Below are 56,741 nucleotides of genomic sequence, written 5' to 3' on the forward strand. Positions count from 1 at the left end.
ACGAACTGGCCACCGAAGAACCGCCCGAACTGCGCCACGACCCCGAGGCCCGGGAGGCCCACACCCGCCGGGTCCGGCAACTGCGGGCCTGGGTGCGCCAGCTCCCGCCCGAAGCCCTCGGGCCCCTGCTCTACACCCTGACCAGCGAGCCGAGTGCGTTTTCGGCGGGGGACGAAGGCTACTCGCCGGGGCAGAACAAAAAGGCCCCGGCGCGAACGCCGGGGCCCGATGACGGCCGGAAAGCCCGCGGGGCTTACAGGCTGTAGTACATGTCGAACTCGATCGGATGGGTGGTCATGCGCATGCGCGTGACGTCTTCCATCTTCAGGTCGATGTAGGCGTCGATCATGTCGTCGGTGAACACGCCGCCCTGGGTCAGGAATGCGCGGTCGCCGTCCAGCGCCTCCAGGGCCTGTTCCAGCGAATGGGCGACCTGCGGGATGCCCTTCTCTTCTTCCGGCGGCAGGTCGTAGAGGTTCTTGTCCATCGCGTCGCCGGGGTGGATCTTGTTCTGGATGCCGTCCAGGCCGGCCATCAGCATCGCGGCGAAGGCCAGGTAGGGGTTGGCGGTGGAGTCCGGGAAGCGCAGCTCGATCCGGCGCGCCTTCGGGTTCATCACGAACGGGATGCGCAGCGAGGCCGAGCGGTTACGGGCGGAGTAGGCCAGCATGACCGGCGCCTCGAAGCCCGGCACCAGACGCTTGTAGCTGTTGGTGGACGGGTTGGTGAAGGCATTCAGCGCGCGGGCGTGCTTGATGATGCCGCCGATGTAGTACAGCGCGGTCTCGGACAGGCCGCCGTAGAGGTCACCGGAGAACAGGTTCTTGCCGTCCTTGGACAGCGACTGGTGCACGTGCATGCCGGAGCCGTTGTCGCCGACGATCGGCTTGGGCATGAAGGTCGCGGTCTTGCCGTGGATGTGGGCCACGTTCTGCACCACGTACTTCAGGATCTGCACCTCGTCGGCCTTCTGCGTCAGGGTCGCCGGGCCCACGCCGATCTCGCACTGGCCGGCGGTGGCCACCTCGTGGTGGTGCACCTCGGTCTCCAGACCCATCTCGGTCATCACTTCACACATGGTGGAGCGGATGTCGTGCAGGCTGTCGACCGGCGGGACCGGGAAGTAGCCGCCCTTCACGCCCGGGCGGTGCCCGATGTTGCCGTCCTCGTAGACGCGCTCGGAGTTCCAGGACGCCTCCTGGGAGTCCACGCGGCAGTAGGAACCGGACAGGCTGGTACCCCACTTCACGTCGTCAAAGATGAAGAACTCGTTCTCCGGACCGAACAGCGCGGTGTCGGCGATGCCGGTGCTCTGCAGGTAGGCCTCGGCGCGGCGCGCCAGGGAGCGCGGGCAGCGGTCGTAGCCCTGCATGGTGGCCGGCTCGACCACGTCGCAGCGGATGTTCATGGTCATGTCTTCGAAGAACGGGTCGATCACGGCCGACTCGGCGTCCGGCATCAGGATCATGTCGGACTCGTTGATCCCCTTCCAACCGGAGATCGAGGAGCCGTCGAACATCTTGCCTTCCTCGAAGGTCTCTTCGTCGATGTCGTGGGCCGGCATGGTCACATGCTGTTCCTTGCCCTTGGAGTCGGTAAAGCGGAAGTCGACAAAGCGCACTTCCTTTTCCTTGATCTGGTTCAGCACGTCGGCTGCGGACATGGGGGTCTCCTTGGTCTTCACTTGAGTCTTCGATTTTGGCCGGCCGGCCTTTTGGCCCCTGCACGGCTTCGTGGGTCATTATGCAGGCATCATGCCATCCGGCCCGATTCGGCCCGGGCGCGCGAAAAACGGGCACCCCGGGTGCCGCGCCGCCTCCGTTTTGCACCATCATGGTGCCGTATATGCACCACGATGGTGCTTGCTGGGGTGTGCCGCACCTAATGAGTGCACGGACGATAGAGTAGCGTGACCTCGCCCAGCATGTCGCCCACCTGCGGGTGGCCGTGCAGCCGGTCGGCCAGGGCCCGGGCCCGCGCCTCCAGGTCCGGGGCCGCGGTTGCCCCGTCAAGGCGCAGGGTCAGCGTCATGTGCACCCGGCCGCCCAGGTAGTGCAGGGACAGGTGCTCCACCGCGTCCAGCTCCGGGGTGTCGGCCCAGGCCTCGCGCAGGGCCTCTACCAGTACCGGCCGTAACGGCAGCGTCGAGCTGCGCGCCTGCTCCGCGTCATTCTCCGGGTCCACGTGCACCGTGATGTCGTTGACCCGCTCATGCTCGTCGGTCACCGAATGGAACACCGCATCGGCGATCCGATGCCCCTCGGAGACCGAGATCATCGGCGCGACCTGGATGTGCACATCGGCCACCACGTCGCTGCCGTGGCGGCGGGTGCGCAGCATGTGCGCATCCTTCACCCCGGGCACGTCCAGGATGGTGCGGTGAATGCGATCCACCTTCTCCGGCTCCAGCGCGGTGTCGATCAGCTCCGCCGCGGCGCGCACGATCAGGCGCCCGGCGATATGCAGGATGAACAGGGCGACGATCAGCGCCGCCAGGGCGTCCGCCCACGGGAAGCCCGCCACCGCCGCACCCACGCCGACCAGTACGAACAGCGACGAGATTGCATCCGTACGGTGGTGCCAGGCATTGGCATCGAGCATCCGCGAGCGCAGGCGCTTCGCCACTCGGTGGGTGTACTGGTACAGGCCCTCCTTCGCGACCAGGGTCAGCGCGGCAAAGAAGATGGCCATATTGGCGGGACCGGTCATGGCCTCGGGGTCGACCAGCCGGCTGCCGGCTGCCCAGGCGATCCCCAGCCCCGCGGCTGCCAGAAAGACCCCGACGATCACCGTTGCGAGGGTCTCGATGCGGGCATGGCCGTACGGGTGGTCCTGGTCGGGGGACGCCGCAGCCTTGCGCGCGGCGAACAGCACGACACCGTCGGTGATCAGGTCCGACAGCGTATGCACGCCGTCCGCGACCAGCGCCTGCGAGTTCAGAAGCCAGCCGCTGAGCAGCTGCGCGACGGCGAGAAAGCTGTTCACGGTCGCGCCCACCAGTGTCACTCGGCGGGTGTCGCGGTAGCGCTGACCGTTCTCCGCGGTCACCGTCGGCTCCGAATTGGCGTGGGGCTCGCTCAGGGCGGTTCTCCCGAACCGGATCAAGCCTCCAGTATGGGCGCCTTCCCGGCTGGCGCAAAACCGTCTGCCGCCACAGGGAAGTGCCGACTCGCGCGGGCGTCTCCGCGTTTCGCGCTGACGCTGACGGTGGCCGAGGCTGGAGCCCGGCCGATATACTGTCCGCTTTGCCCTGACCCGGGATCCCGCATGGCGCACGAACGCACCCCGTCCAGCAGCAGCCCCACCTTCCAGGACCTGATCCGTCGCTTGCAGGACTACTGGAACGACCACGGCTGCGTGGTCCTGCAGCCCTACGACATGGAGATGGGGGCCGGCACCTTCCATCCGGCGACCTTCCTGCGCTCCATCGGGCCGGAGCCGTGGCGCGCGGCCTACGTGCAGCCCAGCCGCCGTCCTACCGACGGTCGCTATGGCGACAACCCCAACCGCCTGCAGCACTACTACCAGTTCCAAGTGCTGCTGAAGCCGTCGCCGCCGGACATCCAGGACCTCTACCTCGGCTCCCTGGAGGCGCTGGGCTTCGACACCCTCACCCACGACGTGCGCTTCGTCGAGGACAACTGGGAGTCGCCGACCCTTGGCGCCTGGGGCCTGGGCTGGGAGGTCTGGCTGAACGGCATGGAGGTCACCCAGTTCACCTACTTCCAGCAGGTCGGCGGGCTGGACTGCCATCCGGTCTCCGGCGAGATCACCTACGGCCTGGAGCGCCTGGCGATGTACCTGCAGGGGGTGGAGAGCGTATTCGACCTGGTCTGGACCGTCGGCCCGGACGGCCGCCCGGTGACCTACGGTGACGTCTACCACCAGAACGAGGTGGAGCAGTCCACCTACAACTTCGAGCATGCCGACCGCGACGCCCTGTTCGCCGCCTTCGATCAGCATGCGAACGAGAGCGACCGCATGATCGAGCTGGGCCTGCCGCTGCCGGCCTACGAGCAGATGCTGCGCGCCTCGCACAGCTTCAACCTGCTGGATGCGCGTGGCGCGATCTCGGTCACCGAGCGCCAGCGCTACATCCTGCGGGTGCGCGAGCTCTCCAGGAACGTGGCGCAGAAATACTATGAATCGCGCGAGGCCCTGGGCTTTCCGCTGTGCGCCCCGGGCGACACCGGCAAGTCCGACGCCGCCTGACGCCACCCGATACCGGGGCATACCCCGAACCCGTGCCCGCCGCCGCCCCGAACGGGCGCGCGGGCCCACCGGAACCCGACTGGACCGAACATGGACGAAGCCCGCGAACTTCTGATCGAACTCGGCACCGAGGAACTGCCCCCCACCGCGCTGGCACGCCTGCGCGACGCCCTGGCCGAAGGTCTGACCACCCGCCTGCGCGACGCCGGGCTGGAACCCGGCGAGCCCGAGGCCTTCGCCACGCCCCGACGCCTGGCCGTGCGTTTCCCCGCGGTGGCCGGCCGCCAGCCCGACCAGCTGCAGGAACGCCGCGGCCCGGCCGTGGCCGCCGCCTTCGACGACCAGGGCCAGCCGACCCGCGCGGCGCAGGGCTTCGCCTCCTCCTGCGGGGTGGAGGTCGAGCAACTGGAACGCGAGGACACCGGCAAGGGCGAATACCTGATCTTCCGCCGCATGCAGCCGGGCCAGGCCCTCGGCGAGCTGCTGCCGGAGATGCTGGCGGGGGCCCTGGAGCATCTGCCCACGCCCAAACGCATGCGCTGGGGCGAGAGCACCACGGAATTCGTGCGCCCGGTGCACTGGCTGGTGGTGCTGCACGGACCCGACGTCCTGCCGATGACGGTGCTGGAACAGGATGCCGGCCGCCACACGCGCGGCCACCGTTTCCACCACCCGGCCCCGCTGGAGCTCGCCAGCCCCGCGGACTACGCCGACAGGCTGCGCGCCGAGGGCCGCGTCGAGCCCTCGTTCGAGTCCCGTCGCGAACGCATCCTGGAGCAGGTCCACGCCACCGCCCGCGAGCTGGGCGGGCGCGCGCTGGTCGACCCGGACATGCTGGACGAGGTCACCGCGCTGGTGGAATGGCCGGTGGCGCTGGGCGGCAGCTTCGACCGGCGTTTCCTCGAGGTCCCGCAGGAGGCGCTGATCTCCACCATGCAGGACAACCAGAAATACTTCCCGGTGGTGGACGAGGCCGGCCGCCTGCAGCCGCATTTCATCGTCGTCAGCAACATCGAGTCGCGCGATCCCGAAGCAGTACGCGATGGCAACGAGCGCGTGCTGCGCCCGCGCTTCGCGGATGCCGAATTCTTCTGGGAGCAGGACCGCAAGCACCGCCTGGAAGAACGCCTCGACGAGCTCGGCTCGGTAGTCTTCGAGAAGCGCCTGGGCACCCTGCGCGACAAGTCGCAGCGCCTGGAGGCGCTGATGCAGCGCCTCGCCGGCCTGATGGACCTGGATGCGCAGCAGGCGGCGCGCGCCGCGCGGCTGTGCAAATGCGATCTGCTGACCCGGATGGTGTTCGAGTTCACCGAACTGCAGGGCACCATGGGGCGCTATTACGCGCTGCACGACCGCGAGGACGAGGCCGTCGCCGACGCGATCGAGCAGCACTACTGGCCGCGCCAGTCCGGCTCGGAGCTGCCGGACGGCCCGCTGGCCCAGGCCCTGGCGCTGGCCGACCGCCTCGACACCCTGGTCGGGATCTTCGCCATCGGCAAGCAGCCCAGCGGCACCAAGGACCCGTTCGCGCTGCGCCGGGCCGCGCTGGGGCTGGTGCGCATCCTGGTCGAACGCGAACTCCCGCTCGCCCTGACCCCGCTGCTCGCAGCCGCCGCCGAACCGATCCGCGAGCGCGTAACGGAGGCCGACGAGGCGGTGGAGCCGGTGCGCGAATACATCGTGGAGCGCCTGCGCGGCTACCTGCTGGAACAGGGCCATGCCCACGAGACCATCGAGGCCGTAGCCGCCATCGCCCCCGACGAACCGCTCGACTTCGCGAACCGCGTGCGGGCGGTCTCGCAGTTCCGCGATCGCCCCGAGGCCGGGGCCCTGGCCGCCGCCAACAAACGGATCCACAACCTGCTGCGCAAGGCCGGGGACGAGGCCGCCGGAACGCTGGAGCCCGAGGCCCTGGTGGCCGACGAGGAGCACCAGCTGCATCAGGGCCTGCTGGCGGTGCGCCCGGCGGTGGACGCGGCAGTGGCCGACGGCGACTACGTGCGCGCCCTGGGCGAGCTCGCCGGCCTGCGCGAGCGCGTGGACCGCTTCTTCGACGGGGTGATGGTGATGGCCGAGGACCCCGCCGAACGCCGCAACCGCCTGGCGCTGCTGCGGGAACTGCGTCAGGCCTTCGAGACCGTGGCGGATATCGGGCGGCTGGCCACCGGCTGAAGGAGACGGGCGATGCGCTATCTGCGGGCACTCCTGTTTCAGGCGGGGCTGATCACCTCCTCGCTGGTCTACGGCCTGGTGATGCCGCTGCTGATCTGGCCGCTGCCGCACGAGCGGCGCTACCGTATCCTGATCCAGTGGGGCCGCTTCAACATCTGGTGGCTGCGGGTGACCTGCGGGGTGCGCTACCGGGTTCGCGGCCTGGAACACGTCGACACCTCGCGCCCCCACGTGGTGATGTCCAAGCATCAGTCGGCGTGGGAGACGCTCGCGTTCGTGTCGATCTTCCCGCGCCAGACCTGGGTGCTCAAGCGCGAGCTGATGCGCATCCCGCTGTTTGGCTGGGCCCTGGCCATGCTCCAGCCGGTACCGATCGACCGCAGTGCCGGTCGCCAGGCCCTGGAGGGCCTCCTCAAGGAGGGCAAGAAACGCCTGGACCAGGGCCTGTGGGTGATCGTGTTCCCCGAGGGCACGCGCGTAAATCCCGGGGAAAAGGGACGCTACCGTCAGGGCGGCGCGCAGCTCGCCGCGCGCGGCGGTTACCCGGTGCTGCCGGTGGCCCTGAACTCCGGTACGTACTGGCCGCGGCGCGGGATCCTGCGCCATCCGGGGACCATCGAGGTCTCGGTGGGGCCACCGATCGAGACGCAGGGCCGTTCGGCTGCCGAGGTGCTGGCGCTGACCGAGGACTGGATCGAAAGCGAGATGGCCACGCTCGAACCCCGCGAGGGGGCTTCCCCGCGGGAACAGTGACCCGGTGGCCCGGCGGCCCTGCGGCCCTGCGATCCCCCGCCGGATTCCCGCCCAAATTGCGCACGGGGCAGGAAGCCCGCAATCTTCCCGGCTACACCCCAGAGGAACCCGGAGACGCCTGCATGTCCGCTTCCCCCGGAACGATCGGTCCGGCACTGGTCGAACTGCGCGAACGCAATATCCACCGCGTCGGCCACGACGAGCCAGCGGTCTGGCTGATCGACGACCGCGAGATGGGCGGGATCCTGGTGAACGCCCCGCCGTTTTCGGACGCCCTGCTGCAGGAGCTGCGCGCGCTCACCGAGCCGCGGTGGCTGTTCCTGCCCAGCCACCGCGGCGCGCGCGACCTCGACGCCTGGCGCGAGGCCGGACTGGAGGTGCTGGCCTACGAGGCCGAGGCACCCGCGATCCGCGCCGCCGGCGGCACCGTGGATACCCCGTTCAACCGCAAGCAGCGCCTGTCGCGCACCATCGACTTCCTGCCGATGGGCGGCGTCACCGAGGGGACCTGTGCCCTGCGGATCAAGAACCTGCCGGGCGCGATCTTCTTCGGGCCCGCGCTCACCCCGGGGGAGGATGGCTGGCCGACCGTGATCCCGGAAGCCACCGACCATTCGGCCGAGGCCCGGCTGTTCGGCTCGCTGGGGATCAAGGACCTGAAATTCGCCTGGGCGTTCTGCGACCGCCACGACCCGGAGACCACGCAAATCGGACCGGACGCCGACCAGCACATCCACGCGCGGGTGGAGGCCCTGTTCGAGGACTGACGCCGCGCCGAGCCGCGTGCCCCTCTCAGTCGGCGCGCCGGCCCGCCGGGCAGTCCGGGGCGGGGTCGCATGCCCCGTCGGGGGACGGGGCCGCCCGCTCCAGCGTCCGCAGGGTCGGGGCATACGGGGATGCGTCCTCGCCCCCGCTCAGCGCCACCGCGCAGGCGGCCGCCGCCCGGGCGGGTTCCGTGCAGTCCCGCGCCAGCAGGACATGGGCGAGGTTGTTCCAGGCCACATCCACCTCGGGGGCGCGCTCGATCAGCTCGCGCAGCGGAGACTCGGCCGCCTCGGGATCATCCTGCGCCATCGCCACGTTGGCCAGACCGACATAGGCCACCGGGTGATCGGGCCATTCGTCGATCGCCGTGCGGTAACCCGTGGCCGCGGCCGCCAGTGCGCCGGTGACCTCGAGTTCGTTGACCGCGCGCAGCCAGTTCAGGGGCTCTGCGGTAGCCGACAGCTCGTCCGGCGCCACGGGGATAAAGGCCCAGCGCTCGCCGCGCGACCAGGTCCGCTCGAAACGGGCGAACTCGTTCACGTGGCGTTCGTGGGTCCCGCTGCGCAGGATGATCTCGCCCGCCTCCAGGTCGTAGCCGATGACCACGGCGAAATGCCATTCCGGGAACATGCCGAGCCCGAGGTTCTGGAACACCACCACCGGATGGCCGGCGGCGACCTCGCGCAGGATCGCTTCCAGATCCGGCTCCAGGCGGTATGCCAGCAGGTCGTGTGCCCGCACCGCCGCACGCATCTCGGCCTGCAGGGTGCCCTCGCGGGCGGGGAGGTAGACCTCGTCGATCAGCCCTTGCAGCGACACGTCCAGACCGCGCCCCTCGAGCACCGTGGCCAGCGCGGCCGGGCCGCACTGGTAATCCTCCTGCGGGTGGAACGGGGTGTCGCGCAGTTCGACGCGTGGCGGCAGATCCGGGAGGGCCTCAGGTCCGCCGGCCAGGTCACGGCTCTGCGGCGCGGTGGCACAGCCCGTCAGCAGCAACGCCAGCAGCGCGGCGGCCAGCACTCCCCCGACCCCGCCGCGCCAGTGCGCCGCGGGGTGTGCACCTCCCGAACTCTGCATCGAAGGGTCAGCGATCGCGTGACTGCACGAACGGGAACACGTCGGTCACGCCCAGGGCATCGGTGATCACGAACACCACGAAGACGATGGCCAGCACGCCCAGAACTCCGGTAGCCCCCACCGGCTCGGAATCCATGCGTGCCTCCAGCTCCGCCAGCTCGTCATCGGTAAGCCGGGCCACCCGCTCGCGGGCCTGCTCCGGATCCACGCCCATGGCGATCAGCTGCTCCTGCACCGCCGCCTCGTCCAGGCGCTCCAGCAGTTCGGCCCGGGTGTCCTCGGACTGCGTCTGATCGATCAGTGAACGGGTATCCACCATGTGGCCGGTGCCGGCCTCGGCCCGCTCGCCGGTTTCAGCCAGCGCGGGGGTCACCGGCAACAGGGCAAGCCCCAGCGCGAGAAGACCGGCCAGCAAACCGGAGCCGGACGGGACGAAGCGAGTACTTGTAACGATCGAGTTTGTCATGGACAGCCTCCTCGAAGGCACGGGTTGGCCCCCCCACAACTTTCATCCTACGCCCATCAGGCGCCACGCCAAGCCCTCGAGCCTCCGGAAGTGCTCAGTCGTGATCCACTTCGAATGATGGGCACCGTTTCGGCAGCAATTCGCCGCGGATGCGGGGGTAGGCCGGCAACCCGCGTTCGAACGGCGGCTGGTCCTCTCCCTGGATCAGTGGACGCAGATAGTCGCGCGCGGCCTGGGTGATGCCGTAGCCGTCCGGGGTGATGTATTCGCGCGGCATGCCCTGCTCGATGTCGGCCACGCTCTCCAGCGAGGTCCGCCCCATGCGCCAGCGGTAGGGCTGGGTGGAATCCCGCTGGATGATCGGCATGAAGCTGTGGTGGCCGGCCACCACGCCTTCCACGGCTGCACGCCCGCACGCGTAGGCCTGGTCCACGTCCACCTTCGACGCGATGTGGCGGGCGGCCCGCTGGATGTAGTCCACCACCGCCCAGTGGAGCTTGTGCCCCGTCTTCTCGCGGATCAGCTCGGACAGGCGCGGCGCGGCGCCGCCCAGCTGGGTATAGGCATAGACATCGTGGCTCTGCGCTACCGAGAACAGGCTGCCGTCGGGGTTCTTCAGGCCCTCGGAAACCACCACCACGCAGTAGCCGTGGCGCTCGATGGTGCGGTTGAGGTGTTCCATGAAGTCCGCCTCCTCGAACGGGATCTCGGCGAACAGGATCAGCATCGGCGGCTGGCCGTCGAACTCCTGGGCCAGTGCCGCGGCGGCCGCCAGCCAGCCGGCATGCCGGCCCATCACCTCGAGGATGAAGACCTTGGTCGAGCTGGTATGCATGGACTCCACGTCCAGGCTGGCCTCGCGCACGGTGGTGGCGATGAACTTGGCGGCGGAGCCGAAACCCGGACTGGTATCGGTGATCGCGAGGTCGTTGTCGATGGTCTTGGGCACACCCACCGCGGTGATCGGGTAGCCCATGCGGTCCCCCATCTTCGCGACCTTGAGGGCAGTATCCATGGAGCCGCCGCCCCCGTTGTAAAAGAAATAGCCGATATCGTGGGCGCGGAAGACCTCCACCAGTCGTTCGTACTGCTCGGGATGGGTTTCCGGATCGCCCAGGTCGAAGCGGCAGGACCCGAACGCCCCGCCGGGCGTGTGCCTCAGTGCCTGCAGGGTCAGCGGATCCTCGTGGTCGAGGTCGATCAGCTCCTCGCGCAGCACGCCGAGGATCCCGTCGCGCGCGGCGTAGATCCGTCCGAAATGGGCCGGGTGCCCCCGAACGGCCTCGATCACCCCCCAGGCACTGGCGTTGATGACAGCGGTAACCCCGCCAGACTGGGCGTACAAAGCGTTCTGCGGCATGCCTTTCTCCCTGGATTTCGCTGCATTCGGACCCGCATCGGCCCCCGCGCCGGCATTTGCTACACTATCCCGGTTAAGACCCGGGCCGGGGTGGCGGGTTCGGCCGCCCTCGCGGCAGCCTCTGCCCCAAGAGTGCCCCGAGGTCGCACGGACTCACAACCATCAGGATCGGCAAAATGCATATCGGCACGACACTGACCAACTACATCATCGAAACCCAGCGCGGCATCCAGGGCGCCACCGGCGAGTTCACCGGACTGCTCAACGACATCGCCACCGCCTGCAAGAAGATCTCGGCCCTGGTCGACAAGGGCGACCTGGTCGGCGTCCTCGGCTCGGCCGGTTCCGAGAACGTGCAGGGCGAGACCCAGAAGAAGCTGGACGTGATCACCAACGAGGTGTTCATCGAGGCGCTGTCGCACAACGGTCATGTCGCCGGCCTGGCGTCCGAGGAGATGGACGAGATCCTCGAGCTGCCCAAGGACGCCCCGCGTGGCCACTACCTGGTGCTGTTCGACCCGCTGGACGGCTCCTCCAACATCGACGTGAACGTCTCCGTCGGCACCATCTTCTCCATCCTGAAGGCCCCGGAAGGCGTGCAGGATCCGAAGACCGAGGACTTCCTGCAGCCCGGTACCACCCAGGTGGCCGCCGGCTACTGCCTGTACGGTCCGTCCACCATGATGGTGCTGACCACCGGCCAGGGCGTGAACATGTTCACCCTGGACAAGGACTTCGGCGAGTTCCTGCTGACCAAGGAAAAGGTCCACATCCCCGAGGACACCCAGGAGTTCGCCATCAACATGTCGAACATGCGGTTCTGGGAAGCCCCGATCAAGCGCTACGTCGACGAGTGCCTGGCCGGCAAGGAAGGCGCGCTGGGCAAGGACTACAACATGCGCTGGGTCGCCTCCATGGTCGCCGAGGTGCACCGCATTCTGTCGCGCGGCGGCATCTTCATGTACCCGCTGGACTCCAAGACCACCGCCAAGGGTCAGGAAGGCAAGCTGCGCCTGATGTACGAGGCCAACCCGATGAGCTACATCGTCGAGCAGGCCGGCGGTGCCTCCACCACCGGGCGCCAGCGCATCATGGATCTCCCGCCGAAGGACATCCACCAGCGCGTGCCGGTGGTGCTGGGCGCGAAGAACGACGTGGAGCGCGTGACCCGCTACCACAACGAGGGCTGACCGGCCCGGCGGCCGCGAGGACTTCGCGGCCCGCCGACCCGGCATTGCAGGGCCCGGCCCCTTCGGGGGACCGGGCCTTTTTTGCTGGCCCGTACGGAGGTTCGGGCCGCGCGAGAGCCACCGCCGGCTGGCAGCCCGTGACGCCGATCGGCCGGAGGGCCGGCCTCCTACGGGTCAGGCATCAACCGCGGCAGGAGGCGAGCCCCCTCGCCGATCAGGCCCGGGGAGGCATCAACCGGTGGGAGGCGAGCCCTCTCGCCGATCCGGCCCGAGGAGGCATCAACCGGTGGGAGGCGAGCCCTCTCGCCGATCCGGCACGAGGGTCAGGTGATGACCGCCTCGGTGTCCTTCTCGATATCGAACTGCAGAACCGACAGGGCCTCGTCGTACTTGTCCAGCAGATCCGCGCGGTCGCGGCCGCCGATGAACACGTTGGCGATCTCGAAGCTGTACATGTCCTGGCCCTGAAGGTCCTTGAGGTGCTGGCCGGGCCGCACCGGGATCTTCACCTCGGTGCCGGGCTGGCGGGACTTGAGCCGGGTAACGGCCTCGGCACTGGGGATCCGCCGCACGCGGCCGCTCTCGTGCGTGCGGAACATGAAATGCGCGGCCACGTTGAACTCGCCGTTGCGCTCCATCGGCCGCGGCTTGCGTCCCAGCGCCAGGTCCACCATAACGGAGTGGTGCGAGATGCCGTGCACCTTTTCGAAGATGTCGGAATGAGCCTGGGAGATGCGCGGGTTGATCTCCAGCAGCCACACCTGATCGCCGGTCTGGTCGTAGTAGAACTCGGCGTTGAACGGCGAATTGTCCAGGCCGGTTTGCTGCACCGCCAGGCGCGCGAGATCCATCATGCGGTGCTGGATCTCCAGCGGCAGCGAGGACGGGTATTCGTAGCGCGAGAACGAGGAGCCGTCCTGCTCGGTCACCGAATCGACCACACCGTAGACATTCACCTGCCCGTTGTAGCTGTATCCCTCGAGGGTGCACTGCCAGCCGCCGATGGGTGATTCAGCCACGAAGCTCTCGGGCATCTCGGCGATTTCCGGCGGCGCGCCGGAGCGCTGCATCAGCCAGGCGAAGGGCGCGCCGATGAAGCCACCCTTCTCGCGGCAGATCGGCATGACGGAGCGGAACTGGCGCTCGTCGTTGATCTGGAAGGCGAGGAACGAACGGAACGACTTGATCGGCTTGATCCAGAACGGCGGCAGCATGCCGAGCTTCGACCACGCTTCCTCGTCGTGCGGATCGAAGGCCTGAAAGCGCGGGATATGCTCGGGGATGACCTTGCGCTGTTCCAGCCGGCTCCAGTACTTGTGCTCGCACTTGAGCACGGCTTCCAGCGAGGGCCCGGGCACGCCGAAGCGCTCGGCCAGCAACGGGACCATCACGGTGCCGGGGAAGTCGTAGAAGCTCACGATGGCGTCCACCGGGACCCCGGCCCGCTGGATACGCGCGGCCGCACGTTCCAGCAGGTCGCCCATATCGAAGGCATCGACGTTACGGATGTCGGCGAAATCCAGCGCCGCGTGGAATTCGCACTCGGCGGCCTGGGGCAGGCGTTCCAGCTTGGCCCGGTTGAAGTCGTCCATACCGACCACAAAGACGTGTTTCTTCTCGCTCATGTCGCTCCTCCCGGTTTCCCGGTGTTCGCCGGACCGCTTCAGATCAGGTCGCGCGGGATGCTCTCGTCCCAGCTCTGCGCGTAGACGCGCACGTCACCCTCGTAGGCATCCAGGGTGGCGCGGATCCGGAAGGTGTCGGGGGTAGAGGTGAGCACCGTGCGGGTCACGGTGCGCACCGACCAGTCATCCCGCCGGAAATGCCGGGTCTGCACCACCTCGCCCCGCACGGTGTCGTAGGACTCGCTGCGGTAGCTGTAGCGTTCGTGCACCTCGCGGCCGTAGACCAGTCCGTTGTCGTGGAGCTGCAACACGGGGTCGTTGTTGATCACGTTCAGGGCGACCTCATTGGTCGCCAGGTTGTGCTCGGTCTTCCATTCGCGATGGGCCGGGGCCAGCAGGGTATGCCCCGGGGTGGGGGCATGCCGCGGCTCGCCGAGATCCCGCGGGACAGGGGTATCGGCGCCGGCCCGGCGTTCCGGCAGATGCAGGCAGCAACCTTCCAGATGCAGGGTCAGACGTGCGGGTTCCGGTGCCGGCCACGCCAGCGGCCAGTAGGAACTGGAGATCGACAGGCGAATACGATGGCCGCGACGGAACCGCTGGGCCACCTCGTTCAGCCGGAAGCGGACACGGTAGCGCTGCCCGGGCTCCAGCGGCTGCGGTTCCTCGTGCCCGTCGCGATGCGTCAGATTGCGGATACCGAAAGTCACCCGCGTGGCCCGGTCCTCCGGGTCCACGTCGGACAGGCGCGCGGCGACCTGGGCCACCGGACGATCGGCCTCGATCTCCAGCTCCAGCTCGGTGTCCCCCAGCAGGTCGAAATCCTGTTCCAGCGGATCGGTCTCGAACACCAGGGCGCCGCCGTCCTCCAGGCGCTGATCCGAAGGCAGGTCGGTGGTCTCGGCGTAGGAACACCACTTGCCGGCGAACAGCCCCACGCTCAGCGGACTGCGGATGGTCAGGGTTTCCGCTTCGTCGGTGCGTTCGCCGCCGGCGACCAGGCGCCCCCGGGCCAGACCGAATTCGTGGTAGTGGATGCCGGGGCTGGGCCAGCACTGCTCGGCGACCCACTCACCGGTGATCTCCGGCACCAGCGGGCTGCGCGCGTCGTGCAGCCACAAGCGCGCCATCGGATCGGAATCGACGCCACGGTCGATGCCCTTGAGCCAGTGGTCCCACCAGCGCACGCATTCGCCGAGGAAGTCGATGGTCGGTCCGGGGCCGCCCATGTGCGGATACTTGTGGCCCCAGGGCCCCACCAGCCCGGCGCGCGGTACCTGCAGGTGCTCGAGCAGGCGGAACACCGTATTGGAGTAGCCGTCGGCCCAGCCGCTGACCGCCATCACCGGGACCTGGATGGCGCTGTAGTCCTCGCACACGGATGCGTGCTTCCAGTAATCATCGCGGCGCTGATGCTCCAGCCATTTGCGGATCCACAGGCCGGAACCCTCCAGGCGCTCGCGCCACATGTCGCGCCAGCGATCCTCGCCGACCACCCGCGGGTCCGGCGGGCAGGAGTTGAAGCCGAACATGGTCGACGCCCAGGACAGGTTGTCCGTCAGCAGGCAGCCTCCCATGTAGTGCACATCGTCGGCGTAGCGGTCGTCCGAGGAACACACCGAGATCACCGCCCCCAGCTCCGGGGGCTGGAGGGCCGCCAGCTGCAGCCCGTTGAAGCCGCCCCAGGACAGACCGAACAGGCCGACCTTGCCCGAACACCACGGCTGCTGCGCGATCCAGCGGATCACCTCCAGGCCGTCTTCCAGTTCCTGCTGCAGGTATTCGTCGGGCAGCACCCCGTCAGAATCACCGCTGCCGCGCAGGTCGACACGCACCCCCGCGTAGCCGTTGCGCGCGAAGAAGCCATGGACTTCTGCATCCCGCAGGGCCTTGTGGTCGTTCTTGCGATACGGGATGTACTCGAGGATCGCGGGGACCGGGTTGTCCCCGGCATCCTCCGGCAGCCAGATGCGTGCAGCCAGGTGGCAGCCGTCGCTCAGCGTGATCCAGGTGTTTTCGATGAGCTTTACGCCGTCGACCTCGTGCATGCTGTTGACCTCCATGCCGTGGCGGCATCCTTACCGGAGATATATTAGCCGGGCCGGCGAAAATCAAGCGCTGCGTCCGCAATGCGGCGCGGCTTCACACCAGGCGGCCGGGCAACTCCTCGTGACCCTCCGGATCGCGCGAGAGCACCTGCAGATTCCGGACCGTGGTTTCGGCAATCCCGGTCAGGCCCTCGTGGGTCAGGAACGCCTGATGCCCGGTGACCAGCACGTTGTCGCGCTGCGTCAGGCGCACCAGCCGTTCGTCGGGTACGCCACCCTCGGTCCCGGACCAGTCACGGAAGAACACCGGACCCTCGTCCTCGTAGACGTCCAGGGCTGCCGCGTCCAGCTGCCCGGAATCCAGCGCCGCCTCCAACGCGTCGGTATCCACCAGGGGGCCACGGGCCGTGTTGATCAGGATCGCGCCGCGGGGCATGCGGGCCAGCGTGTCGGCGTTGATCAGGTGCCGGTTGTCGCGCGTCAGCGGGCACATCAGGCAGACCACGTCGGATTCGCTCAGCAGACCGTCGAGATCGGTGTAGGTCACGCCGGCGGCCTGCAGCTCCGGATCGGGGTACGGGTCCATCGCCCGGACCCGGGCCCCGAAACCCTGCATGATTCGGCAGAAGATCGCCCCGATCTTGCCGGTACCAATCACGCCCACGTTGCGCTGCGCGACGTCGAAGCCGGCCAGGTGATTCAGGCGGAAATCGCCGCGCCGGGTGCGCTGCCAGGCGAAATGGGTATGCCGGTTCAGCGTCATCAGCAGAGCCACCGCATGCTCGGCGATCGCACTGGGCGAATACGCCGGCACCCGGCCTGCTCGCATGCCCAGGGAGGCGGCATGCTCGTGATCCAGGTTGTCGTGTCCCGAACAGCGCAGGGCGATCACGCGGATGCCCAGCGCATGCAGGCCGTCCAGAGTGGCCGCACCCAGATCGTCGTTGGTGAACGCACACACCGCATCCGCGCCGGCCGCATCGTTGACCGACTCCGGGGTCAAGCGACGTTCGTCCATCACGGGCTCCATCCCCGCCTCGCGCATTAACGGCACGAGGTGTTCATGGTCATGCTGCTGGGCGCTGAATACGGCCACCTTCATCCGGAATCCTCCTGCGACTGGTTGCTTTGACGTGTGCAGGATCGCACACCCGGACCCCGGCCGTGTCAGCGGCCAGGGCGCCAGACCACGGTCGCGCGATGGCCAGACTTGCCCGGGCGGACGGGTAGAACCTGCGTCGCATTTGGCGCACCATGGACACTGACCGACCGGACCGCAGCGACGGGCCGGACGGGACGGGATTCACCGGAGGGATTCCATGGAAGTGATCGCACCACAAGCCGTGGATACGCTGATCCGCCTGCTGGCCGGTGATGGCTACGAGGTGGTGGGGCCGACACGGCGCGACGGCGCGATCGTCTACGACCGGGTGGGCGGCCTCGAGGACCTGCCGGTGGGCTGGACCGACGAGCAGGCCCCCGGGCACTACCGCCTGCGCGAACGCGACGACGACGCGCTGTTCGGCTACGTGGTCGGGCCGCATTCCTGGAAGAAATACCTGTTCCCGCCCGAGACCCTGTTCCGGCTGACCCGCCAGCCGGACGGGAGCTTCGTGACCGAGCCCGGCACCTCCGACGCGCCGCGCCGTGCCTTCATCGGCATGCGCGCCTGCGAGTTGGCGGCGATCGACGTGCAGGACCGGGTGTTCCTCGGCCAGGCGGTGCAGGACCGCGGCTATGCCGCCCGTCGGCGGGACTTGTTCATGGTCGCGGTCAGTTGTGCCGAGCCGGGCGGAACCTGCTTCTGCGCCTCCATGGACACCGGCCCGCGCGCCCGCGAGGGATTCGACCTGGCGCTGACCGAGGTGATCGACGCCACGCAGCATTTCCTGGTCGCCGAGGCCGGGTCCGACGCCGGGCGCGCGATGCTCGACCGGCTGGAGCCGCGCCCGGCCTCGGACGCCGAGCAGGCCGCGGCCGAACAGGTGTGGGCCGAGGCCCCGAAAAAGATGGGCCGGAGCATGCCCGGCGACGCCCGCGAGGTACTGAACCGGGCCTTCGAACACCCGCGCTGGGAGGAAACCGCCGAGCGCTGCCTGTCCTGCTCCAACTGCACCCTGGTCTGCCCTACCTGCTTCTGCTCGCAGGTCGAGGAGGTGCCGGACCTGGAAGGCCAGCGCACCGAACGCGTGCGGCGCTGGGATTCCTGCTTCAACCAGGAACACTCGCACCTGGTCGGCGGGCCACACCGCGAGTCCGTGGCCGCGCGCTATCGCCAGTGGATCACCCACAAGCTGGCCACCTGGCATGACCAGTTCGGCACCTCCGGCTGTGTAGGCTGCGGGCGCTGCATCACCTGGTGCCCGGTGGGGATCGACATCACCGAGGAAGTCACCGCGGTGCGCCGCGATCCGGAGGGCCGGGGATGAACGAGCTGCTGGCCATCATCGAGAAAGAGCCCTTCTTCGAGGATATGGCGCCGGAGCACCGGCGCCTGCTGGCGGCCTGCGCGGCGAAGTGCAGCTATACGGCCGGCACCCGGCTGATGCGCGACCACGAGCCGACCGAGACCTTCTGGCTGATCCGCGAAGGCCAGGTCGCGCTGGAGAGCCCGCTGCGGGAAGGCAACGTGGCGTTCCAGACCGTCGGGCCCGGGGACATCCTCGGCTGGTCCTGGCTGCTGCCGCCCTATCGCGCCAGCTACGACGCGCGGGCGGTGACCGACATCCATACCCTGCGCTTCGATGCCGGCGTGCTGCGCGAACGTATGGAGGCCGACCCGGCGTTCGGCTACGTGCTGATGAAGCACTTCGCCGCGCTGATCGTGCAACGCCTGCAGGCGGCGCGGTTGCAGGCGCTGGACATCTACAGCCACGGAGGGCCCGGGCATGGCAACTGACGCGGCTGCAACCCTGCCGGACCAGGCGATGGCACCAGAGCCATGGCGCATCCACTCGGTGCGCCGCGACGTGGCCAGCAACGAGGTGTTCAGCTGGACGCTGTACCCCGAGCCGGGGGTGGAGCCCGACGCCGCGCCGGCACCCGGGCAGTTCAACATGCTCTACCTGTTCGGCGTGGGCGAGGTGCCGATCTCGGTCTCCGCGATCACCGACGACGGCGGCATCGTGCACACCATCCGCGCGGTGGGCAGCGTGACCCGCGCGATGCAGGATCTGGAGGCCAGCGCGGTGGTTGGTCTGCGCGGGCCGTTCGGCACGGCCTGGCCGCTGGAGCAGGCGCGCGGGCGCGACCTGGTGCTGGTCGCCGGCGGCATCGGCCTGGCGCCGCTGCGGCCGGTGATCCACGCGGCGCTGGAACGCCGTTCGGAGTTCGGGCGCGTGGTGGTCTGTTACGGCGCGCGCTCGCCCGGCGACATGATCTTCCGCGACGAGCTGGACGCCTGGACGGCGCGCGATGATGTGGATCTGCGCATCACCGTGGATCGCGGCACCGCCGCCTGGCGCGGCGATGTCGGCGTGGTCACCCAGCTGGTCGATCGCGGCGGCTTCGACCGGCGCAACACCCTGGCGATGGTCTGCGGCCCGGAGGTGATGATGCGCTTCACCGCGTCCTCGCTGGAGCGCCGCGGGCTGAAGCCGGAAGACATCTACGTGTCCATGGAGCGCAACATGCGCTGCGCGGTGGGCTTTTGCGGCCACTGCCAGATCGGGTCGCACTTCGTCTGCCGTGACGGCCCCGTGTTCCCCTACCCGGTGATGGAACCGGCCTTCCGGGTACGCGAGCTATGAGTCGGGAAAAGCCCACCCTCGCGGTGTTCAAGTTCGCCTCCTGCGACGGCTGCCAGCTCAGCCTGCTGGACTGCGAGGACGAGCTGCTGGCGGTCACCGACCGCATCCGGATCGCGCACTTCCCCGAGGCCACGCGCACCCGCATCGACGGGCCGTGGGACCTGACACTGGTGGAGGGCTCGATCACCACGCCGCAGGCGGCGGAGGAGATCCGCGAGATCCGCCGCGCATCGAAGTTCCTCGTGACCATCGGCGCCTGCGCCACCACCGGCGGCATCCAGGCCCTGCGCAACTTCGCGGATGTCGAAGAATTCACCCGCCAGGTCTACGCCCACCCGGAATACATCGAGACCCTGGCCACCTCGGATGCCATCAGCCAGCACGTACCGGTGGACTTCGAGCTGCGCGGCTGCCCGATCGACAAGTACCAGTTGCTGGAGGTCGTCAGCGCCTTCCTCTACGGCCGGCGCCCGCAGGTCTCCAGCGCCAGCGTCTGCGAGGAGTGCAAGCGGGCCGGACAGGTCTGCGTGATGGTCGCCCACGGCACGCCCTGTCTCGGCCCGGTCACCCACGCCGGCTGCGGCGCGTTGTGCCCCGGGTGCAACCGCGGCTGCTATGGCTGCTTCGGGCCCAAGGAGACGCCCAACGCGCCGGGCCTGTCCGGCCAGCTGGAGACACTGGGGATGGACCGCGCTACACGCGTACGCTTCTACCGCACCTTCAACGCCGGCGCCGACGCCTTCCGTGAAGAGAGCGAACGTCAGGAACAGGAAACAGGATCGCAGTCATGAGCGAGACCCGCACCATCGAAGTCGACTACCTTGCCCGCGTGGAGGGCGAGGGCGCGATGTACGTGCGCACTGAGGGCGACCGCGTGGAGGAGGTGAAGCTGTCGATCTTCGAGGCGCCGCGCTTCTTCGAGGGCTTCCTGCGCGGGCGCGACTTCCGCGAGGCCCCGGACATCACCGCGCGCATCTGCGGCATCTGCCCGATCGCCTACCAGATGGGGGCCTCGCTGGCGATGGAGGACATCTGTGGCATCACCGTGGACGGCGTGCTGCAGGACCTGCGGCGGCTGGCCTACTGCGGCGAGTGGATCGAGAGCCACGCCCTGCATGTATTCATGCTCCACCTGCCGGACTTCCTCGGCTATCCGGATGCGGTCACCGCCGCGAAGGACCACCCGGATATGGTGCGAAACGGCCTGCGCATCAAGAAGATCGGCAACTCCATCCTGCGCCTGCTGGGCGGGCGCGAGATCCACCCGGTGAACCTGCGCGTCGGCGGCTTCTACCGCGCGCCGTCGCCGGCCGAGGTCGCCGGGCTGGGCGAGGACCTGTCCTGGGGCCTGGAGGCCTCCTGCGAGGTCGCCGAATTCCTCGCCACCCTCGACTACCCGAACCTCGAACGCGACTACGAGTTCGTGTCGCTCGTCCACCCGGACGAATACCCGATCACCCACGGGCGCCTCGGCTCCAGCAGCGGCCTGGACGCGGCCATCCGCGACTACGACGACATCTTCACCGAGGAACACGTCGCCCACTCCAACGCCCTGCACAGCCACCGCTCGGACTCCGGCGAACCGGTGTTCATGGGCCCGCTGGCGCGCTTCGCCCTGAACCGCGAACGCCTCACCCCGCGCGCCGCCGAGCTGGCCGAGCGCGCCGGGCTGGGCGCGGCCTGTCGCAACCCCTTCCGCAGTATCCAGGTGCGCATGATCGAGATCGTGCTCGCCTTCGAGGAGGCCCTGCGCCTGGTCGACGGCTACCGCGCCGCACCGGCCGCGCCTGCCCTGCCGGTCACCCCGCGCGCCGGCACCGGCTTCGGCGCCACCGAGGCCCCGCGCGGCATCTGCTACCACCGCTACAGCATCGACGACGCGGACCTGATCACCGACGCCAGGATCGTCCCGCCCACCTCGGTCAACCAGCCCACCATCGAGGCCGACCTGCGCGAACTGGTCCAGACCCACCTCGACCTGCCGGACGACGAACTACGCCACCAATGCGAAGTCGCCATCCGCAACTACGACCCCTGCATCTCCTGCGCCACCCACTTCCTCGACCTCACCTTCGACCGCCAGTAAGGCCCTGCGCGAAGGAACGCTTGGCTCTACGAGAGCAAAAAACGCCAATCTGATAGAATAACGGTATAATTTCTACACCATGAAGTCATTCGAGTTCGACGAACGGAAGAGTCGATCGAATCTGGAGAAACACGGCATCGACTTCGTGACTGCCCAGGCCCTCTGGCGTGACCCCGATCTGCTGGAGATCCCCGGCCGCACGGAGGACGAACCCCGCTTTCTGGTGATCGGTCGCATTGAAAGAAGGCACTGGACCGCCGTTGTCACTCACCGAGAGGCCTGCGTCCGTATCATTTCGGTACGCAGGTCGCGCAAAGAAGAGGTTGCGCTGTATGAAAGCGAAGACATTTGACGAGCGCTTTGACAGCGGAGAAGAGATGACCGATGCCCTCGATCTATCCGGGGCCCAGCGGCCGCTCCGCAAACAGCGGCGGGTAAACGTGGACTTCCCGGACTGGATGATCGACTCCCTGGACCGAGAAGCCCGCCGGCTGGGCGTCACCCGCCAGTCGATCATCAAGATCTGGCTTGCGGAGCGGCTGGAAACGACCACTGCCGCCCGGAAAAGCGAGGGCACGCCCCGTTAGCCACCGCCAGGTATCGACCGGGAGCGCCCCGTGGCACGACCATCCGGACAGAACCCTCAGGAAAAACCGCTGTTTTCGGCCTCCGAGACCGAAGAGCGGCACTCGGATCTGAGCGACGGGCGCCGCGAAGAAATTGTCCGGGCGGCACGAAACACCCCCATAGCCCGGGAACGCCCGCAAAAGGGATTGGCTACGGCTCCCGCCGTGCCAATCACCGGCAAAGGGCCGTTGGTCATCGGCATCGGCAACCCCTGGCGCGGCGACGACGGTATCGGCCATGCCGTGGTGGACGCGCTGGCCGACACCCCGGGCCTCGCCACCGCCAAGAGCCACGGCGAGCCTGCCGAACTCATGGAGCTGTGGCAGGGACATGATCCGGTGATCCTCGTCGACGCGATCGTCACCGGCTCCGCCCCCGGCACCCTCCACCGCTTGGACGCCCGCAAGCCACTGCCGCGTGGCGCCCGCTACTCCTCCCACGGCATCGGCCTCGCCGAGGCCGTCGAACTCGCCCGTTCCCTGGGCGACCTCCCGGAGACGCTCATCGTCCACGGCATCGAACCCGCCCGGCTCGAAGACGGCGCCGGCCTCTCGCCAGAGGTCCGCGACACCCTGGCCCGGGTCATCACACGAATCACGGACAACCTCGCCGAGGCTGTGCCCCGATCCCGCCCGGCTCGCTGAATCGGTTCAGCCCAACGCCAGAAATGCGCCACCCCCTTCCGCAGCCCGCAGGCGTTACGGGAAAGGCCGCACAGACCGGCGCGCAAAGCCGGACCGCAAGTGAAACGGGCCCCGGAATCGCTTCCGGGGCCCGTTGGGGCTGGATCCTCAGGCACTTATGCCATCAATCCCGGGGCCGGCTTCTTGCGCCGGCGCAGGGACCAGCCAAGCATCACGAGACCGAGACCCACGAGAAGCAGCGAGCCGGGCGCCGGGATTTCGCCATGTCCGTTGTCCCGGTAGTAAATCGAGACGTGCGAGATGTCGCGGTCGTTGCCCGCGCCCGGCAACGGAAACGGCGGGCTGGTGAACGGGGTGGCATAGTCTCCGTTCAGGGCTCCGGTTGTGATGTCATAGGCGACCAGGTTGGTATTGCCGCCATCCTTGAAGACCATCATCAGGTTATCGAAACTGGCCCAGAAATCGAGGTCCACCAGACCCCAGGTCCCGCTCTCGGCGTCACCGTCGAAACTCACAATGGTGGCCGGGTCACCCGGGTCCGGTGTAAGGGCGTCGCCGTCATCGTCGTACTTGCCGTCGAACGACCAGTCCGAGTAGCCGAAGAACGCGGTATTGTTGATGAGCGTGGGGCTGTCATTCTGGTTGCCATCGAGGGGCTCCAGAATCTGGCAACCCTGGTTGGGATTGACCTTGTTTTCCAGGCCCCCGTCGACGTCCGAACAGTTGATCAAACTGGCGGAAGCCGGTCCAGCCACGAGCATGCTGCCGACGAGGAGAAAAGCGAGGGTTCCGCTGCGCGAAACTGTCTTGTCCATGATAGCTACCTCCATGGTATGCGGGGGCAGATTGTGGTTTGGGTGCTGCACTCATACATGGATATGCAACATTCGCGCCCGACGGAATGGGCGGCCTCTCCCCCTTTGAGAACAAAGGCTTGCGTTTCGGGGCCCAACCAGGGGCACAGGGGCGACCACGAACCGTAAAGTATGTGGACAGCCCCCGGGACGACGAAGAGCACGGCCGGAGGGCTCGCGCGGTGCGGGCGGATGTGCCGCAATGACTGGTGTGGTGCGACATACGGCCGGATTCCTCCCCGGGTTCGATGGGCGTGGCCAACGGCGCTGCCCGGGCCCGGGCGTGCGGGTGCGGCCCGATGCTGTAAAGCGATCGGACAGCCTGTCGGTGCGAGCATGGCCGCTGCGGGGTGAAAAACATCCGGGCCCGCTTCCCGGGGTGCCACCCCCACAAGTCATTAAATGCAGGGGCTCGAGCGCGAACGTGTACATTGATCAGTGTTTCCCTAGTATGTGGGTATCAGCAAACCCGTTCCGCCGTCCGAGAGCAGTCCATGCCGCCACCGAGCGATGATCCCACAGTCCAGGCCCTGCCAATCGTCGGTGTCGGGGGCTCCGCGGGTTCACTCCAGCCCCTTCAGTCCCTTCTGGCCCACCTGCCTGCCGACACCGGGGCGGCCTACGTCATCGTCACCCACCACCCCAGGGGCGAACGCAGTCTGCTGCCGGAGATCCTGGGGCCGCACACGGCCCTGCCGGTACAGATGGTCGAGGAAGGCGAGGCGCTGGCGCCGGACCGCGTGTATGTAGCGCTTCCGGACGACGGCTGGGTCCTGGTCCGGGGACAGCTGATGCGTTCGCGCGAGCCCCTGGAACGCCCCGGCAACGGCCCTCCCCACCCCATTGATACCCTCTTCCGTTCACTGGCGGAGGGGGCAGCACACCGGGCCATCGCGATTGTTCTCTCCGGAACGGGCAGCGACGGCACCCTCGGGGTCCAGGCCATCAAGTCGCGCGAGGGCATGGTCATGGCCCAGGCCACGGATACCGCCGAGTTCGGCGACATGCCGGGCAATGCCATCGCCACCGGGCAGGTGGACTACGTGCTGCCCGCGGCCGACATGCCAGCCACCCTGACCGGCTATCTCCGTTCCCGGGGTGACCGCCAGAAGGCCCTGGCGGATCATGCCCCTCTGATCCCGCAAAACCTGCTGGCCCGGATCCTGAACCAGGTCCGGCAGCGCACCGGCCACGATTTTTCCGGGTACAAGACCAGCACCCTGCATCGCCGCCTGGAACGGCGCATGGACCTGCGGCAGATCGTGGATGCCGAGGAATACCTGACCTATCTGCAGACGCATCCCGAGGAAATCGACCTGCTCTTTCAGGAGTTCCTGATCAGTGTTACCAACTTCTTCCGGGATCCCCCCGTCTGGACCACGCTGGCAGAGAAGCTGCTGCCGGCCATGCTGCAACGGGCAGCCCGGACGGGGCAGGAGTTCCGCGCCTGGGTGGTGGGCTGTGCGACCGGGGAAGAGGCCTACACGCTGGCCATCCTCGTCCGGGAATGTATCGAGCACTGGGAGCAGGCCCCGGAGGTCCGGATCTTCGCCACCGATGTGGATCAGGCGGCCATCAACATCGCACGGGCGGGACGCTATCCGGCGGGCATTGCCCAGGATCTGACCGAGGCACGGGTGCGCCGGCATTTCTCGGCCGAAAACGACGCCTACCGGATCGGCCGGGAGGTGCGGGACATGGTGGTGTTCGCCGAGCACAACGCGCTGCAGGACCCGCCGTTCACCGGGCTGGATCTCATTACCTGCCGCAACCTGTTGATCTATCTGGAGCGTGACCGTCAGGAGCGTCTCCTGGCGCTGTTCCGTTACTCCCTGCGCAGCCAGGGTCTGCTGCTGCTGGGCGCATCGGAAAGCCCGGATTACCACAGCGAGGCCTTCTCGGTCGCGGACAAGGAAAGCCGGATCTTCCGCGTCGCCGAGGGGGGCCTGCCGTCGCTCCTGCCGGAGATGCCGGGGCCCAGCCGTCACCATCGGGCACTGCCCTCCCAGGAAAGCAGCGACAGCCCGGCCACCGGAACCGGGAACAGCCTCGCCCGCAATGTGGAACGCCTGCTGGCCCTGCAGTTCGCTCCGCCGACAGTGGTGGTCAATGACCGCGGGGAGGTGGTGTACATTCACGGACGCACCGGGCGCTTCCTGGAACCCGCCAGCGGCCCCGCGCGGAATCAGATCCTGGAGATGGCTCGGCCGGGGCTGCGGGCGCCGCTGTCCCAGGCGTTGAAGGACGTGACCGGCAGCGATACCGATCACGTGACCCGCGAGGTGCAGGTCCAGACCAACGGCGATACCGAGCCGGTCCGGCTGGAAGTCCGGCGGATCCGGACACCCGCCGCCCTTTCGGGATTCCGCCTGGTGGCCCTGCATTCGGTCCCTGCCGTGGACCCGGCGGAAGCATCCATTGAATCGTGTGCGACGGCAGCCGCCCCGGAAGGCGGCAATACCGCGGACGCGACCCGGCTGAAGCGGGAGCTGGAGGCCCTGCGTCAGGACAAGCAGTTCGCGGTCAAGGAACTGCAGTCCTCCAACGAGGAGCTGCAGTCCCTTAACGAAGAACTGCAGTCCATGAACGAGGAGCACCAGAGCAGCAACGAGGAGCTGGAAGCTGCCAAGGAGGAAGTCGAGTCCCTCAACCAGGAGCTGCGCAGCGTCAATACCGAGCTGCAGACCCGGGTGGATGACCTGACCGAGGCCAACGATGACCTCAAGAACCTCCTGGAGAGCACCCACCTCGCCATCCTGTTCCTGGATGAATCCCTGAACATCAAGCGCTTTACCATGCCCGCGCAGACCCTGATCGCGGTACGCCCCTCCGACATCGGCCGCCCTTTGAGGGAGCTGACCACCAGGCTTTGCTACGACTCCCTCGAGGCGGACGCCGAGGCGGTTCTGGACAGCCTTATCCCCCGCGAGGTGAAGGTGCAGACGCAGACCGGCCACTGGTATCTGCTGCGCATCCAGCCCTACCGCAGCACCCGGAACGTGATCCGCGGGGTGGTGTGTACCTTCCAGGACATTCAGGCCGCTCAGGGGGTAGCCCGTCCCGAGGCATTCTTCCGGGCGGTCGTCGACACCGTTCGCGAGCCCCTGCTGGTCCTGAATTCGGAGTTGCGGGTGGTGTCCGCCAACGACGGCTTTTATCGCAGCTTTCCCCTGACCCCGGAGTCGGTGGAAGGCCGAAGCCTGTTCAAGCTGGCAGACGGGCAGTGGAACCACCCGGAATTGCGGGCCCTGCTGACCGAGGTCCTGCCGCAGAACAAGGCCTTCCACGACTTCGAGCTGACAGCGGATTTCGGCGACCCGGAGTCGACCGGCCTGCTCCTGAACGGCCGTCGCCTGGAACTGGAGGACGACGCGAGCATGATCCTGCTCACCATGGAGTTCCGGAGACCGGTGTCCCGGGCCCCGGAACCCGCCGCAAGGAGCCCCGACCATGGACCATGACGACCCGAAACCCCTTCCGCCCGAGGCCCTGCGCGAAGCGGCCCGTCAGCGCCTGGGGCGCGGCCTGACGGACATCTCCGAACGGACCGATGCGGATACCCGGGCCCTGGTGGCGGAGCTGGAGCTGCATCAGGAGGAGCTGAGGATCCAGAACGAGGTGCTGCAACAGGCACGGGACCACCTGGAAACCGCCCGGGATCGCTACCGGGACCTGTTCCAGCAGGCCCCGATGGGTTACCTGATCCTGGACGACGAGGGTCGGATACGGGAGGCCAACCGGGCCGCCACCGAACTCCTCGCCCCGGGAACCGATGTCACCGACCAGCCCCTGTCCGCTTTCGTGGCCACCGAATCCCAGGATGCACTGCACCTGCACCGCCGTGCACTGACCGGCGCGGGGAAGGCCCATGTTGTGGACGAACTGAACCTGGTGGGTGACGGATCAAGCCCGCGGACCGTGCGCATGGACACGGTGGCGGAACGCAACAAGGACGCCGCCGAGGCCCGGTTCCGTTGTGCCCTCATGGATATCACGGAACGCCGCCGCGCGGAGGATCAGCTCCGGATCGCGGCCCATGTGTTCGAGGACGCCGGCGAGGCCATCGTGGTGACGGATGCGGCCGGCCGCATCCAGACCGTCAACCAGGCCTTCACCCGCATTACCGGCTACACCAGCAGCGACGCCATGGGCGTCAAAATCGGCCGCCTGCTCAAATCCGGACGCCACAGCCAGGCCTTCTACGAAGAAATGTGGGAAGGCCTCAACCAGCGCGGCTTCTGGGAGGGGGAGATCTGGAACCGGCGCAAGAATGGAGATGTTTACCCGGAATGGCTGACCATCAACCGCGTGGATGACAATGTCGGCCAGCCCCGTTACTTCGTGACGGTCTTTTCGGACATCAGCCAGCTCAAGGATTCCCACCGGGAGGTCGAATACCTGGCCAACCACGATGCGCTGACCGGCCTGTCGAACCGCAACCTGTTCCAGGACCGACTTCTCCAGGCCATTGCCCAGGCCCGGCGCGACGGGAAACAGGCGGCCCTGTTGTTCCTCGATCTGGACGATTTCAAGACCATCAATGACACCCTGGGCCACGAGGTGGGCGACGAGCTGCTGGTCGAAGTGGCCTCCCGGCTGCAGGAGGTGGTGCGTGACGTGGATACGATCGCGCGCCTGGGCGGCGATGAGTTTACGGTCATCCTCGCCGACACTCACACCGACGAAGCCGCCTCGATTGCCCGGCGCCTGGTGGCGACCCTTGCTCGCCCGTTTGAAGTCCGGGGCCGAAGCCTGCGTGTCACCTGCAGCATCGGCCTGGCGCTGTACCCCGACGACGGCGAGGATGCGGACACGCTGTCCCGCGCAGCCGACATGGCCATGTACCGGGCCAAGGCCGACGGCCGCAACCGGCTGCGTCTGTACGAACCGGCACTGCACCGGCGCCTGATGGAAGACTGCAGCCTGGAGGACGCGCTGCGCCGGGCTCTGGTCAACGACGAACTGCGCCTCGTCTATCAGCCCCAGTTCGACGCAGGCGATCCGGAACGGCTCGTGGGCGCGGAGGCCCTGCTGCGCTGGGAGCACCCGGAGAGGGGAGCGGTCAGCCCGGGACACTTCATACCCGTTGCGGAGAAATCCGACCTGATCACCGAGCTGGGCCGGCGGGTGGAGAAGATCCTGTGCGAACAGGTGGGCGCCTGGCGGGCGGCCGGGCTCGACCCGCCCCCGATCTCCTTCAATGTCTCGCCCCGGGACTTTCGGGAAGGGGAGTTCGCCACGGCGCTGTTCCAGTGCATGACGCACCACGGCATCGGCGCAGATCAGCTCCAGCTGGAGTTCACCGAGGGCACGCTTACCGAGCGCTCCGATATCGTCCACGAGGAGATCCGCAGACTTCACCGACAGGGGATCCACCTGGCCATCGACGATTTCGGGACCGGTTACTCCTCCCTGGTCAACCTCAAGCGGCTCCCCCTCGCCGAGCTCAAGATCGACAAATCCTTCGTGGACGGGCTGGGCACGGACGAGAACGACGAAGCCATTGCCCGCGCCAGCCTCGCCATGGCACGCGCCCTGGCCCTGCGGACGGTAGCCGAGGGCGTGGAGACCCCGCAGCAGCTGGCCTGGCTGCGGGCGCACGGCTGTGACCGTGTCCAGGGCTTCCTGCTTGCGCATCCTCTCGAGGCGGAGGATTTCCGGGCCATGCTGCAGGGCACCCGAAGAGCCCGATAATCCGGATCCGGGATCGTGCCTGCGCGAAGCAGGGGCCGTCGTCGGCAACCCCGCGGGCAAGGGTCTAGACTTCAGGGAAGCACTGATCCGGTGCACGTTCGTGCTGGCACCCCGCTAACCATGACACCGGAGCGCAAGGAGAAAGTCCATGAGTCCGGTTCGCATTCTCGGTATCGTCCTGCTGGTCGCAGGGATCGTGATTCTTTATTTTGGCTGGCAGACTTCGCAGGGCTTGGTCGAACAGGCCCACGAGACCCTGACCGGCCGGTTCACGGATGAAACCACGTGGTATTTCATCGGGGGCGGTGTGGCCGTAGTCCTGGGGCTGCTGCTGACGATCTTTGGCGTCAAACGTTAAACCCCGGGCATTTTCCGGGGGCAGGGCTGTCCTACTCGTACAGGCAGGAGCGCCCTGCTCCCCCGTCTCGCAAGCAGGTTTTCCATGTCCGCACACACCCCTCCCGTCGCCTGGACCTCGGCCATCTTTTTCGCCCTGTCGAATCTGGCCGCACTCACGCTGGTGCCCTGGTGGGGTCTCACACAGGGTTTCAGTGGCGCAGCCTGGCTGTTCTTCGGACTGTTCCTGGTATTGAGCGGGCTGGGGATCACGGTCGGCTATCACCGCCTGTGGGCGCATCGCAGCTTCAAGGCGCGTGGCCCGCTGCGCGTGATTCTGGCGCTTTGCGGGGCGCTGGCGCTGCAGAACAGTATCTACAACTGGAGTGCCCGGCACCGCGTGCATCATGGCTACGTGGATGACGTGGAACGCGACCCGCATTCCATCAAGCGCGGCTTCTGGCACGCCCACATGGGATGGATGCTGCGCAACTGGCCCGCCAGCCGGGCCGATTATTCGCGCGCGAAGGACCTGACGAAGGATCCGGTGGTGATGTGGCAGCACCGCCACTACTGGACCCTGGTGTGGGGGCTGAACCTGGGGTTGCCCTTGCTGCTGGGGCTGGTGTTCGGGGACGTGATCGGCATGCTGCTGCTGGCGGGCGTGCTGCGGCTGGTGCTCAGTCACCATTTCACGTTCTTTATCAACTCCCTGGCGCACTGGTGGGGATGGCGCCCCTACAGTGACGAGAATACCGCCGTGGACAACGGCCTGGTCGCGTTGCTCACCTGGGGCGAGGGGTACCACAACTTCCACCATGCCTTTCAGGGCGACTATCGCAACGGGGTGCGCTGGTGGCAGTACGACCCCTCGAAGTGGCTGATCAACCTGCTGGCCTGGACGGGCCTGGTGCATGACCGGCGCTGGACGCCGCGCTTCAAGATCCTGCGCGCGCGGCTGCACACCGAGTTCCGCCGCCTGCTGAACTCCGATGCGGCCGGGCCGATGCACGACACCTGGCGCGCGACCGTGGAACGCGAGTACCAGCACTTCCGCGATACGGTGAACCAGTGGCAGCAGGTGCAGGCGGACAACATGCGGGCCGGTCGCGAGGCCCTGAACGACCGCTGGCTGCGCACGGAACTGCGTACCCGATTCAAGGAGCTGGAGTATCGCCTCAAGATGCAGCGCCGCCGCCTGCGCGCGCTGTCGGCCTGCCACCGGACGGGATCGGCTTCCGCCTGACGCCGTGCCCTCCCGGGAGTTCAGGGACCCGGGGAGCCCATTGAAGCGGACACCCCGGTCGAGCTCGGGCATGCGCCCGCCGCCCCGTCACGCTATGCCGTGTCGTCGGCGATCTTTTTCGCCACGCGATCGGCGACCTTGCCACGCACCACCACCTCGTCGGCTCCGGCCTCACGCGCGGCCTTGAGCATGCTCCCTTCCACATGCGGGCCAAAGGCGAGGATGGCGGCACCCGGACAGCGTTCACGCCAGGTCGACACACTCGCGACGTCCCGTGCACCCAGGTCGATCACGATCAGGTCGGGGGCGGCGGGCTCGCCGCTGCCGGTCACTTCGGCACCGGCCGCGCGCCAGCGCGATTCGAGCCGCACGCGGGTCATCAGGTCGGGGGTGTCGATGTGGATCTGCATGGATGTCGGGCTCCGTTCAGTGGGTGTCCGCCGCCCGTACCCGTCGAACATGCCGGATGACATCCGCGGCGAACGGGATGGAGAGGACAACGCCGGCCGCGATCAGTGCCGGGCCGTAGTACGGAAAGCGCAGTGCCTCCGGCACAAGAAGGAGTCCGGCAAAAAGTTCGACCAGCCCCAGCGTAATCAGAACGGTCCCGAAGAGGTCGAGAGAAACATCGACGGTTTCCAGGTTTCGTTCTTTTCCATGCCGCCTCCCTGCAGCCATTATAGGAAGGAATCAGTCTACCTTAAGGAAACCGGGACGGGGAGACACTGAACCATGCACGAACATTCGCTGATGGCCGACTTGCTGCGCAAGATCGAGCAGGTGGCGGCCGACAACAATGCCGAGCGCGTGACCCGGGTCCGGGTGTGGCTGGGGGCGCTGTCGCATATCACGCCGGAGCATTTCCGCGAGCACTTCGAGGACGGCACCCGCGGCACGCTGGCCGAGGGCGCCGAACTGGAGGTGGAGACCTCGGACGACGATACCCACCCCGAAGCCCAGCAGATCCTGCTGCGGAACCTGGACGTGGTGTGAACGACCGCGCCCCTGCGCGCTGGCGCCTGATCGTCGCAGGCCGGGTTCAGGGCGTCGGGTTCCGGCCGTTCGTCGCCCGCCAGGCGCGTCGGCTGGGGCTGACGGGGGCGGTCGCGAACACCCCGGAAGGGGTCGTCATCGAGGTCGAAGGGCCGCAGACGGCACTGAAGTCCTTCCGCCGTTCCCTGGACGAGGTCGCCCCGCCGGCCGCACGCGTGGACCTGATCACCGCCACCACGATTCCGCCGCTCGGGGATGCGGATTTTTACGTCCGCACCAATCATGCCGCCGGCGGGGGCGCTCCCGCACTGGCCCCCGACCGCGCGCCCTGCCCGGCGTGTCGGGTCGAAATCCGCGACCCGGCTGCGCGGCGGTTCCGCTATCCGTTCACCGCCTGTGCCGACTGCGGACCGCGCTGGAGCATCACGACCGGCCTGCCCTGGGACCGGGCCCACACCACGCTGGCGGCGTTCCCGCTGTGCCCGGCCTGCCGGACGGAGTTCGAAGATCCGGAGGATCGGCGCTTCCACGCCGAGGCCATGGCCTGCCCCGCCTGCGGCCCGCAACTGACGCTGCGCACGCCGGACGGGGGCGCGCGGACCACCGGCGACGCCGCCCTGCGCGCGGCGGTGGACACCCTGCGCGAAGGGGGCATTCTGGCCCTGAAGGGGACGGGCGGCTTCCAGCTGCTGGTGGATGCCACCCGACCGGATACGGTCGCGCGGCTGCGCCGGCGCAAGCAGCGGCCGGAGAAACCACTGGCGATCATGCTGCCGGGTCGGGCCGAAACGGATACGCTCGCCCGCATCGACGATGTCGAGCGGGCGCTGCTGGAATCCCCCGAGGCCCCCATCGTGCTGGTCGAGGGCCGGCCGGAGGCGCCGCTGGCCGAAGAGGTCGCCCCGGGTCTCGGGCGTCGCGGACTGATGCGCCCGTCCACCCCGCTGCATGTCCTGCTGCTGGACGACTTCGGCGAGCCGGTGGTCTGCACTTCCGGGAACCGCAGCGGCGATCCCCTGTGCATGGAGGGCGACGAGGCGGTTGCCCGGCTGGGCGATATCGCGGACGCGATTCTGGATCACGACCGGCCGGTCGCACGGGCGCTGGACGACTCCGTGTTCCAGGTCGCCGCCGGCGAACCCCAGTGCCTGCGACTGGGGCGCGGCTGCATGCCAACGCGCGTGCCACTGCCTGCGGGGGAGCCCGCGGTTGCGCCCGCGCCGGTCACCCTGGCCCTGGGCGGGCAGCTCAAGGCCGCGCCCGCCCTGGCGCTCGGGAATGAAGTGGTGGTCGGCGCCCATGTCGGCGACCTGGAAAGCGACACGGCATTACAGCGGCTGAACCGCGAGGCCCGGGCGCTGGGGGAGCTCTGCGGGGTGGACATCGAACGGGTCGCCTGCGACCGGCACCCGGATTACGCCTCCACGCGCATGGCCGAAACCTGGAACCTGCCGCTCACGCGGGTACAGCATCATCATGCCCATGCGGTCGCTGTCCTCGCGGAGCACGGCGTGCGCGAACCGGCGCTGGCCCTGGTGTGGGACGGGGCCGGGCTGGGCGACGACGGTACGCTGTGGGGCGGCGAGTGCCTGAGCCTCGACCGTGACGGGAACTGGCGCCGCAGCGGGCATCTGCGACCGTTCCGACTGCCCGGGGGCGAGGCCGCCATGCGCGAACCGCGGCGCGCGCTGCTGGGTCTGCTGCATACCCGGTACCACGGCGATCGCGCGACCCTCGAGGCCAGCCCCGCGCGCGCCCTGTTCACCGCAGCGGAATGGCAGCCGCTGCTTGCCTGCCTGGACCGGGGGATCAACGCCCCGGTGACCTCCAGTGCGGGAAGGCTGTTCGATGCGGTCGCGGCACTCAGCGGCCTGCGCATCGCCGCCGGCTACGAAGGGCAGGCCGCGCTGCGCGTGCAGGAAGCCGCGGAGGCAGCCGGGCCCGCAGACAATGGTGCACAGTACGGCGATACAGACGCGATCACGCTGGATACCGACCTTGCCCCCTGGCAGGGCGACTGGGCCCCCCTGGTCGATGCCCTGCTCGCGGAACGCGCGGTGCGGCCGCTGGACGCGCCCGCACGCATGGCCACGCGGCTGCACCGGGCGCTCGCGGGATTCGCGGTCGCGGCGGCCCGCACCAATAACCGGGAAACCGTGGCATTGACCGGCGGATGCTTCCAGAATCGGCATTTGCTGCAACAATGCGTGGACGCCCTGCGGGCGGCCGGTTTCCGCCCGCTCTGGCCGCAGCGCATCCCGCCCGGCGACGGCGGGCTGGCGACCGGCCAGGCCGTGATTGCAAGACGGGCGACCTCGCCCGTGCGAACCACCGACGGAGACTGAGACCATGTGCCTGGCCATCCCCGGCCGCATCGACCATGTGGAGGAGGCGGACGATCCGCTGTTCCGCCAGGCCCGCGTGGCCTTCGGCGGGGTCACCCGCACGGTGTCGCTGGCCTGTACGCCGGAGGCCGGGCCTGGCGACTACGTGCTGGTGCACGCCGGCATCGCAATCGCCACCGTCGACGAGGCGGCCGCCGAACGCACCCTGGCGGCCCTGCGCGAGATCCCCGGGCACGATCCGTCCGCTCCGGAGGCTCCGTGAAGCACCTCGACGAATACCGCGACCCGGCACTGATCCTGCAGCAGGTCGAGGCGATCCGTGCGGCCTGCACCCGGCGCTGGACGCTGATGGAGGTCTGCGGCGGGCAGACCCACGCGATCCTGCGCCACGGGCTGGACGACCTGCTGGCGGACACGGTCGAGCTGCTCCACGGGCCCGGCTGCCCGGTCTGCGTGACCCCGGCCGAGACCCTTGATCAGGCGGTACTGCTGACCCGCCGCCCGGAGGTGATGCTGTGCACCTTCGGCGACATGCTGCGCGTGCCCGGAGCGCTGGGCGACCTGAATGGCGCCCGCGCGGCCGGGGGCGACGTGCGCGTGATCTACTCGCCGCTGGATGCGGTCGCCCTGGCACGCGAACACCCGCAGCGCGAAGTGGTGCTGCTGGCGGTGGGCTTCGAGACCACCGCGCCGGCCGCCGCGATCGCGGTGCTGCAGGCCGAGGCCCTGGGACTTGCCAACCTGTCGCTGCTGGTGTCGCACTCGCTGGTGCCCCCGGCGATGGAGGCTCTGCTCACCGATCCGGACAGTCGCATCCAGGGCTTTCTGGCCGCCGGACACGTCTGCACGGTGGAAGGTGCAACCGTCTACCGGACGATCGCCGAACGCTTCCGGATTCCCATCGTGGTGACGGGCTTCGAGCCGGTGGACCTGCTGGCCGGGATTCGGGCCTGCGTGGAGCAGCTGGAACACGGCGAGGCACGGGTAGAGAACCGCTACGACCGCGCCGCCCGCGACGAAGGCAACGTGGCCGCGCGCGATGCGGTTACCCGCGTGTTCGAGCCGGTGGAACGCGAGTGGCGCGGCATGGGCCGCCTGCCCGCCAGCGGCCTGGGCCTGCGTCCGGAATACGCGCGCTTCGATGCCCTGAAGCGCTTTGACCTGGCCGGGACCGAATCCGGAGGAGACGGTCCCTGTATCGCCGGCCAGGTGCTGCGCGGGCTGAGCCGACCCCCCGACTGTCCGGCCTTCGGCCGCGAATGCACCCCGGATCACCCCCTGGGGGCGCCGATGGTCTCCTCCGAGGGGGCCTGCGCGGCCTACCTCCACTACCGGGGCGAAACATGACCGCCGAGGTCGTGCGGCTGGCGCATGGCGGTGGGGGCCGGCTGCAGGCGCAGCTGCTGGACGAGGTGACCCTGCCGGCGCTGGGCAACCCGGCCCGCGGCGCCCCCGATGCGGCCGTGCTCGACATCGCGGGCGGACGCCTGGCCCTGACCACCGACAGCTTCGTGGTGCGGCCGCTGTTCTTTCCCGGTGGCGACATCGGCCGCCTCGCGGTACACGGCACGGTCAACGACCTGGCGATGGCCGGGGCGCGTCCGCTGTGGCTGACGCTGGGGCTGATCCTCGAGGAGGGGCTCCCGCTGGAGGACCTGCGCCGCGTCCTCGCCTCCGTAAGCGCGGCCGCCGAAGAATGTGGTGTGCAGGTGGTAGCCGGCGACACCAAGGTGGTCGAGGCCGGGCATGGTGACGGGGTCTACATCAACACGAGCGGCGCAGGCGTGGTCCCGGACGGGGTTGGCATCGAACCGACGGCGATCCGGCCGGGCGACGTGCTGCTGGCCAGCGGCGACCTCGGGCGCCATGGCGTGGCCATTCTCGCCGCCCGCGAGAACCTCGGCCTCGAGCCGCCGGTTCCCAGCGACAGCACGTCGGTGGCCGCGGGCGTGGCGGCCCTGCTGGACGCCGGTGTGCCGGTACATGCACTGCGCGACCCCACCCGCGGCGGCACGCTGGCCGCGCTGCAGGAGCTGGCCGACGCGTCCGGCTGCCGCCTGGTGCTGGAGGATGAGGCCATCCCCGTACGCGAAGACGTGCGCGGGGCCTGCGAGATCCTCGGGCTGGACCCGCTGCACTCGGCCTGCGAGGGCCGGTTCCTCGCGGCCGTCCCGGCGGATCACGCGGGGCAGGCACTGGCAATCCTGCGATCCGTTCCCGAGACCCGGGACGCGGTCGCCATCGGCCGGGCCGCGGCCGGCGACCCCGCGGTGATTCGTCGCCTGGCCACCGGCGTGGAACGCAGGCTGGTCCTGCCGGCCGGAGAACAACTCCCGCGCATCTGCTGAAAACCGCGCCGGCACGCGCTATCGTTGGCCGGGCCCGCCATACGACCGGAGACCGACCATGACCCTTCGCCCCCTCGCTCTCGCCCCGCTGGCCCTGGCCTCCAGTCCGGCGCTCGCGCACCCCGGACATGGGCACGGCGACGGCCATTCTTCCCTGCTGCATTATCTGAGCTCGCCGGAGCATCTCTGGCCCGCGGCCGCGGTCCTGCTGCTGGCCGCCGTAATCGGGGGCGCCTGGCTGTGGCGGCGGTCGCGCCGGCGGAAAGACCCGCGGAGCTGACAGCGGGCACGAATCCTGCTGACAAAACCGGTGCATGCTCGGGAGAGCCGGTCACGACTGTGAAAACCCGGTTCGGGGATAATGCGCGCGCACCAAAAGGAATCGGAAACGCACCATGAACGAACTGAAACAGGCCATCGAGCACCAGCGGGAGTACCTGGAAGAGCGGCTGCATGAGCCGCTGAGCGGGATCGCGGCGCGCCTGGTGCCGGCCTGGCCCCGGCGCGAAGAACTGGACTCGATCCTGGAGGACGGGATCCGGCGGATCCCCGAGGCCACATTCATGTACGCGCTCAACACCCGCGGGATCCAGCTGTCCGACAACATCTCCCGCAGCGGCGTGCTGCCCGAGCACTTCGGCCGCGACCGCTCGCAGCGGCCATACATGAAGGAGGCCGTGCCGGCCGATGGTTTCCTGCTGTCCGAGGCCTATATCAGCCTGCTGGGGCGGCGCCCGTCGCTGACCGCCCTGCAGCTCGTCCGCGACGACAACGGCCGGGCCCTGGGTTTCCTCGGCGCGGACTTCGACCTGCGCAACCTGCCGGACCTGTCGGAAGACCTGTACGAGGAATCCAGCGAGTGGCGTCAGATCAAGGGCGACCCGTCGATCCGCGGCACGCTGTTCCAGCAGAGCCGCACCGAAAGCCTGATGGACCGCAACATGGACACCGCGCTGGCCATCCTGGAGGAGCTGTTCACGGAGCGCGGCGTGTTCCAGGGCGTGTTCCACTTCTCCAGCTCGCGCGCGACCCTGTGGACCACCGAGGATCCGTACCGCTACCGCATCCTGACCCACGAGTCGCTGGCCGATCCGGATGTCTGTCTGGCCTTCCCCCACGAGCCCTACCCGGAGGAGGCACTGATCCCGCAACGGGACATCGGCCGGGTGCTGGACGGCCTGCGGACCCTGCGTTTCGCCGACGACACCGTGTATCTGCGTTCCGCGTCGCTCAACCTGTTCAACGGCATGGTCAGCCTGACCTTCTCCTGCGACGGCTCGCACTACATGACCTCCGAGGAATTCCTCGGGCGTTCCATCGAATTCTGGCTGGGGGCGACCGGCTGATCCGCCCCGGCCTCATACCCCCTCGGGGGCCGGGTCATTTTCCCGGGGTCACGGCGCTGCATGTATATTAGGATTCCCTAATAAACACTGGAGAGAAGCATGCAGCGTACCCTCGCCGCCCTGACTCTGGGCCTGGCCCTCGCCCTGCCCGCCACCGCCGTGGCCGACGACGTCCACGAATTCGGGATCTCGCCGCAGGCGACCTACAACCTGGTGCAGGAAGACGGCGATGACATCCTGTTCATCGATGTCCGCGACCCGGTCGAGATCATGTTCGTGGGCTTCACCGACGAGGTCGATCTCAACATCCCCTTCCTGCTGGTGGACCGCCACGACTGGGATGACGAGAAGAACCGCTTCAACCCCTCGCGTAACCCCGACTTCGTCGACCAGATCGACGCGGCGCTGGACGAGCGCGGCCTGGACCGTGACACCACGATCATCACCATGTGCCGCTCCGGCAGCGAACGCGGAGAGCCCAGCGCGGCATTCCTGCGCGAGAACGGCTTTCCCAACGCCCGTTACGTGGTCAACGGCTTCCAGGGCGACGCCATCAGCGAAGGCGAACGCGCCGGCTTCCGCCTGAAGAACGGCTGGCAGAACTCCGGCCTGCCGTGGAGCCGCGAGATGAACGCCGACAAGATCCACCGCAGCGACTGACCCCACCCGGATCCGTCCGGATCCTCCGCGGCCCCGGATGCCACCGGGGCCGTTTCACCCGTTTCGTACTCTCCCGCCCGGGGGTGTCCCGCAATCCCCGAAACCGGCATCATGGCAGGGTCTTCATCCCTCCCGCCGGACTCGACATGGAAACCGCCTCCGCCAGCGACATCGGGGCGCGCCCCGAACAGCAGGATGCCGTCACCGTCCGGGTCTCCGACGACGGTCGCCGCGCACTGCTGGCCGTCGCCGACGGCATGGGCGGCCACGCGGCCGGGGCCTGGGCCTCGCATACCGCCATCGCCACCATCGAGGCGCACTGGGAGCAGTGCAACGGCACGCCCACGCGTCCGGCCCGCTGGCTGGAAACCGTTGCCCGCGCGGCCCACGACGCCCTGCGCGCGGAAATCACCGACGACACCGCCCCGCCCGGGACCACCCTGGTGGTGCTGTTCGTGGATGAGTCCGGTGCGTGGTGGGTGCACTGCGGCGACAGCCGCCTGCTGCATTTCCGTGGCACGCGCCTGATCGAACGCACCCGCGACCACTCGCGGGTGCAGGAGCTGTTCGAGGCCGGGATGATCCGCGAGCAGGAGATGGCCACCCACCCGGATCAGAACCACCTGCTCGCGGCGCTGGGCATGCCCGGAGGCCTGCGGCTGGACCACGGACACGCGAAACGCCATCCGGACTCCGCGTTCCTGCTGTGCACCGACGGCTTCTGGGAACAGATCGAGCCGGCGGAGATGGCGGGCCTGCTGGTGTCCGATGACCTGTCCGGCGGGCTCGACGAGGCGGTGCGGGTAGCCGCCAGGCGCGGGGGCCCGCGCGGCGACAACATCGCCGTGGCCGCCTGGCGCAGCGGCGCCCCCCGGGGCTTCGATCGCCTGCGCCACCGGGGCGGGTCGCTGGTGCCATCGACGCTGCTGGGCGGGATCATCCTGCTGGCGGTGCTGGCGATCCTGTTCTGGCCGGTCGGCGGCGGATGAACGGAAATCACGGAACCCGTATACTGTATAAACAGTGAAGCAGTTCACATAATGGATCGTCCGATGGCCCCCTCCCGTTTCGTCCGCTCGCTGTTGCTGTTGTCCCTGCTGTCCCTGACGGGCGGCTGTGCAATGCTGGAACAGGAACCGGACGCAGACCCGGAACCGACCCAGGACCCGCAAGCGACGGATGAACCGCGGGAAGCAGCCCGGTCGGACGAAAAACATGCCTCACCGCCGACCCTTGCTGCTATCCTGAGCCGGCTGCAGGCGGGCGAATGGGACCGGGCGGAGACCATGCTGGAGCGGTTCCGGGAATCCCGCCCCGAGGACCCCACCGCGCGCTCGCTGCAGCGTCAGCTCACGGAGGACCCGGAAACGCTGCTCGCCGACGGCGAGACCCGGCATACCGTGGAAGCGGGCGAGACCCTGGGTCTGATCGCCAGGCGCTACACCGGCGACGCCACGCAGTTCGTGATCCTGGCTCGGCTCAACGACATCCGGCGGCCGGAACACCTGACCGTCGGTCAGCAGCTGCGGGTTCCCCCGCCCGCCGACCCGCAGGACGCCGGCGAGCCTGGTGTCACCCCCGATCTCGACGAGCAGCTGCAGGCCCTGGGTGCGGGCGCGGAAGACGGCTCCCGCGAACATGGGGAGTCCTACCGCATGACCATCCGCGCCGACCTCGACGCCGGGCGTCACGAAGCGGCCTACGAGACCGCACGGGCCGCCCGTGAGGCCGCCCCCGATGAGGCCTGGGACGACTGGCTCGACCCGCTGGAACGGGAGGCCGCGGCGGCCCATTACGAACAGCGCGGCCTGGATGCGCGAGACCGGGACGACGCGGACGCGGCCAGGGACTGGCTGGAACGCGCACTGGAGGCGGAACCCGGGCGCGAACCGGCACGAACCGAACTGGCGCGTCTGCGGCGCGCGGAAGCGGAGACCCTGCACTCCGCCGCGATCGTCCACTACCGCAACCAGGAACTCGAGCGGGCCATTGAGCTGTGGGATGCCGCGCTCGAGCTCGATCCCGACTTCGACGCGGCGGAAGGCTATCGCCTGCGCGCCCGCGAGCTGCAGCGGCGCCTGGAGAACATGGAGTAACCGGCCGGCGGCCGGACCGCGGCGGACTATCCGCTGCGTTCGTCACCCCCCGGGTCCGCGCCGGGCGGCCGTTCCGGTGGAGCCACCGGCATGGTCCGCGTGGCGGAGGCATCGTCCTTGTGCCCCGACGGCGCCGGGTCCGCAGCCGCCCGCTTGACCCGCGCTTCCAGCGAATCCGCCATGGCGTTGCAGGCGGAGAAAACGCGTTCGAAGTCGTCCCGCCGCCGCACCCGGATACGGGTATCCAGCCGCCCCTGGGCGATCTGGTCCAGCGCGCCGCGCAGGGTTTCCATCGGCACCTGCAGGCGCCGGGCAAAGACATAGACGCCCAGCAGCACGGCCAGCACGGTCACCACCGTCAGCATGAGCAGCGCCATCATGGTGGTGCGCCCCGCTTCCTGCAGCGAAGAGGTACTGAGCGCCACCTGCAGATGTCCCAGTTCGAAATCCTGGAACCGCACCGGCGCCTCGAACAGGAACACGTCGTTGCCGTCCGGACCGGCGGTGGACCATACCGTGCGCCCGTCGCGCGAGAGCAGAAGATCCTCGGCCGGCGGCTCGTTGCGCGGCTCGCCCAGCGCGTCCGGGTCGGAGCTGGCGACGATACGTCCGTGCCGATCGCTGACGGACAGCAGTTCGATCTCGCGATTGGCCTGCATGTCGCGCAGGCGCGCCTGCATCGCGATGGAATCCTCCAGCAGCAGGTCCTCGGCGCTCTCCACCGCGATGGTGCCCGCGAGCGTGGAGCCGTAATCGAAAGCGAGGTCGGTCATCACCTCGTTCTGTTTCTGCTGCACCAGAAAGGCACCCACCGCCAGCGTGACCGCGACCAGAGCCCCCATCACGGCGGTCCAGCGCAGGCGCAGGGGCACGATCCGCCGTCCGGCCCCGACCCGCTCGCGCTCGGCGCGCTCCTCGTCGATGCGCTGCAGATCCACCAGCAGCTCCGCGGCCGACTGATAACGCCGGGAGGGATCGTGTTCCAGCAGCCGCCGCACCACCGCGACCAGGTCCTCGGGGCAGTCGCGGATGATGGGGCGTGGTTCCGGTACCGGCTCTTCCAGCACGCGCCGCAGGACCCGTCCGGTGTCACCGTCCAGGAACGGTCGGTGCCCGGTCATCAATTCGTAGAGCACCACCCCCATCGACCAGAGATCGCTGCGGCCGTCGGCATCCCCACCGCGGATCAGTTCCGGGGCCATGTAGTGCGGCGTGCCGGCCGATGCAGCATAGTCATCCGCGTGCCACTCCGGATCGAACAGGGTCTCGGCAATGCCGAAATCCATCACCTTGATGTTGACCGTGGCACTGGTGACGAGGATGTTTTCCGGCTTGATGTCCCGGTGGATCACGCCATGGCGGTGAGCATAGTCCAGCGCCTCGGCCAGCTGCTGCGCCACCTTGAGAAAATTGCGCAGCAGCAATGGCCGGAACTGTTCGGCGTAGGCATCCAGCGTCTGCCCCTCCACCAGCTCCATGGCGATGAACGGCCGGCCCTCGGCTTCGCCCACGTCGAAGACCGTGACAATACCCGGGTGGGTCAGGGTACCCGCGGCACGGGCCTCGGTCAGGAAGCGCTGGCGGTATTCCGGATCGCAGGCGTAGTCGTCATGCAGGATCTTGATGGCCAGGGTCCGACGGATCTGCGGGTCATACCCCTGATGGACCGTCGCCATCGCGCCGCGGCCCAGCTCCTCGCCAACTTCATACCGGCCGAAGCGGCGCATGGATCAGGCCAGGACCTCCAGCCCGATCCGCACCAGCACCGCCAGCACCAGCACCGCGGCACCGCCCGCCAGCCAGACCCGCCAGCGTGGACGGCGGCCGGCCAGAGGCAGACCCGCCCCGGCATGATCCCGGTGATGAAACACGAATTCGGCCCCGCCGAAGCGCACGCGGTCGCCCTCCCTGAGCGTGGCCTCGTGCACCCGCTCGCCATTGACCCAGGTGCCATTGGTGGAGAGCAGGTTCATCACCCGGCATTCGCCGTCCTCGTTGATGACCCAGGCGTGCTGGGAAGACACGCTCGGCTCCTGCAGGACGATGTCGTTGTCGGACTGACGCCCCAGCGAATGGCGGCCGGGGCGCATGAGCAGGCGTTGCTGCTTGAACGGCTCGGCGACCCCCACCAGCACCGGCAGGTCACTCTCCTCGACCTCGGTGCCGGCGGGCTCCGGCGGGGCCTCGGGCAGTTCGCCGCGCTGAAACAGCATGGTGCCCTGCGGGCCGTTACGGTCGCGGCCCTCGCCCCGTCCCTCGGAATGCTCGTTCATGCTCCCCCCGTGAATGGACATACGGGATGGAGTATGCCCGCACCCCCCGGAGGGTCACAACGATCTGGATCAATCCTCAGTGCCCGTGGTGGCCGGACCCGTGGCCATGGCGCGCCCCGCCACCATCGCGCACCGTGGCGTCGAAGCGCGCGGTTTCGCCCTCGGCCGTCTCCAGGGTGACCGACACACGCTGATCCCGCTCCAGCGGCTCGTGCAGATCGATCAGCATCACGTGCAGGCCGCCCGGCTCCAGCGCGGTCTTCCCGCCGGCCGGGATGGTGATGGCCTCGACCTCGCGCATGCGCATCACGCCCGCGTCATCCTGCACGTGGTCGTGCAGCTCGGTGACCCCGGCGACCGGCGATTCGCCCCGGACCAGCTCGATGTCCTCGTCGGTGTGGTTGGCCAGGGTCAGATACGCCGCGGTCGAGCCCATGCCCGGCGGCATCATGCGCACCCAGGGCGCCGACACGATCTCCAGGCCCTCCGGACAGTCGCAGGCGAAAGTCTCGTCCGCGCCATGCGCATGTTCTCCGGCCGTCACGCCGGTGGCGGCCAGTGCCAGGAATACGGCACCGGCCAGGGCCAGCCGCCCGGGGCGTTGATATTGCGAGATGTTGGTCATTGCTTATGTCTCCCTCTCTCAGAATTCCACGTTCCACTGGGCCCAGACCGTACGCCCGGGTTCGTTGACCGGCCGGGTGGCCGCTCCCAGTTCGGCACTGCCGCGCTGGATATGCTCGCTGTAGCTACGGTCGAACAGGTTGTCCACGCCCACGGTCAGCTGCGAGTTCCCGAACAGCTCCACCCCGCCGTACAGCGCGACGGTGGCAAAGCCCGAGGTCTCTCCGGTGTCCAGGCTGTAGATCGTACCGTGATCCTCGTGGATGCGGTCCTGACGCATCACGCCGCGGACCTGCAGCCCGCCGAAATGCATCCCGGACGCATACTCCGCGCCCAGCGTCGCCTCCGCCGGCGGGGTCTGCGCCAGGGGCACGTCGTCCGTGGTGTTCTCCGAACGCACCCAGGCGGCACTCGCGTTCAAGGTCCACGCCGACGTCATCTCCCAGGCGCCGTCCGCTTCGAAGCCCCAGGTCCGGGCGCCCACGTTGCGCGTGCGATCCCCGGGCTGCGCCACCAGGATGTAGTCATCGAACTCGCCGTAGAAACCGGACAGCGAGGCACGCAGGCGCGACCCGTTCCAGGCAATGCCCGTATCCAGCTGGGTCAGCACCTCGGTATCCAGATCGAACACCCGCCGGCGCTCCCAGAAATCCGCCGCACGCTCCGAACGTCCGACACCAACGTGCCAGGCCAGCGGCCGCTGCGCCTGCTCCTGTTCGTAGCGCAGGAAACCGCTGGTGGCGGTCGCACGCTCGCGGTCGCCGTCGCTGGCGCCACCAAAGCCGTCCCGCTGCGCCTCGGCCCGGGTCCGGTCAACCCGCAGGCCGCCCACCACGCGGCGCCGCGCATCCAGCGGGACCTCGAGTTCGCCGAACACCCCTGCGTCGCGGAATCGCGCGGTATCCTCGCGGGCGACATCGCGCCACCCGAAGGCGTCCGGCCCCATCAGGCGGTTCCCGCTGTGGCGGTTGCGGCTGTAATCGAACCCGGCGTGCAGGGCCATGCCCCGCGGCAACCGGAAATCCCCGGCGAACCGCGCCCCTTCGGTGATGCGTTCGGGGTAGCTGACCATGGGCATGCCCGGCGGCTCCCGCAGGGTGTAGTTGTCCATGACATGGTCGATCTCGTTGCGGAAGACCCGCGCCTCCAGGGTCTCGAACCAGGGCGCGAGGTCATCGCGGGTCAGCGCAAGGCTGTAGCCGGTGCGGTCGAAGCGCACGCCGTCCATGCCACGGTCGTCGTAAGCGGCCTCGGCGTCGGAACGGTCATACGTGAACTCAATGAGGGTCTGCTCGTCAGGGCGCCAGCCGGCGATCCCGGTGCCACTCCAGCGGGAATACCGCGAGTGGACCTCGTTGCCATCGCCGTCGCGGTAATCGTCCTGATCCGAGAAGGTGCCGATGGCACGCAGATAACCCGCGGAGGACCCGGTCGCCACGTCCGCCACCAGGTCGGTGCGATCGAAACGCCCGACGGTCAGGCCCGCGAATCCGGTGACCTCGCCGGCCTCCGTGAACACCGGCGCGTCCCGCTCGAAACGGACCGTACCGCCCGACACGGCACCATGCCGCACGCTCTGCGGACCCTTGCTCACTTCGATGCGGTCAAAGGCCTGCGGGTAGGCATACGCGGTGGGCGGGTCCATGCGCCCGCCGCAGCCGCCCAGCACCGGATCGTCGTCCAGCAGCAGCGACAGTCGCGAGCCTCCCAGACCTCGCAGGGCCGGATCGCCGCTGGTACCGCCCTTGCGGCTGGTCACGAATCCGGGGATGGAGGCCAGATACGCCCCGCCATCATGCGCCGGCAACGGAAGCCGGGGCTGGCGTGGATCGGTACTGACCCGCCCGGGCCCCTCCATGGCGGGAACCGTTACCACCACCGGCGCCAGCCGCGGTGGATCCCCGGCCTGCGACGCAGAAGGCCCTTCGGCCGCCACGGGCGCGGCCGCGGCACCGGCGATCGCCAGGGGGATCCAGCGGCACCGGAATCCATGCGAATGCTTCATGATTTCTCTCCGTCCTTGTTCTTTTCATTGGTGTCGTGCGACCGACTCGCCAGCAAGCACCGGGCCAGGTACGGGCACCAACAAGGATCGGGAAGCCGGAACGGCGGACTGCGGCGCCCGAAGCACCATTGGGAACACCACCGGAGGTGGCCGGAACCGCCACGCACACACGGCAGCCCCCGGGACCGGTGCGGGATTTGCCACAGCGGATGGCTTAAACGCCGCAGTTGCGAACCGGACGCGTACGGATTCCCTTGCCCGGGCACGGACTCTGGGGCAGGCTATGCAGTCATGCCGCAAGCGCCTGGCGGCCGGGAGGAGATGTTGGTCGAATCAGCCGAAAATACCGCCGAGCATTTCGTGGGCAGCTCGCCCGAGCTGCAGGCCGTGCTGCGTCAGGCCAGCATGGTGGCGGCCACCGACGCCACGGTACTGGTGCTGGGCGAGAGCGGAACCGGCAAGGAACACCTGGCGCGCCACATCCATGCCCGCAGTCGGCGCCCGGACGGACCGCTGATCACGGTGAACTGCGCGGCCCTGCCCGAAGAGCTGGTGGAGTCCGAGCTGTTCGGCCACCGCCGCGGGGCCTTCACCGGCGCGAACGACCATCAACCCGGGCTGGTACGCCAGGCACATGGCGGCACCCTGCTGCTGGACGAGATCGCCGAACTCCCGGCCGGGGCCCAGGCCAAGCTGCTGCGCTTTCTGGAAAACGGGGAGTGCCAGCCGCTGGGTGCGGCCGAGGCGGAACACATCGACGTTCGCGTGATCGCCGCGACCCACCAGGATCTGCAGCAGCGCGTGGCCGACGGGCGTTTCCGCGCCGACCTGTACTATCGCCTGCAGGTGGTGCCGCTGGAGATGCCGCCGCTGCGCAGCCGCCAGGGAGACGTGCGCCGTCTGGCCGAACACTTCCGCGTTACTCTGGCGGAACACCACGGCGTGGAACCGCCGCGGTTCACGCCCGCACTGCTGCGCTGGCTCGGCCAGTGGCCCTGGCCCGGCAACGTGCGCGAGCTGAAGAACCTGGTCGAGCGCTGCGTGATCTTCATGAGCGGTACCGAGGTCAACCCGGGCGATCTGCCCGATGCCTGGCTGCAGACCCCGCAGGGCCAGGCCGGGGGGCCGTTCGTGATCCCGCCCGAGGGCCTCAGCCTGGAGCGACTGGAGATGGACCTGATCCGCCAGGCCCTGGAACAGACCGCGGGCAACCGCTCGCGGGCCGCCCGCCTGCTGGGCCTGACCCGCGACACCCTGCTCTACCGCATGAAGAAATACGCGATCGCCTGACCGCTTATCCCTGCAGCAGCAGCATCAGGTCGGTGACCGCCATCATCGGCTCGCCACCGACCACGATCATGCCCTCGGCGACCTCGACGTCCAGCCGCACCCGATCATCCTCCACCGCGAACAGCGGGAACTCGCGCGCGCCCTGCATCAGCATGGCCACGAGCTCCTCGGCCTCGCGATCCAGATCCGCCGCCGGCCGATGCGGCTCACGCAGGGCCATGTCCTCGCGCACCGAGGTACGGATGAGCCCGCGATCCACGCCCGCCTGCAGCGAACCCGACAGATACTCGAGCAGTCCCGGACCCTGCCAGGCCGCGGGCGGGATCTCGCCAGCCCGCAGCGTCAGGCTGCCGTCCAGGGCGTCACCATGGGTGTCCACCACCCGCAGTTCCCGCAGCTCCAGGACAGCTCCGTGCGAGGCGGTATCCATCAGCCACTGCTGGTACAGGGCGTCCACATCCTCCAGCGCGTGCAGACCGGCTTCGACTTCGCGGCCCAGACGCCCGGCCTCGCGGACGGAGGCGGCATCGAGGTCCAGATGCAGCTCGGCGTGGAACTGCTGCAGACCGGTCAGGCCTTCCGCCCGGGTCTCGCCCAGCTCCAGACTCAGGTCACTGCGCGAACGACCGTCGGTCTCGCGGGTCACCCCCGCCAGACGCAGGTCGCGCATGCGGAAAGACTCGTCGTCGAACTCACCCTCGATCCCGTCCAGCGCGAGTTCGGAATCGCCCTCCACCAGCAGCGAATCGACAATGACCAGGTTGTCGCCGCGCATGCGCAGGCCGTCGATCCGCAGATCCATCTCGCCCGGCACGCCGATCCAGGCCCGGGGCAGCTCGGCGTGCAGCGCCTGCAGACCGGCCTCGCCCGCGATCTGCGCGGAGGCCTCCCAGGCGTCCCAGGACAGCTCACCGATGCGATGCTGGCCGGCCATCAGCAGATCGCCGTCATAACCGGTGCCCTGCAGGTGGATCCGGGTGTCGCCCCCGGGGCGATGGGCGAACTCCAGCGTGGCCCAGTGATCCTGCTCCAGTGCGGGCAGGTCGGCCGCCACGGCTTCGGCCCACGGCAGCGTGCCGGCCGCGCGGAACGGCTGGCCGCTGACCCAGCGGGCGAGGCCGTAATCCTCGACCTCCATGCGACCACTGGCACTCACGCTCGGCTCCGGCGTGCCCTGAAGCTCCGCCAGCGGCTCGTGCAGCGGGTTGTCGGACTCCGGGCGATAGCGGAAGCGATAATCGACCGTCCCCGCATCCCGGTCATAAGCGAGCCGGATCACGTCGAACTCGTCCACCGCCGCGGCATCCGCCTCGAAGCGATCGAGCGCCTCCTGCAGGCTGTCCTGCGCATGCGCCTGAACCAGACGATCACCGCCCGCCCAGGCCGCTCCGCCCAGTACCACGACACCGACGGCCACGCCGGCCTTCGCCAGTCCACTTGCCATAATGACTCCCTTCTTTGGTGGGTGTTGCCAGTGTGCCCCGGGGTGAGCAACGGCCCCGGAGCGAATCAGTCGTCGTCGGCGCTCACCAGGGCCGCCGACCCCATCAGCTGGCCCCGGCCGTCATCGTCGGCCGGGGCCAGGGTCAGGGTGAACAGCTGCTTGAGAGGGGCTTCGGGCACCGCCCATTCCCAGGATACGGTTCGCGTCGGGCCGCGCCCCGGCACCTCGCGGGTGTCATCGCTAACCTCGCGGGCTTCGATCGGGTCCGGGGCCTCCGAGATCAGACGCACGAACGCCTCGTGCGCATGCTCGACATCGGCGCGACGCGCGTGCACCGCACAGAACGTGTCACCGTCGGGAAGGGCCAGCACGAAACGCCCGGCCTCTGACTCCAGACGCCAGGCGTCGCCTTCCTGCCCGCCCAGAAACGGCGCGGCCACCTCCGGACGCAGCAGATCGTCCTCGTCCTGTTCGGCCCGCAGTGCCTCCAGATCGCTCACTTCGCTCAGACAGGAATCCGCGTAGGCACGCGTAAAGGCATCGGCTTCCGCTTCGCCGGCATCCGGCCCGGCCAGCGCGGGAGCGGGGAGCAGAAGCGAAACGGCGAACAGCACGGCTGGCGAGCGGGTCATCACGAACCTCCGGTCTGGACGATGGACATACCGGAGAAGCTATGACGACGGGCCGCAAAAGGCAATGGGCCGCGGCCGGCGGCCCGACTACCCGGGTCACATGCCCTGAAGCTCGCTCATGCCCATCATCCCCGCGCCGATGCCGAACAGGACACCCAGCACCATCAGCAGGATGTAGACCAGCAGGAGCACGCCCATGATGGTGAAGTGGGTTCGCAGCCGGCCCATGGCATTCTTCGCCTCCAGCTCGTCATCGCGCTCGTAGGCCCGGGTGAAGCTGCCGGCTGCCTGCATCAGCACCACGCCGGCCCAGATCGGGATCCAGGCCACGATGATGCCGATGATCGACAGGGCCGTGAGCACCCCGGACAGGATCAGCATGACCCCGATCAGCTGCATCCAGAACTTGCCGCGATAAACCGGCTCGATGAGTTCGCGCACGCCGGTCGTACTGGTTGTCTCGTTCATGATTCCCCTTTTTCTCTCCCTCGGTGGCAGGTCGCCCGCAGCCGCCGACGCCTTCCCGAAGTGTAGCAGCCGGACCGCGCGAACTTACCTGCATGTTTGCAGGGGGACACAAGCCGGGGCCCGCCTGCCCCCCTATGCCGGATCGGGCGCACAGCGGACCTGGTTCCGCCCGCCTTCTTTCGCCTCGTACAGGGCCTCGTCCGCGCGCAGGAGCAGCTGACGGCGCCGGTCGTCCGCCTCGTCACCGCCCGTGACCGGCCGCTCCCCGGCGACGCCCACGCTCAGCGTCACATGCGCGGCAGCACCGGACTGGCTGTGTTCCAGCTCCAGGGCCTCCACCGACGCCCGCAGGCGCTCGGCGAAGTCGCGGGCATCGCTCGGTTCCGCACCCGGGAGCACCGCCACGAATTCCTCGCCGCCGTAGCGGGCGACCAGATCGGAACTGCGCCGCGGGGTCGCGTCCAGGGCGCGCCCCACTTCCTTGAGGACCCGGTCGCCGGCCTCGTGGCCGTAGTAGTCGTTGAAGGGCTTGAAGTAGTCGATGTCCATCAGGACCACGGCAATGGGCAGCGACTCCCGCCGGGCACGATCCCACTCGCGGGCATAGTGTTCGTCGAAATGCCGCCGATTGGGGATCGCGGTCAGACCGTCCATGTAGGAATACCGGAACAGCCGCTCGTTGGCCGCGGCCAGATCACGCGCCAGCTCGCCCAGCTGGAGATGCGTGCGGATGCGCGCCAGGGCCACGGGGAAGTCCACCGGTTTGGTAACGTAGTCATTGGCCCCGGCATTGAGCGCCTGGACGATGCTGTCGCTATTGTACAGTCCGGTCACCATGATCACCGGCAATTCGGTCGGGCCGTACTTGCGGCGCACCCGGGCCAACACCTCCTGGCCATCCATGTCCGGCATGACCACGTCCAGCAGGATCAGGTCGAAGTTTTCATCACCCAGCCGGGCCAGGGCGTGGAAGCCGCTGGTCACCGCCGACACGCGATACCCCTCGCGCTCCAGACGCCGGGCGAGAATCTCGAGGTTGGAACGATTGTCGTCGACCACCAGGATCCGCGGCGCGTCTTCCGGCGCTTCCCCGGGCGGGGCGTCGGATGAAGCGCCCGTGGCATCGCCGGGCCCGGAGGCCTCGGGGCCGGGATCGGGATCGGCAAGACGCGTACGACTGCCGGCACGCACCATATCGGCCAGATGGTTGATGGCGTCTCCGATCTTGTCGAGATCTCCGTGCAGGCTCCCGGCCCCGGCCTCCGGAACTGCGGCGCGGACATCGGAATGCAGCCGGGTCAGATCGGACAGCACGTCGGTCCATTCGGCAAACTGGTCTTCCAGCGGCGGCCCGCCTTCCTCCGGAGTGCGAATGCGATTGACCTGCTCGAGGAGCTCGTGGGCCTTCTGCACCAGGGCGCTCAACTGCTGCCCCGAACCACCATCGATGCCGGCATCCTCCAGGTCTTCCTGGACCATCTCGGCGTAACCGATGATGTGGTTCACCGGCGTGCGCAGGTCATGACGGATATTGGTGTTCGCCACGTTCATTGCCCGTGATCCGTGTTGCTGGCGGAGGCATGGCGGTCGACGTGGGAATGGATGGCCGCCAGCAGGTCCTCACGGCTGACAGCCCCCTTCTGGAAGATGTCCTCCACCCGCTCCAGCAGCCGGCCGCGTTCCGCGGCGGAAAGATCCCGGGCAGTAAGCACCAGCACCGGAATCCCCCCCCAGCGCTCGTGACGCTGCAGCTGGTCGAGAAAGGCGAAACCATCCATGCCCGGGAGCATCAGGTCGAGCAGAATGAGATCGACCCGGCCGTCCCGTTCCTCGAGACGGCGCAGCCCCGCCTGGCCGTCCTCGGCCTCGATCACCCGGCTGCCCTCGCAGTCGAGCTGGCGACGGATCATTTCGCGGGTCTCGGCATCGTCCTCGACCACCAGGACCGTGCAGGTACAGCCGCAGCCCGGCGATCGTTCGCAGGTCTCCGGGGTTGCGCCCCAGGCGCAGGGCGGGGGCATCTGCCGACCGACGGCCTCGAGCAGGTAATGCCGTTCTACGGGCTTGGTGACATAGTCGGCCGCCCCCAGCATGAACCCCATATCCCGGTCGCGCAGCATGCTCAGCATGATGACCGGGATGTCGCGGGTGTCGGGGTCGTTTTTCAGCGCGGTCATCACCGCCCAGCCGTCCATGGCGGGCATCATCACGTCCAGGGTGATCAGGTCCGGGCGCTGCTCGCGGGCCAGGCGCAGCCCTTCCTCGCCCCCGGTGGCCAGCGTCACCTGGTAGCCTTCCGTGGCCAGGCTGCGCCGAATCAGGTCGCGCACGCTGGCATCGTCGTCGATCACCAGCACATGCCCGGGGCGGCAGCTTCGCCCGGACGGTGGTGCCACCGCGGCGGAGCCGGAGGCATCCCGGCCGGCGCCGGGTACCTCACCCTGCAGCGGCAGGCGCACCACGAAGGTCGAGCCCTCACCGGGTTCGCTGCTGACCTCGATGTCACCGCCCATCATCCGGGCGAAATGCCGGCTGAGGGAGAGTCCGAGGCCCGTACCGCCGTACTTGCGCGTGGTGGACGCATCGGCCTGGGTGAACGGCTGGAACAGGCGCGCGAGCTGTTCCTCGGTAATTCCGATCCCGGTATCCCGGATTTCGAATTCCAGCGCGTCGTCCTCGCCGTCCCGCACGGTCAGGCGGATCTCGCCGTGGTCGGTGAACTTGGCGGCGTTCGACAGCAGGTTGAACAGGATCTGCCGCAGCTTGGTCAGGTCCGCATGAATGGTTTCGTGTCGCGTCCCGTTCTCGAGCCGCAGCTCGTTGCCACGGGACTCGACCAGGGGGCGCACGGTGGACAGCACCTGCTCGATCTCCGGGGCCAGGCTGAAGTCCTCCAGGTAAAGGTCCATTCGGCCCGCCTCGATCTTGGAGATATCGAGGATGTCGTTGATCAGGGACAGCAGATGGCGACCGGCGCTGATGATCTTGTCCGCATCATCGCTGAGTTCGCCGGCACCCAGATCCCCGGCCTCCTCGCTGAGGATCTCCCCGTAGCCGATGATCGCGTTCAGCGGAGTCCGCAGCTCGTGACTCATGTTGGCCAGGAAGGCGCTCTTGGCCTGATTGGCGGCCTCGGCGGCCTCCCGCGCCTGGCGGATCTGCTCCACCGCTTCATGCTGACGGGTCACGTCGGCCATGGTGCCGATGGTCCCCACCGTGTTCCCGTCGCGGTCGGTCGACCGCGCCATGCGCACGTCCATCCAGCGCACGCTGCCGTCCTCACAGGTGATGCGCAGGGTCTCGGCGCAGTCCGCGGTGCTGCCTTCCATGAACGGCGCGCAGCGGGCCAGCCCCTTGTCGCGGTCCTCGGAATGCAGGATCTCGATCCAGTCGCGGCCCAGACAGCGGGCGGCGGGAATCCCCGTAATGCGCTCCCAGGCCGGGTTAAGCATCACGATCCGGCGCTCCCCGTCGGTCTCGAAGAGGATCTCCTGGACGTTGTCGAAGACCCGGCGCAGCCGTTCCTCCGAATCCGTCAGGCGATGATTGGCCTGTTCCAGCTGCACCATGCGCTCGCGGGCGGTGGATTCCAGCGCGGCGTTGCGCTCGAACAGCGAGAAGCTGTCGCCCGCATCGTCCACCGCCCGTTCCACCCGGCGCATCAGCGCGGCGATGATGCGGTCCTTGCGCTCGAGCTCCGCTTCCAGCTCCCGGATGCGGTTGTCGTCTTCAGCGTTCATCGGTCCCCAGCATCACCCCGGTCAGGGTCTGATTGACATGCAGTCCGCGGAACTGCTCGCCGTAGGTATTGAATCCGATCAACGGCAGGCCGCGAAGGCTCGCGGAACCGGCCTCCAGGGCATCAAGGTCGGTCAGTTCCAGGCGCCGGAAGATGCAGTCGCAGGCCAGCAGGAAGCCGGGTTCGCCGTGGGTTTCACGGAGGCGGTCGAAGCTCTCGCGGATGCTCCGGGCCAGATCCACTCCCCTCCCGAGCGCCAGCACCAGACCATCGTCGATCGCGCAGTAGAAGGTGAGACTGCCATCGGGAAGAGCCTGCTGAATGGAGCGCACATACCATTCCCCGCCGACCCGCAGCATCACCGGGTGGCGCGCGAACACATGGCCGTCCAGCTCGGCGGGATCCACCCCCACCGCACGCGCGTAGGCCTCGGCCGCCGGCATGCCGTCGATTTCGTGGACCGTGCGTGACGCCGGATCGGCGGCGGTCGTAACCATGCGGATGTCGGTGGGCTCGAAATGCTGAAACCGGAACAGATGGAACGGATGGCCGGAATCGAACATCGCAACGACCGCCGCGCCCTCGTGGAACGCCCCGTCGTGATACACCGCGGTACCCTCGAAGCGCATTTCGTCACCCGCCGAACCGCCGAACAGCCCCACTCCGTGAAGACTGCCATGCAGCGTGGCGGCCACGGCCTCCTCCTGCATGGACAGGCCGTCGATCAGCAGCAGTGCGAACTGGCGTTCCGGGTCAAGGCCGTCCGTGGCCACCTCGTCCACCAGCGTCTGCACGGTTTCGGTGGACCAGGTCGCGTCAAACCCGTCCAGCGGCCCGATCAGGCGGGTGGCCACCCGCAGACGCGGCGAGCGGATCGAAGCCCCGGTCACGCTGCCGGCCACATAGCCCGTGGCGCCGCTCAGCTCGCCGGCCGTGGTGCAGCCCACCACCGGGCGGCCAGCGAACGCCCGGGCGATGGCCCGGCCCAGGGCATTGCGGTCATGGCGCGCGGAACAGAAGAGAAAGACCACCGAGGCGTCGGCGGCATCGAGTCCGGCGGCCACCTCGGCAATCGCTTCGTGCGGGTCGTCGGCGTGGCTGGAGGCCTGGCGGACGTCCGGCCCGACACCCGTGCTCATGCGGAGGCTCCGGCGCCATCCAGGTATGCATGGATCTTTTCCAGCAACCGCGGCATCTCCACCGGTTTGGTGTCGAAGTCATCGCATCCCGCCTCGAGGGCCTTCTCGCGATCACCCGTCATCGCATGCGCCGTGAGGGCGATGATCGGGATGACGGCCGTATCCGCCTCCCCCTTGAGCGTCCGGCTGGCTTCCCAGCCATCCATCACCGGCAGGCTCATGTCCATCAGGATCAGATCGGGGCGTTCGTCCCGCGCCAGCTGCACCCCCGTCGCACCATCCTCGGCAGTGGTCACCTCGAAGCCCTTGCGGGTCAGGCGCCGCGACAGCATGTCGCGGTTCATCTCGTTGTCTTCGACCAGAAGGATCCGGTTGCCCATGGCTGCTCTCGCTCTCAGTAATCGACCGACAGGGTCATCTGCACGCGGCGCTCGACTTCGGGCGCGGCGCTTTCCCGGTGGCTGGAGGTGTTGAACCCCTGTGCCGACAGCGCCAGCGAGGCGTTGTCGGTGAACTGGTACCCGATCCGCCCGCTGAAAAGGGTGTAGCTCGGGACATCCACTTCACGCATCTCGAACGGGCTTCCACCGCTTTCCAGCAGGGAGTATCCACTCACGTAGTTGCCGTAGAGATCAAACTCCCACGGGCCGGTCGCGTAGCCCAGACGGGCGTTAATCTTGTGCCGCGAGCTGCTGTCCTCGTAGTCGATGGCCTTGACCGGGCTCCCGTCCGGCCCGTAGACGGAATCGTCGAGGTCATCGCTGACGCGCAGGTAGGCATAGCTGCCCTCCATGATCCAGTTGCGCGTGGTCCGGCTCAGACCGACCTCGAAGCCGCTGGCGGAGGAATCACCCACGTTGGTGAACATCACGTAGGGGACCTGATCGACCATTGTGTCGGGGTAAATCCCCGGGACGCTCTTGAGGTCCTTGTTGCGGGTGTGAAAGACCGAGGTCTTGAGGCTGGCATCCCATTGCGGGATTTCCCGATCCCAGGTCAGCGCCACGTTGGTGACACGGGTGGGCTCCACCTCGGGGCTGCCGGCACCCCCGGCGAGGTTGCCCATCTGGGTGATGCCGTAATCATTGGGATCGAGCAGAAACATGAAGCTCCCCTCGATCATCGACGGCAGCTGGACCCCGCTGCCCGCCAGCAGACGGAAGGTGTCGTTGTCCGTGGCACGGAAGACCAGACCGCTGTTCCAGCTGACCTCGTTGAGCGTAACGTCGTAGTCATCCTGCTCGTACAGCCAGGTATCGGGCAGCCTGCCACTGCGTCCCGAACTCAGTCGGTCGTAGCGCACGGCATTGTTCAGGGTCAGGCGCGGGGTCATCTGCCAGTCCCACATGCCGCCCGCAGCCCAGACGTCGTAACTCACCTTGCCGCCCTCGAACGGCAGGCTGTAGAGGACGTTGCGGCGGAATTCGCCGGTCATGCGAAAGGTGTGATCGCTGGCGGGCTTGATCAGGTTCTGGACGCGCGCAACGGTAATGCGGTTGTCGATCTGGGTGTCGCCGATGAACGCATTGTTCATGTCCACGTGGGTGACGTTCTGATAGGCCGTCGCCTCGATCAGGCCGAAGTCGGTGTCGGCTCCCAGGTTGATCCGCAGCGACTGGTTGTCGTACTTCGCCTGGGTCAGACCATAGAACGGCAGCAGGTTGGTCTGGTCCGTACGAACGGTAGTGGCTTCGATGCCCACCTGGGTCCGATCACTGACCTGGAAGAGGGTATCGACGGCCGCGTGCCGGCGCCGCGAGCGATCCAGCCGGAAAGGTTCATCCACCGGGTGCGCATCGGTGTCGAACTCGTCGGCGCCGTAACCACCCAGCGAGATCCGGGCCCCGCCGACGTCCCCGAATTGGGCCGTGTGGGTGAGGGAAACCTCCTGATACCCGTGATTGCCGGCGCGCACGGTCACGTTGTTGTGATCGTCATAGAGCGGGCTGTAGGTGATGATGTTGACCACGCCGCCCACTGCATTGAAGCCGAACAGTGCCGCGTTGGGACCTTTCACCACCTCGATCTGCCGAATCTCGGACAGATTGACCGGCAGCGCGCCCCAGCTGGTATAGCCGCAGTAGTCCTTGTAAACCTGGCGACCGTTGATCAGCACCAGCAGGCGCTGGGAATACGGGCGGTTATACCCGCGCACGGTGGCGTCCACCGCGGCGAAGCTGTGCCGCCAGACATCCACCCCCTGGACCTGGCGCAGCAGTTCCGGGATATCGGTCGCGCCGGAACGGCGGATATCTTCGGCGGAGATGATCTCCATGTCCGCCGGCACCTCGGTGCTGCGCTGAGGGGAGCCGGTCGCGCTGGTGGTCACCGGCTCCTGGAACAGATCTTCCAGCGCACCGTAGTCGATGGCCTGGGCCAGCGCCGGCGCGGGGACCATTCCCGCAGACAGCAGGGCAACGCCAACGGCGAGCGGG

At 68.3% G+C, this 56,741-nt stretch carries 51 protein-coding genes and 1 pseudogene (1 of these 52 running past the window's edge); 29 read left to right on the top strand and 23 right to left on the bottom strand.

What is annotated here, in order from left to right:
- Positions 1–266, top strand: a pseudogene (locus G020_RS15370) (hypothetical protein); the annotation flags it as partial.
- Here the strand turns inward: G020_RS15370 and glnA are convergent.
- Positions 254–1,663 carry a glutamate--ammonia ligase gene (glnA, locus tag G020_RS0102770; RefSeq protein WP_024328568.1) on the bottom strand — a complete coding sequence of 470 codons (1,410 nt, stop codon included), beginning with the start codon at positions 1,661–1,663 and terminating at the stop codon, positions 254–256. The pseudogene G020_RS15370 and the gene glnA sit on opposite strands and share 13 nt — an antisense overlap.
- Positions 1,664–1,881: 218 nt before the next feature.
- Positions 1,882–3,105, bottom strand: coding sequence for a cation diffusion facilitator family transporter (locus G020_RS0102775; protein ID WP_018876757.1), 1,224 nt, complete (start codon positions 3,103–3,105; stop codon positions 1,882–1,884).
- Positions 3,106–3,267: 162 nt separating this feature from the next.
- Between G020_RS0102775 and glyQ the strand changes: the two genes are divergently transcribed.
- The 4 genes from glyQ (at position 3,268) to G020_RS0102795 (ending at position 7,904) form a co-directional block, all read left to right on the top strand.
- On the top strand, positions 3,268–4,212 hold the full coding sequence (gene glyQ, locus G020_RS0102780) for a glycine--tRNA ligase subunit alpha (protein ID WP_024328569.1): 945 nt from the start codon (positions 3,268–3,270) through the stop codon (positions 4,210–4,212).
- Between the two features lie 90 nt (positions 4,213–4,302).
- Entirely contained in the window at positions 4,303–6,384 is a 2,082-nt protein-coding gene (gene glyS / locus G020_RS0102785; protein ID WP_024328570.1) for a glycine--tRNA ligase subunit beta, read from the top strand.
- 12 nt (positions 6,385–6,396) lie between these two features.
- Positions 6,397–7,137: a 1-acyl-sn-glycerol-3-phosphate acyltransferase gene (locus G020_RS0102790; RefSeq protein ID WP_024328571.1), complete on the top strand. Its 741-nt coding sequence runs from the start codon at positions 6,397–6,399 to the stop codon at positions 7,135–7,137.
- A 122-nt stretch (positions 7,138–7,259) separates the two neighbouring features.
- Complete coding sequence (locus G020_RS0102795) at positions 7,260–7,904, top strand: hypothetical protein (RefSeq protein ID WP_024328572.1); 645 nt, start codon at positions 7,260–7,262, stop codon at positions 7,902–7,904.
- Positions 7,905–7,929: 25 nt separating this feature from the next.
- Here G020_RS0102795 and G020_RS0102800 read toward each other — a convergent pair whose 3' ends face one another.
- The 3 genes from G020_RS0102800 to G020_RS0102810 all read right to left on the bottom strand — a co-directional run bounded on the left by G020_RS0102800 (position 7,930) and on the right by G020_RS0102810 (position 10,805).
- On the bottom strand, positions 7,930–8,979 hold the full coding sequence (locus G020_RS0102800) for a PA2778 family cysteine peptidase (RefSeq protein ID WP_051130314.1): 1,050 nt from the start codon (positions 8,977–8,979) through the stop codon (positions 7,930–7,932).
- Positions 8,980–8,986: 7 nt separating this feature from the next.
- On the bottom strand, positions 8,987–9,445 hold the full coding sequence (locus G020_RS0102805; RefSeq protein ID WP_024328574.1) for a PA2779 family protein: 459 nt from the start codon (positions 9,443–9,445) through the stop codon (positions 8,987–8,989).
- Positions 9,446–9,539: 94 nt separating this feature from the next.
- Positions 9,540–10,805 (bottom strand): 6-phosphofructokinase, encoded by a 1,266-nt coding sequence (locus tag G020_RS0102810; protein WP_018947340.1) that lies wholly within the window; start codon positions 10,803–10,805, stop codon positions 9,540–9,542.
- Between the two features lie 176 nt (positions 10,806–10,981).
- Between G020_RS0102810 and G020_RS0102815 the strand changes: the two genes are divergently transcribed.
- Entirely contained in the window at positions 10,982–11,995 is a 1,014-nt protein-coding gene (locus tag G020_RS0102815) for a class 1 fructose-bisphosphatase (RefSeq protein ID WP_018947339.1), read from the top strand.
- A 323-nt stretch (positions 11,996–12,318) separates the two neighbouring features.
- On the opposite strand, the gene G020_RS0102820 is transcribed toward G020_RS0102815, so the two are convergent.
- The 3 genes from G020_RS0102820 to G020_RS0102830 all read right to left on the bottom strand — a co-directional run bounded on the left by G020_RS0102820 (position 12,319) and on the right by G020_RS0102830 (position 16,770).
- Positions 12,319–13,620, bottom strand: coding sequence for an acetyl-CoA carboxylase biotin carboxylase subunit family protein (locus tag G020_RS0102820; RefSeq protein WP_024328575.1), 1,302 nt, complete (start codon positions 13,618–13,620; stop codon positions 12,319–12,321).
- Positions 13,621–13,658: 38 nt separating this feature from the next.
- The gene (locus G020_RS0102825) at positions 13,659–15,668 is read right to left on the bottom strand and encodes a CocE/NonD family hydrolase (RefSeq protein ID WP_024328576.1); all 2,010 of its coding nucleotides are present in this window, start codon (positions 15,666–15,668) and stop codon (positions 13,659–13,661) included.
- Between the two features lie 94 nt (positions 15,669–15,762).
- The gene (locus G020_RS0102830) at positions 15,763–16,770 is read right to left on the bottom strand and encodes a 2-hydroxyacid dehydrogenase (protein ID WP_018947336.1); all 1,008 of its coding nucleotides are present in this window, start codon (positions 16,768–16,770) and stop codon (positions 15,763–15,765) included.
- Between the two features lie 217 nt (positions 16,771–16,987).
- On the opposite strand from G020_RS0102830, the gene G020_RS0102835 reads away from it, so the two are divergent.
- From G020_RS0102835 to G020_RS0102870, 8 genes are all read left to right on the top strand, one after another.
- Positions 16,988–18,097, top strand: coding sequence for a 4Fe-4S dicluster domain-containing protein (locus tag G020_RS0102835; RefSeq protein WP_024328577.1), 1,110 nt, complete (start codon positions 16,988–16,990; stop codon positions 18,095–18,097).
- Positions 18,094–18,567 (top strand): cyclic nucleotide-binding domain-containing protein, encoded by a 474-nt coding sequence (locus G020_RS0102840; protein WP_024328578.1) that lies wholly within the window; start codon positions 18,094–18,096, stop codon positions 18,565–18,567. The genes G020_RS0102835 and G020_RS0102840 overlap by 4 nt, the downstream gene beginning before the upstream one ends.
- Positions 18,557–19,417, top strand: a complete 861-nt coding sequence (locus G020_RS0102845; RefSeq protein WP_024328579.1) for an FAD/NAD(P)-binding protein — start codon at positions 18,557–18,559, stop codon at positions 19,415–19,417. The genes G020_RS0102840 and G020_RS0102845 overlap by 11 nt, the downstream gene beginning before the upstream one ends.
- Positions 19,414–20,208 (top strand): oxidoreductase, encoded by a 795-nt coding sequence (locus tag G020_RS0102850; protein WP_024328580.1) that lies wholly within the window; start codon positions 19,414–19,416, stop codon positions 20,206–20,208. The genes G020_RS0102845 and G020_RS0102850 overlap by 4 nt, the downstream gene beginning before the upstream one ends.
- Positions 20,205–21,503 carry a Ni/Fe hydrogenase subunit alpha gene (locus G020_RS0102855; protein WP_024328581.1) on the top strand — a complete coding sequence of 433 codons (1,299 nt, stop codon included), beginning with the start codon at positions 20,205–20,207 and terminating at the stop codon, positions 21,501–21,503. Before G020_RS0102850 ends, G020_RS0102855 begins: the two co-directional genes overlap by 4 nt.
- Positions 21,504–21,582: 79 nt before the next feature.
- The gene (locus tag G020_RS0102860; RefSeq protein ID WP_018878197.1) at positions 21,583–21,855 is read left to right on the top strand and encodes a BrnT family toxin; all 273 of its coding nucleotides are present in this window, start codon (positions 21,583–21,585) and stop codon (positions 21,853–21,855) included.
- A gap of 25 nt (positions 21,856–21,880) precedes the next feature.
- Complete coding sequence (gene brnA / locus G020_RS0102865) at positions 21,881–22,090, top strand: type II toxin-antitoxin system BrnA family antitoxin (protein ID WP_024328582.1); 210 nt, start codon at positions 21,881–21,883, stop codon at positions 22,088–22,090.
- Between the two features lie 210 nt (positions 22,091–22,300).
- The gene (locus G020_RS0102870; RefSeq protein ID WP_029681191.1) at positions 22,301–22,774 is read left to right on the top strand and encodes a hydrogenase maturation protease; all 474 of its coding nucleotides are present in this window, start codon (positions 22,301–22,303) and stop codon (positions 22,772–22,774) included.
- Between the two features lie 155 nt (positions 22,775–22,929).
- Here G020_RS0102870 and G020_RS0102875 read toward each other — a convergent pair whose 3' ends face one another.
- Positions 22,930–23,535, bottom strand: coding sequence for a PEP-CTERM sorting domain-containing protein (locus G020_RS0102875; RefSeq protein WP_024328584.1), 606 nt, complete (start codon positions 23,533–23,535; stop codon positions 22,930–22,932).
- Positions 23,536–24,122: 587 nt separating this feature from the next.
- On the opposite strand from G020_RS0102875, the gene G020_RS0102880 reads away from it, so the two are divergent.
- The 4 genes from G020_RS0102880 (at position 24,123) to G020_RS0102895 (ending at position 30,904) form a co-directional block, all read left to right on the top strand.
- A complete protein-coding gene (locus G020_RS0102880; RefSeq protein ID WP_024328585.1) occupies positions 24,123–27,089 on the top strand; it encodes a CheR family methyltransferase in 2,967 nt (988 codons plus the stop codon).
- Positions 27,079–29,322: a bifunctional diguanylate cyclase/phosphodiesterase gene (locus G020_RS0102885; protein WP_024328586.1), complete on the top strand. Its 2,244-nt coding sequence runs from the start codon at positions 27,079–27,081 to the stop codon at positions 29,320–29,322. Before G020_RS0102880 ends, G020_RS0102885 begins: the two co-directional genes overlap by 11 nt.
- Positions 29,323–29,470: 148 nt before the next feature.
- Positions 29,471–29,680 carry a DUF3185 family protein gene (locus tag G020_RS0102890; RefSeq protein WP_018947325.1) on the top strand — a complete coding sequence of 70 codons (210 nt, stop codon included), beginning with the start codon at positions 29,471–29,473 and terminating at the stop codon, positions 29,678–29,680.
- Between the two features lie 84 nt (positions 29,681–29,764).
- Positions 29,765–30,904 (top strand): acyl-CoA desaturase, encoded by a 1,140-nt coding sequence (locus tag G020_RS0102895; protein WP_024328587.1) that lies wholly within the window; start codon positions 29,765–29,767, stop codon positions 30,902–30,904.
- A gap of 92 nt (positions 30,905–30,996) precedes the next feature.
- On the opposite strand, the gene G020_RS0102900 is transcribed toward G020_RS0102895, so the two are convergent.
- Together G020_RS0102900 and G020_RS14615 are read right to left on the bottom strand one after the other, a co-directional pair.
- Positions 30,997–31,314 (bottom strand): hypothetical protein, encoded by a 318-nt coding sequence (locus G020_RS0102900; protein ID WP_018947323.1) that lies wholly within the window; start codon positions 31,312–31,314, stop codon positions 30,997–30,999.
- A 16-nt stretch (positions 31,315–31,330) separates the two neighbouring features.
- A complete protein-coding gene (locus G020_RS14615) occupies positions 31,331–31,582 on the bottom strand; it encodes a hypothetical protein (RefSeq protein WP_156002677.1) in 252 nt (83 codons plus the stop codon).
- 54 nt (positions 31,583–31,636) lie between these two features.
- On the opposite strand from G020_RS14615, the gene G020_RS0102910 reads away from it, so the two are divergent.
- The 10 genes from G020_RS0102910 to G020_RS0102955 all read left to right on the top strand — a co-directional run bounded on the left by G020_RS0102910 (position 31,637) and on the right by G020_RS0102955 (position 40,692).
- Positions 31,637–31,897 carry a hydrogenase maturation nickel metallochaperone HypA gene (locus G020_RS0102910; protein WP_024328588.1) on the top strand — a complete coding sequence of 87 codons (261 nt, stop codon included), beginning with the start codon at positions 31,637–31,639 and terminating at the stop codon, positions 31,895–31,897.
- The gene (gene hypF / locus G020_RS0102915; RefSeq protein WP_024328589.1) at positions 31,894–34,242 is read left to right on the top strand and encodes a carbamoyltransferase HypF; all 2,349 of its coding nucleotides are present in this window, start codon (positions 31,894–31,896) and stop codon (positions 34,240–34,242) included. Before G020_RS0102910 ends, hypF begins: the two co-directional genes overlap by 4 nt.
- 4 nt (positions 34,243–34,246) lie before the next feature.
- A complete protein-coding gene (locus G020_RS0102920) occupies positions 34,247–34,504 on the top strand; it encodes a HypC/HybG/HupF family hydrogenase formation chaperone (protein ID WP_018868818.1) in 258 nt (85 codons plus the stop codon).
- Positions 34,501–35,589, top strand: coding sequence for a hydrogenase formation protein HypD (gene hypD, locus G020_RS0102925; protein ID WP_024328590.1), 1,089 nt, complete (start codon positions 34,501–34,503; stop codon positions 35,587–35,589). The genes G020_RS0102920 and hypD overlap by 4 nt, the downstream gene beginning before the upstream one ends.
- Entirely contained in the window at positions 35,586–36,590 is a 1,005-nt protein-coding gene (gene hypE / locus G020_RS0102930; RefSeq protein ID WP_024328591.1) for a hydrogenase expression/formation protein HypE, read from the top strand. The genes hypD and hypE overlap by 4 nt, the downstream gene beginning before the upstream one ends.
- 58 nt (positions 36,591–36,648) lie before the next feature.
- Positions 36,649–36,870 carry a hypothetical protein gene (locus G020_RS0102935; protein ID WP_024328592.1) on the top strand — a complete coding sequence of 74 codons (222 nt, stop codon included), beginning with the start codon at positions 36,649–36,651 and terminating at the stop codon, positions 36,868–36,870.
- Positions 36,871–36,985: 115 nt separating this feature from the next.
- Positions 36,986–37,936 carry a PDC sensor domain-containing protein gene (locus tag G020_RS0102940; RefSeq protein ID WP_018868822.1) on the top strand — a complete coding sequence of 317 codons (951 nt, stop codon included), beginning with the start codon at positions 36,986–36,988 and terminating at the stop codon, positions 37,934–37,936.
- A 99-nt stretch (positions 37,937–38,035) separates the two neighbouring features.
- Positions 38,036–38,596 carry a rhodanese-like domain-containing protein gene (locus tag G020_RS0102945; protein WP_018947316.1) on the top strand — a complete coding sequence of 187 codons (561 nt, stop codon included), beginning with the start codon at positions 38,036–38,038 and terminating at the stop codon, positions 38,594–38,596.
- A 146-nt stretch (positions 38,597–38,742) separates the two neighbouring features.
- Complete coding sequence (locus G020_RS0102950) at positions 38,743–39,585, top strand: PP2C family serine/threonine-protein phosphatase (protein WP_024328593.1); 843 nt, start codon at positions 38,743–38,745, stop codon at positions 39,583–39,585.
- Positions 39,586–39,648: 63 nt separating this feature from the next.
- Positions 39,649–40,692, top strand: coding sequence for a LysM peptidoglycan-binding domain-containing protein (locus G020_RS0102955; protein WP_024328594.1), 1,044 nt, complete (start codon positions 39,649–39,651; stop codon positions 40,690–40,692).
- A 26-nt stretch (positions 40,693–40,718) separates the two neighbouring features.
- On the opposite strand, the gene G020_RS0102960 is transcribed toward G020_RS0102955, so the two are convergent.
- From G020_RS0102960 to G020_RS0102975, 4 genes are all read right to left on the bottom strand, one after another.
- Positions 40,719–42,419 carry a serine/threonine-protein kinase gene (locus G020_RS0102960; RefSeq protein ID WP_024328595.1) on the bottom strand — a complete coding sequence of 567 codons (1,701 nt, stop codon included), beginning with the start codon at positions 42,417–42,419 and terminating at the stop codon, positions 40,719–40,721.
- Positions 42,420–42,422: 3 nt separating this feature from the next.
- Complete coding sequence (locus G020_RS0102965) at positions 42,423–42,965, bottom strand: FHA domain-containing protein (RefSeq protein WP_024328596.1); 543 nt, start codon at positions 42,963–42,965, stop codon at positions 42,423–42,425.
- A 76-nt stretch (positions 42,966–43,041) separates the two neighbouring features.
- Positions 43,042–43,590 carry a copper chaperone PCu(A)C gene (locus G020_RS0102970; protein WP_024328597.1) on the bottom strand — a complete coding sequence of 183 codons (549 nt, stop codon included), beginning with the start codon at positions 43,588–43,590 and terminating at the stop codon, positions 43,042–43,044.
- Between the two features lie 18 nt (positions 43,591–43,608).
- Positions 43,609–45,594 (bottom strand): TonB-dependent copper receptor, encoded by a 1,986-nt coding sequence (locus tag G020_RS0102975; RefSeq protein WP_024328598.1) that lies wholly within the window; start codon positions 45,592–45,594, stop codon positions 43,609–43,611.
- A 321-nt stretch (positions 45,595–45,915) separates the two neighbouring features.
- On the opposite strand from G020_RS0102975, the gene G020_RS0102980 reads away from it, so the two are divergent.
- Positions 45,916–46,884 (top strand): sigma-54-dependent Fis family transcriptional regulator, encoded by a 969-nt coding sequence (locus tag G020_RS0102980; protein WP_024328599.1) that lies wholly within the window; start codon positions 45,916–45,918, stop codon positions 46,882–46,884.
- Positions 46,885–46,888: 4 nt separating this feature from the next.
- Here the strand turns inward: G020_RS0102980 and G020_RS0102985 are convergent, their stop codons facing one another.
- The 8 genes from G020_RS0102985 to G020_RS0103020 all read right to left on the bottom strand — a co-directional run.
- The gene (locus G020_RS0102985; RefSeq protein WP_024328600.1) at positions 46,889–48,328 is read right to left on the bottom strand and encodes a DUF945 family protein; all 1,440 of its coding nucleotides are present in this window, start codon (positions 48,326–48,328) and stop codon (positions 46,889–46,891) included.
- Between the two features lie 65 nt (positions 48,329–48,393).
- Positions 48,394–48,960 (bottom strand): hypothetical protein, encoded by a 567-nt coding sequence (locus tag G020_RS0102990; RefSeq protein WP_024328601.1) that lies wholly within the window; start codon positions 48,958–48,960, stop codon positions 48,394–48,396.
- A gap of 96 nt (positions 48,961–49,056) precedes the next feature.
- A complete protein-coding gene (locus tag G020_RS0102995) occupies positions 49,057–49,428 on the bottom strand; it encodes a DUF5362 family protein (RefSeq protein ID WP_018947307.1) in 372 nt (123 codons plus the stop codon).
- 132 nt (positions 49,429–49,560) lie between these two features.
- Positions 49,561–50,979 (bottom strand): diguanylate cyclase, encoded by a 1,419-nt coding sequence (locus G020_RS0103000; protein ID WP_024328602.1) that lies wholly within the window; start codon positions 50,977–50,979, stop codon positions 49,561–49,563.
- The gene (locus G020_RS0103005; protein WP_024328603.1) at positions 50,976–53,168 is read right to left on the bottom strand and encodes a response regulator; all 2,193 of its coding nucleotides are present in this window, start codon (positions 53,166–53,168) and stop codon (positions 50,976–50,978) included. Before G020_RS0103005 ends, G020_RS0103000 begins: the two co-directional genes overlap by 4 nt.
- The gene (locus G020_RS0103010; RefSeq protein WP_024328604.1) at positions 53,158–54,306 is read right to left on the bottom strand and encodes an FIST N-terminal domain-containing protein; all 1,149 of its coding nucleotides are present in this window, start codon (positions 54,304–54,306) and stop codon (positions 53,158–53,160) included. The genes G020_RS0103005 and G020_RS0103010 overlap by 11 nt, the downstream gene beginning before the upstream one ends.
- Positions 54,303–54,686 carry a response regulator gene (locus tag G020_RS0103015; RefSeq protein WP_018947303.1) on the bottom strand — a complete coding sequence of 128 codons (384 nt, stop codon included), beginning with the start codon at positions 54,684–54,686 and terminating at the stop codon, positions 54,303–54,305. Before G020_RS0103015 ends, G020_RS0103010 begins: the two co-directional genes overlap by 4 nt.
- Positions 54,687–54,700: 14 nt before the next feature.
- On the bottom strand, positions 54,701–56,741 hold the 3' portion of the coding sequence (locus tag G020_RS0103020) for a TonB-dependent siderophore receptor (protein ID WP_231363036.1). 44 nt of this gene lie beyond the right edge of the window; the window shows 2,041 of its 2,085 coding nt (coding positions 45–2,085); the start codon falls outside the window, past its right edge; the stop codon is at positions 54,701–54,703.

The sequence above is a fragment of the Thioalkalivibrio sp. ALR17-21 genome (assembly GCF_000420185.1).
GTDB classification, from domain to species: Bacteria; Pseudomonadota; Gammaproteobacteria; order Ectothiorhodospirales; family Ectothiorhodospiraceae; genus Thioalkalivibrio; species Thioalkalivibrio halophilus.

Bases quoted from the DNA above. Each gene is read 5' to 3' on its own strand.
- glnA (WP_024328568.1), bottom strand. From the start codon at position 1,663: ATGTCCGCAGCCGACGTGCTGAACCAGATCAAGGAAAAGGAAGTGCGC.
- glyQ (WP_024328569.1), top strand. From the start codon at position 3,268: ATGGCGCACGAACGCACCCCGTCCAGCAGCAGCCCCACCTTCCAGGAC.
- glyS (WP_024328570.1), top strand. From the start codon at position 4,303: ATGGACGAAGCCCGCGAACTTCTGATCGAACTCGGCACCGAGGAACTG.
- G020_RS0102790 (WP_024328571.1), top strand. From the start codon at position 6,397: ATGCGCTATCTGCGGGCACTCCTGTTTCAGGCGGGGCTGATCACCTCC.
- G020_RS0102795 (WP_024328572.1), top strand. From the start codon at position 7,260: ATGTCCGCTTCCCCCGGAACGATCGGTCCGGCACTGGTCGAACTGCGC.
- G020_RS0102800 (WP_051130314.1), bottom strand. From the start codon at position 8,979: ATGCAGAGTTCGGGAGGTGCACACCCCGCGGCGCACTGGCGCGGCGGG.
- G020_RS0102805 (WP_024328574.1), bottom strand. From the start codon at position 9,445: ATGACAAACTCGATCGTTACAAGTACTCGCTTCGTCCCGTCCGGCTCC.
- G020_RS0102810 (WP_018947340.1), bottom strand. From the start codon at position 10,805: ATGCCGCAGAACGCTTTGTACGCCCAGTCTGGCGGGGTTACCGCTGTC.
- G020_RS0102815 (WP_018947339.1), top strand. From the start codon at position 10,982: ATGCATATCGGCACGACACTGACCAACTACATCATCGAAACCCAGCGC.
- G020_RS0102820 (WP_024328575.1), bottom strand. From the start codon at position 13,620: ATGAGCGAGAAGAAACACGTCTTTGTGGTCGGTATGGACGACTTCAAC.
- G020_RS0102825 (WP_024328576.1), bottom strand. From the start codon at position 15,668: ATGCACGAGGTCGACGGCGTAAAGCTCATCGAAAACACCTGGATCACG.
- G020_RS0102830 (WP_018947336.1), bottom strand. From the start codon at position 16,770: ATGAAGGTGGCCGTATTCAGCGCCCAGCAGCATGACCATGAACACCTC.
- G020_RS0102835 (WP_024328577.1), top strand. From the start codon at position 16,988: ATGGAAGTGATCGCACCACAAGCCGTGGATACGCTGATCCGCCTGCTG.
- G020_RS0102840 (WP_024328578.1), top strand. From the start codon at position 18,094: ATGAACGAGCTGCTGGCCATCATCGAGAAAGAGCCCTTCTTCGAGGAT.
- G020_RS0102845 (WP_024328579.1), top strand. From the start codon at position 18,557: ATGGCAACTGACGCGGCTGCAACCCTGCCGGACCAGGCGATGGCACCA.
- G020_RS0102850 (WP_024328580.1), top strand. From the start codon at position 19,414: ATGAGTCGGGAAAAGCCCACCCTCGCGGTGTTCAAGTTCGCCTCCTGC.
- G020_RS0102855 (WP_024328581.1), top strand. From the start codon at position 20,205: ATGAGCGAGACCCGCACCATCGAAGTCGACTACCTTGCCCGCGTGGAG.
- G020_RS0102860 (WP_018878197.1), top strand. From the start codon at position 21,583: ATGAAGTCATTCGAGTTCGACGAACGGAAGAGTCGATCGAATCTGGAG.
- brnA (WP_024328582.1), top strand. From the start codon at position 21,881: ATGACCGATGCCCTCGATCTATCCGGGGCCCAGCGGCCGCTCCGCAAA.
- G020_RS0102875 (WP_024328584.1), bottom strand. From the start codon at position 23,535: ATGCTCGTGGCTGGACCGGCTTCCGCCAGTTTGATCAACTGTTCGGAC.
- G020_RS0102880 (WP_024328585.1), top strand. From the start codon at position 24,123: ATGCCGCCACCGAGCGATGATCCCACAGTCCAGGCCCTGCCAATCGTC.
- G020_RS0102885 (WP_024328586.1), top strand. From the start codon at position 27,079: ATGGACCATGACGACCCGAAACCCCTTCCGCCCGAGGCCCTGCGCGAA.
- G020_RS0102890 (WP_018947325.1), top strand. From the start codon at position 29,471: ATGAGTCCGGTTCGCATTCTCGGTATCGTCCTGCTGGTCGCAGGGATC.
- G020_RS0102895 (WP_024328587.1), top strand. From the start codon at position 29,765: ATGTCCGCACACACCCCTCCCGTCGCCTGGACCTCGGCCATCTTTTTC.
- G020_RS0102900 (WP_018947323.1), bottom strand. From the start codon at position 31,314: ATGCAGATCCACATCGACACCCCCGACCTGATGACCCGCGTGCGGCTC.
- G020_RS14615 (WP_156002677.1), bottom strand. From the start codon at position 31,582: ATGGCTGCAGGGAGGCGGCATGGAAAAGAACGAAACCTGGAAACCGTC.
- G020_RS0102910 (WP_024328588.1), top strand. From the start codon at position 31,637: ATGCACGAACATTCGCTGATGGCCGACTTGCTGCGCAAGATCGAGCAG.
- G020_RS0102920 (WP_018868818.1), top strand. From the start codon at position 34,247: ATGTGCCTGGCCATCCCCGGCCGCATCGACCATGTGGAGGAGGCGGAC.
- hypE (WP_024328591.1), top strand. From the start codon at position 35,586: ATGACCGCCGAGGTCGTGCGGCTGGCGCATGGCGGTGGGGGCCGGCTG.
- G020_RS0102935 (WP_024328592.1), top strand. From the start codon at position 36,649: ATGACCCTTCGCCCCCTCGCTCTCGCCCCGCTGGCCCTGGCCTCCAGT.
- G020_RS0102940 (WP_018868822.1), top strand. From the start codon at position 36,986: ATGAACGAACTGAAACAGGCCATCGAGCACCAGCGGGAGTACCTGGAA.
- G020_RS0102945 (WP_018947316.1), top strand. From the start codon at position 38,036: ATGCAGCGTACCCTCGCCGCCCTGACTCTGGGCCTGGCCCTCGCCCTG.
- G020_RS0102950 (WP_024328593.1), top strand. From the start codon at position 38,743: ATGGAAACCGCCTCCGCCAGCGACATCGGGGCGCGCCCCGAACAGCAG.
- G020_RS0102955 (WP_024328594.1), top strand. From the start codon at position 39,649: ATGGCCCCCTCCCGTTTCGTCCGCTCGCTGTTGCTGTTGTCCCTGCTG.
- G020_RS0102960 (WP_024328595.1), bottom strand. From the start codon at position 42,419: ATGCGCCGCTTCGGCCGGTATGAAGTTGGCGAGGAGCTGGGCCGCGGC.
- G020_RS0102965 (WP_024328596.1), bottom strand. From the start codon at position 42,965: ATGAACGAGCATTCCGAGGGACGGGGCGAGGGCCGCGACCGTAACGGC.
- G020_RS0102970 (WP_024328597.1), bottom strand. From the start codon at position 43,590: ATGACCAACATCTCGCAATATCAACGCCCCGGGCGGCTGGCCCTGGCC.
- G020_RS0102975 (WP_024328598.1), bottom strand. From the start codon at position 45,594: ATGAAGCATTCGCATGGATTCCGGTGCCGCTGGATCCCCCTGGCGATC.
- G020_RS0102980 (WP_024328599.1), top strand. From the start codon at position 45,916: ATGTTGGTCGAATCAGCCGAAAATACCGCCGAGCATTTCGTGGGCAGC.
- G020_RS0102985 (WP_024328600.1), bottom strand. From the start codon at position 48,328: ATGGCAAGTGGACTGGCGAAGGCCGGCGTGGCCGTCGGTGTCGTGGTA.
- G020_RS0102990 (WP_024328601.1), bottom strand. From the start codon at position 48,960: ATGACCCGCTCGCCAGCCGTGCTGTTCGCCGTTTCGCTTCTGCTCCCC.
- G020_RS0102995 (WP_018947307.1), bottom strand. From the start codon at position 49,428: ATGAACGAGACAACCAGTACGACCGGCGTGCGCGAACTCATCGAGCCG.
- G020_RS0103000 (WP_024328602.1), bottom strand. From the start codon at position 50,979: ATGAACGTGGCGAACACCAATATCCGTCATGACCTGCGCACGCCGGTG.
- G020_RS0103005 (WP_024328603.1), bottom strand. From the start codon at position 53,168: ATGAACGCTGAAGACGACAACCGCATCCGGGAGCTGGAAGCGGAGCTC.
- G020_RS0103010 (WP_024328604.1), bottom strand. From the start codon at position 54,306: ATGAGCACGGGTGTCGGGCCGGACGTCCGCCAGGCCTCCAGCCACGCC.
- G020_RS0103015 (WP_018947303.1), bottom strand. From the start codon at position 54,686: ATGGGCAACCGGATCCTTCTGGTCGAAGACAACGAGATGAACCGCGAC.